This is a genomic window from Shewanella gelidimarina, assembly GCF_023283945.1.
GTDB classification, from domain to species: Bacteria; Pseudomonadota; Gammaproteobacteria; order Enterobacterales; family Shewanellaceae; genus Shewanella; species Shewanella gelidimarina.
Genome location: NZ_JAKIKW010000001.1, coordinates 173,015 through 230,685 on the forward strand (window position 1 = coordinate 173,015; position 57,671 = coordinate 230,685).

Annotated in this window: 52 protein-coding genes and 1 riboswitch (2 of these 53 running past the window's edge); of the genes, 19 read left to right on the forward strand and 33 right to left on the reverse strand. The window is 45.0% G+C overall.

Annotated elements, in window-relative coordinates; translation table 11 throughout:
- Positions 1 to 613, reverse strand: the 5' portion of a protein-coding gene (locus tag L2729_RS00765; protein WP_248986517.1) for an MFS transporter. Its footprint begins 602 nt before the window's first position; only the first 613 of its 1,215 coding nucleotides appear in the window; the start codon lies at positions 611 to 613; its stop codon lies off the left edge, out of view.
- Positions 614 to 779: 166 nt separating this feature from the next.
- Positions 780 to 879, forward strand: a riboswitch (purine riboswitch).
- Between the two features lie 25 nt (positions 880 to 904).
- Between L2729_RS00765 and add the strand changes: the two genes are divergently transcribed.
- Positions 905 to 1,900, forward strand: a complete 996-nt coding sequence (add, locus tag L2729_RS00770; protein ID WP_248986518.1) for an adenosine deaminase — start codon at positions 905 to 907, stop codon at positions 1,898 to 1,900.
- A gap of 508 nt (positions 1,901 to 2,408) precedes the next feature.
- Positions 2,409 to 2,822 (forward strand): VOC family protein, encoded by a 414-nt coding sequence (locus L2729_RS00775; RefSeq protein WP_248986519.1) that lies wholly within the window; start codon positions 2,409 to 2,411, stop codon positions 2,820 to 2,822.
- A 335-nt stretch (positions 2,823 to 3,157) separates the two neighbouring features.
- Here L2729_RS00775 and L2729_RS00780 read toward each other — a convergent pair whose 3' ends face one another.
- A complete protein-coding gene (locus L2729_RS00780; protein ID WP_248986520.1) occupies positions 3,158 to 3,694 on the reverse strand; it encodes a GNAT family N-acetyltransferase in 537 nt (178 codons plus the stop codon).
- Between the two features lie 108 nt (positions 3,695 to 3,802).
- Here L2729_RS00780 and L2729_RS00785 point away from each other — a divergent pair, with 108 nt between their 5' ends.
- The 4 genes from L2729_RS00785 (at position 3,803) to L2729_RS00800 (ending at position 8,068) form a co-directional block, all read left to right on the forward strand.
- A complete protein-coding gene (locus tag L2729_RS00785; protein WP_248986521.1) occupies positions 3,803 to 5,227 on the forward strand; it encodes an aminotransferase-like domain-containing protein in 1,425 nt (474 codons plus the stop codon).
- A 294-nt stretch (positions 5,228 to 5,521) separates the two neighbouring features.
- On the forward strand, positions 5,522 to 5,914 hold the full coding sequence (locus L2729_RS00790; protein ID WP_248986522.1) for a DUF4345 domain-containing protein: 393 nt from the start codon (positions 5,522 to 5,524) through the stop codon (positions 5,912 to 5,914).
- Entirely contained in the window at positions 5,911 to 7,413 is a 1,503-nt protein-coding gene (locus L2729_RS00795; RefSeq protein ID WP_248986523.1) for an arylsulfatase, read from the forward strand. Before L2729_RS00790 ends, L2729_RS00795 begins: the two co-directional genes overlap by 4 nt.
- Positions 7,414 to 7,594: 181 nt before the next feature.
- Complete coding sequence (locus L2729_RS00800) at positions 7,595 to 8,068, forward strand: peroxiredoxin (RefSeq protein ID WP_248986524.1); 474 nt, start codon at positions 7,595 to 7,597, stop codon at positions 8,066 to 8,068.
- 78 nt (positions 8,069 to 8,146) lie between these two features.
- Here the strand turns inward: L2729_RS00800 and L2729_RS00805 are convergent, their stop codons facing one another.
- The 4 genes from L2729_RS00805 to ompR all read right to left on the reverse strand — a co-directional run bounded on the left by L2729_RS00805 (position 8,147) and on the right by ompR (position 13,297).
- On the reverse strand, positions 8,147 to 8,998 hold the full coding sequence (locus L2729_RS00805) for a class I SAM-dependent methyltransferase (protein WP_248986525.1): 852 nt from the start codon (positions 8,996 to 8,998) through the stop codon (positions 8,147 to 8,149).
- A 111-nt stretch (positions 8,999 to 9,109) separates the two neighbouring features.
- Entirely contained in the window at positions 9,110 to 11,053 is a 1,944-nt protein-coding gene (locus L2729_RS00810) for a methyl-accepting chemotaxis protein (protein WP_248986526.1), read from the reverse strand.
- Positions 11,054 to 11,253: 200 nt separating this feature from the next.
- A complete protein-coding gene (gene envZ, locus L2729_RS00815; RefSeq protein WP_248986527.1) occupies positions 11,254 to 12,570 on the reverse strand; it encodes a two-component system sensor histidine kinase EnvZ in 1,317 nt (438 codons plus the stop codon).
- 1 nt (position 12,571) lies between these two features.
- Positions 12,572 to 13,297, reverse strand: coding sequence for an osmolarity response regulator transcription factor OmpR (gene ompR / locus L2729_RS00820; protein ID WP_248986528.1), 726 nt, complete (start codon positions 13,295 to 13,297; stop codon positions 12,572 to 12,574).
- A gap of 355 nt (positions 13,298 to 13,652) precedes the next feature.
- On the opposite strand from ompR, the gene greB reads away from it, so the two are divergent.
- From greB to L2729_RS00835, 3 genes are all read left to right on the forward strand, one after another.
- Complete coding sequence (gene greB, locus L2729_RS00825; protein WP_248986529.1) at positions 13,653 to 14,138, forward strand: transcription elongation factor GreB; 486 nt, start codon at positions 13,653 to 13,655, stop codon at positions 14,136 to 14,138.
- A 152-nt stretch (positions 14,139 to 14,290) separates the two neighbouring features.
- Positions 14,291 to 16,630 carry a Tex family protein gene (locus tag L2729_RS00830; protein ID WP_248986530.1) on the forward strand — a complete coding sequence of 780 codons (2,340 nt, stop codon included), beginning with the start codon at positions 14,291 to 14,293 and terminating at the stop codon, positions 16,628 to 16,630.
- A gap of 432 nt (positions 16,631 to 17,062) precedes the next feature.
- Entirely contained in the window at positions 17,063 to 18,934 is a 1,872-nt protein-coding gene (locus tag L2729_RS00835) for an LTA synthase family protein (protein ID WP_248986716.1), read from the forward strand.
- Positions 18,935 to 18,959: 25 nt separating this feature from the next.
- Here the strand turns inward: L2729_RS00835 and L2729_RS00840 are convergent, their stop codons facing one another.
- Both L2729_RS00840 and bioH read right to left on the reverse strand, forming a co-directional pair.
- Complete coding sequence (locus L2729_RS00840; RefSeq protein ID WP_248986531.1) at positions 18,960 to 19,451, reverse strand: hypothetical protein; 492 nt, start codon at positions 19,449 to 19,451, stop codon at positions 18,960 to 18,962.
- 86 nt (positions 19,452 to 19,537) lie between these two features.
- Entirely contained in the window at positions 19,538 to 20,308 is a 771-nt protein-coding gene (gene bioH / locus L2729_RS00845; RefSeq protein WP_346347749.1) for a pimeloyl-ACP methyl ester esterase BioH, read from the reverse strand.
- Positions 20,309 to 20,379: 71 nt separating this feature from the next.
- Here bioH and L2729_RS00850 point away from each other — a divergent pair, with 71 nt between their 5' ends.
- A complete protein-coding gene (locus L2729_RS00850) occupies positions 20,380 to 21,102 on the forward strand; it encodes a ComF family protein (RefSeq protein ID WP_248986532.1) in 723 nt (240 codons plus the stop codon).
- A 36-nt stretch (positions 21,103 to 21,138) separates the two neighbouring features.
- Here the strand turns inward: L2729_RS00850 and L2729_RS00855 are convergent, their stop codons facing one another.
- On the reverse strand, positions 21,139 to 23,679 hold the full coding sequence (locus L2729_RS00855; protein ID WP_248986533.1) for a M14 family zinc carboxypeptidase: 2,541 nt from the start codon (positions 23,677 to 23,679) through the stop codon (positions 21,139 to 21,141).
- A 211-nt stretch (positions 23,680 to 23,890) separates the two neighbouring features.
- On the opposite strand from L2729_RS00855, the gene nfuA reads away from it, so the two are divergent.
- The gene (nfuA, locus tag L2729_RS00860) at positions 23,891 to 24,469 is read left to right on the forward strand and encodes a Fe-S biogenesis protein NfuA (RefSeq protein WP_101090775.1); all 579 of its coding nucleotides are present in this window, start codon (positions 23,891 to 23,893) and stop codon (positions 24,467 to 24,469) included.
- Positions 24,470 to 24,567: 98 nt separating this feature from the next.
- Here the strand turns inward: nfuA and L2729_RS00865 are convergent, their stop codons facing one another.
- Entirely contained in the window at positions 24,568 to 25,899 is a 1,332-nt protein-coding gene (locus L2729_RS00865) for an MATE family efflux transporter (RefSeq protein WP_248986534.1), read from the reverse strand.
- An 18-nt stretch (positions 25,900 to 25,917) separates the two neighbouring features.
- Here L2729_RS00865 and L2729_RS00870 point away from each other — a divergent pair, with 18 nt between their 5' ends.
- Entirely contained in the window at positions 25,918 to 26,964 is a 1,047-nt protein-coding gene (locus L2729_RS00870) for a polysaccharide deacetylase family protein (RefSeq protein ID WP_248986535.1), read from the forward strand.
- Between the two features lie 192 nt (positions 26,965 to 27,156).
- Here the strand turns inward: L2729_RS00870 and L2729_RS00875 are convergent, their stop codons facing one another.
- The 7 genes from L2729_RS00875 to L2729_RS00905 form a co-directional block, all read right to left on the reverse strand.
- Complete coding sequence (locus L2729_RS00875) at positions 27,157 to 27,465, reverse strand: hypothetical protein (RefSeq protein ID WP_248986536.1); 309 nt, start codon at positions 27,463 to 27,465, stop codon at positions 27,157 to 27,159.
- A 33-nt stretch (positions 27,466 to 27,498) separates the two neighbouring features.
- Complete coding sequence (locus tag L2729_RS00880; protein WP_248986537.1) at positions 27,499 to 27,741, reverse strand: hypothetical protein; 243 nt, start codon at positions 27,739 to 27,741, stop codon at positions 27,499 to 27,501.
- Positions 27,742 to 28,469: 728 nt separating this feature from the next.
- A complete protein-coding gene (locus L2729_RS00885) occupies positions 28,470 to 29,102 on the reverse strand; it encodes an SCO family protein (protein WP_248986538.1) in 633 nt (210 codons plus the stop codon).
- Positions 29,103 to 29,142: 40 nt separating this feature from the next.
- Complete coding sequence (cyoE, locus tag L2729_RS00890) at positions 29,143 to 30,048, reverse strand: heme o synthase (RefSeq protein WP_248986539.1); 906 nt, start codon at positions 30,046 to 30,048, stop codon at positions 29,143 to 29,145.
- A 105-nt stretch (positions 30,049 to 30,153) separates the two neighbouring features.
- The gene (locus tag L2729_RS00895; protein ID WP_248986540.1) at positions 30,154 to 31,137 is read right to left on the reverse strand and encodes a COX15/CtaA family protein; all 984 of its coding nucleotides are present in this window, start codon (positions 31,135 to 31,137) and stop codon (positions 30,154 to 30,156) included.
- Positions 31,137 to 31,682, reverse strand: a complete 546-nt coding sequence (locus L2729_RS00900) for a hypothetical protein (protein WP_248986541.1) — start codon at positions 31,680 to 31,682, stop codon at positions 31,137 to 31,139. The genes L2729_RS00895 and L2729_RS00900 overlap by 1 nt, the downstream gene beginning before the upstream one ends.
- A 225-nt stretch (positions 31,683 to 31,907) precedes the next feature.
- Positions 31,908 to 32,696, reverse strand: a complete 789-nt coding sequence (locus tag L2729_RS00905) for an SURF1 family protein (protein ID WP_248986542.1) — start codon at positions 32,694 to 32,696, stop codon at positions 31,908 to 31,910.
- On the opposite strand from L2729_RS00905, the gene L2729_RS00910 reads away from it, so the two are divergent.
- Positions 32,644 to 32,862, forward strand: a complete 219-nt coding sequence (locus L2729_RS00910) for a DUF2909 family protein (RefSeq protein WP_248986543.1) — start codon at positions 32,644 to 32,646, stop codon at positions 32,860 to 32,862. The two genes, L2729_RS00905 and L2729_RS00910, sit on opposite strands and share 53 nt — an antisense overlap.
- 30 nt (positions 32,863 to 32,892) lie before the next feature.
- Here L2729_RS00910 and L2729_RS00915 read toward each other — a convergent pair whose 3' ends face one another.
- From L2729_RS00915 to lexA, 6 genes are all read right to left on the reverse strand, one after another.
- On the reverse strand, positions 32,893 to 33,768 hold the full coding sequence (locus L2729_RS00915) for a cytochrome c oxidase subunit 3 (RefSeq protein WP_248986544.1): 876 nt from the start codon (positions 33,766 to 33,768) through the stop codon (positions 32,893 to 32,895).
- 88 nt (positions 33,769 to 33,856) lie between these two features.
- A complete protein-coding gene (locus L2729_RS00920) occupies positions 33,857 to 34,429 on the reverse strand; it encodes a cytochrome c oxidase assembly protein (RefSeq protein WP_248986545.1) in 573 nt (190 codons plus the stop codon).
- A 2-nt stretch (positions 34,430 to 34,431) separates the two neighbouring features.
- Positions 34,432 to 36,036 carry a cytochrome c oxidase subunit I gene (gene ctaD / locus L2729_RS00925; RefSeq protein WP_101090754.1) on the reverse strand — a complete coding sequence of 535 codons (1,605 nt, stop codon included), beginning with the start codon at positions 36,034 to 36,036 and terminating at the stop codon, positions 34,432 to 34,434.
- A gap of 9 nt (positions 36,037 to 36,045) precedes the next feature.
- Positions 36,046 to 37,605, reverse strand: a complete 1,560-nt coding sequence (gene coxB, locus L2729_RS00930; RefSeq protein WP_248986546.1) for a cytochrome c oxidase subunit II — start codon at positions 37,603 to 37,605, stop codon at positions 36,046 to 36,048.
- A 450-nt stretch (positions 37,606 to 38,055) separates the two neighbouring features.
- Positions 38,056 to 38,568, reverse strand: a complete 513-nt coding sequence (locus L2729_RS00935) for a cell division inhibitor SulA (RefSeq protein WP_248986547.1) — start codon at positions 38,566 to 38,568, stop codon at positions 38,056 to 38,058.
- A complete protein-coding gene (gene lexA / locus L2729_RS00940) occupies positions 38,565 to 39,185 on the reverse strand; it encodes a transcriptional repressor LexA (protein ID WP_248986548.1) in 621 nt (206 codons plus the stop codon). The genes L2729_RS00935 and lexA overlap by 4 nt, the downstream gene beginning before the upstream one ends.
- 301 nt (positions 39,186 to 39,486) lie before the next feature.
- Between lexA and plsB the strand changes: the two genes are divergently transcribed.
- On the forward strand, positions 39,487 to 41,910 hold the full coding sequence (plsB, locus tag L2729_RS00945) for a glycerol-3-phosphate 1-O-acyltransferase PlsB (protein ID WP_248986549.1): 2,424 nt from the start codon (positions 39,487 to 39,489) through the stop codon (positions 41,908 to 41,910).
- Entirely contained in the window at positions 41,910 to 43,166 is a 1,257-nt protein-coding gene (mtr, locus tag L2729_RS00950) for a tryptophan permease (RefSeq protein ID WP_102039906.1), read from the forward strand. The genes plsB and mtr overlap by 1 nt, the downstream gene beginning before the upstream one ends.
- Before the next feature lie 36 nt (positions 43,167 to 43,202).
- Here mtr and L2729_RS00955 read toward each other — a convergent pair whose 3' ends face one another.
- Positions 43,203 to 44,225: an AraC family transcriptional regulator gene (locus L2729_RS00955; protein WP_248986550.1), complete on the reverse strand. Its 1,023-nt coding sequence runs from the start codon at positions 44,223 to 44,225 to the stop codon at positions 43,203 to 43,205.
- 147 nt (positions 44,226 to 44,372) lie between these two features.
- Here L2729_RS00955 and L2729_RS00960 point away from each other — a divergent pair, with 147 nt between their 5' ends.
- Together L2729_RS00960 and L2729_RS00965 are read left to right on the forward strand one after the other, a co-directional pair.
- Positions 44,373 to 44,738, forward strand: coding sequence for an MFS transporter (locus tag L2729_RS00960; protein WP_248986551.1), 366 nt, complete (start codon positions 44,373 to 44,375; stop codon positions 44,736 to 44,738).
- Positions 44,731 to 45,954 (forward strand): HlyD family secretion protein, encoded by a 1,224-nt coding sequence (locus tag L2729_RS00965; RefSeq protein ID WP_248986552.1) that lies wholly within the window; start codon positions 44,731 to 44,733, stop codon positions 45,952 to 45,954. The genes L2729_RS00960 and L2729_RS00965 overlap by 8 nt, the downstream gene beginning before the upstream one ends.
- 84 nt (positions 45,955 to 46,038) lie before the next feature.
- Here L2729_RS00965 and L2729_RS00970 read toward each other — a convergent pair whose 3' ends face one another.
- Complete coding sequence (locus L2729_RS00970) at positions 46,039 to 47,232, reverse strand: GGDEF domain-containing protein (protein ID WP_248986553.1); 1,194 nt, start codon at positions 47,230 to 47,232, stop codon at positions 46,039 to 46,041.
- Between the two features lie 474 nt (positions 47,233 to 47,706).
- Here L2729_RS00970 and L2729_RS00975 point away from each other — a divergent pair, with 474 nt between their 5' ends.
- The gene (locus L2729_RS00975) at positions 47,707 to 48,486 is read left to right on the forward strand and encodes a VOC family protein (protein WP_248986554.1); all 780 of its coding nucleotides are present in this window, start codon (positions 47,707 to 47,709) and stop codon (positions 48,484 to 48,486) included.
- A gap of 385 nt (positions 48,487 to 48,871) precedes the next feature.
- Here L2729_RS00975 and L2729_RS00980 read toward each other — a convergent pair whose 3' ends face one another.
- From L2729_RS00980 to L2729_RS01005, 6 genes are all read right to left on the reverse strand, one after another.
- Positions 48,872 to 52,027 carry an efflux RND transporter permease subunit gene (locus L2729_RS00980; protein ID WP_248986555.1) on the reverse strand — a complete coding sequence of 1,052 codons (3,156 nt, stop codon included), beginning with the start codon at positions 52,025 to 52,027 and terminating at the stop codon, positions 48,872 to 48,874.
- Between the two features lie 15 nt (positions 52,028 to 52,042).
- Positions 52,043 to 53,710, reverse strand: a complete 1,668-nt coding sequence (locus tag L2729_RS00985; RefSeq protein WP_248986556.1) for an efflux RND transporter periplasmic adaptor subunit — start codon at positions 53,708 to 53,710, stop codon at positions 52,043 to 52,045.
- Between the two features lie 24 nt (positions 53,711 to 53,734).
- Positions 53,735 to 54,277, reverse strand: a complete 543-nt coding sequence (locus tag L2729_RS00990) for a heavy metal-binding domain-containing protein (RefSeq protein WP_248986557.1) — start codon at positions 54,275 to 54,277, stop codon at positions 53,735 to 53,737.
- A 126-nt stretch (positions 54,278 to 54,403) separates the two neighbouring features.
- Positions 54,404 to 54,820: a hypothetical protein gene (locus L2729_RS00995; protein WP_248986558.1), complete on the reverse strand. Its 417-nt coding sequence runs from the start codon at positions 54,818 to 54,820 to the stop codon at positions 54,404 to 54,406.
- 112 nt (positions 54,821 to 54,932) lie between these two features.
- Positions 54,933 to 55,349, reverse strand: coding sequence for a DUF2057 family protein (locus L2729_RS01000; protein ID WP_248986559.1), 417 nt, complete (start codon positions 55,347 to 55,349; stop codon positions 54,933 to 54,935).
- Between the two features lie 92 nt (positions 55,350 to 55,441).
- Positions 55,442 to 55,879, reverse strand: coding sequence for a hypothetical protein (locus L2729_RS01005; RefSeq protein WP_248986560.1), 438 nt, complete (start codon positions 55,877 to 55,879; stop codon positions 55,442 to 55,444).
- A 382-nt stretch (positions 55,880 to 56,261) separates the two neighbouring features.
- Here L2729_RS01005 and L2729_RS01010 point away from each other — a divergent pair, with 382 nt between their 5' ends.
- A complete protein-coding gene (locus L2729_RS01010) occupies positions 56,262 to 56,822 on the forward strand; it encodes a NapC/NirT family cytochrome c (RefSeq protein WP_248986561.1) in 561 nt (186 codons plus the stop codon).
- 78 nt (positions 56,823 to 56,900) lie between these two features.
- On the opposite strand, the gene L2729_RS01015 is transcribed toward L2729_RS01010, so the two are convergent.
- Both L2729_RS01015 and L2729_RS01020 read right to left on the reverse strand, forming a co-directional pair.
- Entirely contained in the window at positions 56,901 to 57,311 is a 411-nt protein-coding gene (locus tag L2729_RS01015; protein ID WP_248986562.1) for a hypothetical protein, read from the reverse strand.
- Positions 57,312 to 57,449: 138 nt separating this feature from the next.
- Positions 57,450 to 57,671: the 3' portion of a DUF1145 domain-containing protein gene (locus L2729_RS01020; RefSeq protein ID WP_248986563.1), read on the reverse strand. Its footprint extends 57 nt past the window's final position; the window shows 222 of its 279 coding nt (coding positions 58-279); its start codon lies beyond the right edge, outside the window; it ends in the stop codon at positions 57,450 to 57,452.

Genomic DNA, 57,671 nt, shown 5'->3' on the forward strand with positions numbered 1-57,671 from the left:
GCTGGGTGGTATTCGCTATATTGAGGTTTTTGTTACTGTCAGTTTGCTGCTCAGCGCTTTGATCGGGTTTAGTTTCTTTTAGAACAAATATAGACAAGGTACACACCAATATTCCGATGCCAGTCATCGTTGTAAACAGACTCTGCCATGGGAATTTGAGCATGATTAAGTGACCAATCACCGGCGCAATAACTGGAATGATACAAGTGATGCCGTTCAGCATCGACAGCACCTTTGCGCGACGTTGGTCGTCTAAAGTGTCACGTAAAATAGCAAATGCCACGACATAACAAGAGCCAGCACCAATTCCTTGTGCAAATCTTGCGATTAAGAATGTTTGAGTGCTGTCAGCAGAACCGCAAAGTGCAGAGGCAATGATAAAGATCGCCGCTCCGACAATGGCGACGGGCTTACGTCCGACGGCATCGGCAAAGCGCCCGGCAAATAGCATCGTGGCCGCCATGCCTGCAAGGTAGATTGAAAAAGCGAGGTGCAATTGAGATTCACTGGCACCGAGATCTTGTGCGATTTGGGGTAAGCCCACAAGGTAGAGATCGATTGCGGTGGGATAGAGGAGCACAAGCGCAAAACTGCAAAGAAGATATCGAAACATAAGTACCTCGTATAATTGATTGCCGGATAATAGGCCCCCAATTATCAATATACGAGTTGCTGTTATGACAACAGGTATTTCTAATTACGACATACGGTTGATCAATAAGGTATTTTATTTGTGGTGATTTTTAAGTGGCTTGTAGTCACTGCGCTAACAATGTTAAATTCTACCCCGCTAATTACTTCGTATAATCCCAATGATATGGTTTGGGAGTTTCTACCAAGAGCCTTAAATTCTTGATTATGAGGTCTGTGACTTTTATTTCTTATTCAAAAAAGGTAGAGACCTATGAATTATTTAAACTTGCCCAAAATCGATCTACATTGTCACCTAGATGGTAGCGTTCGCCCGCAAAGTGTTATTGATATTGCGCAGCAGCAAAACGTGCCATTACCCAGCCATGATCTTACTGACATTCAATCATTAATGGTCGCCCCCGATACCTGCCAAAATCTTGATGAATACCTGACTCGATTTGAATTACCACTGTCTGTGATGCAAACCGCCGCTGGTATTGAACGGATATCTTTTGAAGTGTTTGAAGATGCCGCAAAAGAAAATGTGAAGTATCTTGAGGTGCGTTTTGCGCCACTATTACATCTTCAAAGTGGCTTGACGCTAGAACAGGTGATTAGCAGCGCGGTTAAAGGGATGAAAAGAGCGGAGTCTCAATACGACATCAAAGGTAATTTCATTCTGTCGATTATCCGTAATATGCCTAAAGATAGGGTTAATGAGGTCATTGATGCGGGCGCCAACTTTATCAATGACGGCGTAGTCGCTTTCGATCTTGCGGGCAGTGAGTTGCCTGGATTCTGCCAAGGTTTTGTACCTCATGCAGAATATGCGGTTAAGAAAGGCTATCGAGTAACGATTCATGCGGGTGAGCAAGGAGTGGGTCAAAATGTCTACGACGCCATCTCGCTGCTGGGCGCTGAACGTATTGGGCATGGCATTGATATTAAGACTCATAAAGAAGCATATGACTTAACAAAAAGCACATCGGTTGCCTTAGAAAGCTGCCCGACGAGCAATGTTCAAACTAAAGCGGTCGACAGCTTGAGCCAGCATCCCTTTAGCGAATTTCATAAAGATGGCGTGTTGATCACTATCAATACGGATAACCGAACGGTATCAAATACCACCATGACGGATGAAGTGCGTAAAGTGATGCAAGAGTTTAAGCTTAGCCGTAAAGAGTATTTTGAAATCTATAAAGTCAGTGTTGAGCATTCGTTTGCTTCAGAGTCGGTAAAACGTCAGCTATTAACATTGGTAGAGTAATACCAGTTGCATTAAAAGTTTGACCATTCAGCGGGAATTCAAAGCCCTGTAGGCAAGATGGGGGGTTCAAACTAATAGTTATTCGATATTAAAGCCCGCAACGAAGCTTAAAGGGCTTTGCCATTTGATTTAAACGTCAGCCGCACTACGTGAGCGACTCAGACTTTCCACTTCTGCTTTGCACTGGCTTAAAAGGGAATAACCATTTCTTCACCAATGCGCCTTGAATTGAAAAATCTGAGGCGCTCTGAATTGGTCAAATACTTAATGCAATTGGTATAATTCGGCACTTGAGTTTACTAGCTTGGACGCTAGTGTATTTTTAGACATCATAGCGTTCAGCTAACAACGGCTCAGAGCAGATGCTCTGGGTCGCGTTCAACCCTTTCTTTATCGCCGCCATCCACGACTCTCAATAGGTACGCTAATATAATAGATGAGTGTATCTGCAAATGAGTTTCTTGCTCAATTAAGATAATATCCAGCTTTTAACCGAGAGAAACAATAGATGAGTAAACCGATTCAACAGCATATAGGCAGCGTGGCTTTAGTGGTCGAAAACTATGACGATGCCATTGCGTTTTACACTCAGAAACTACAGTTTGAACTGATTGAAGACATTGATTTAGGTGGTGGTAAGCGCTGGGTATTGATCTCACCGCCCAACTCTACAGGAACCAACCTACTGTTAGCTCAAGCGAGTAATGAAGAGCAACAGCGATCTGTTGGTTATCAAACGGGCGGGCGAGTATTTCTATTCCTGCACACTAATGACTTTTGGCGTGACTATGAGTTGATGAAAACCAATGGGGTGGAGTTTACCGAAGCACCAAGGTCTGAAGAATATGGCATGGTGGTGGTATTTAAAGATCTCTATGGTACCAAGTGGGACTTACTACAGTTAAACAAAGCCACGTCTTAGCCAGTGTTAACGCTGAATGAACTTGATGCCAGAGGTTAACATTCAAGGCCGTTAATACTGTTCTAAAGAGGACTGTGGGGCAACCGTTACTGGAAGAGTTGATGACGTCTGATTGTGCAGTTGAGCTTGAAGATCGCAGGATAAAGGTAAGGTTAGTGGGCTTATCTAATAATATCTTTATTTCGTATGGAATTTTGCTCAATTGATATGTTAGTTCAACTAACATATCGTCGGCGATGGTTTGACAAAATGACAGTTCTTTAATGGCTTTATAGTATAAATATACTGATAAATTAAGAGCCTATGCAGATGATCGCAGTAGTAGCGCAAAGCCGTTAGGTTTTATCGTCGCAGCTTAGTGACTTCAGCTGGATTACATAACTGTCGATGGTGTACCCACCCTCTTGATACTGTTTTACAAACTGCATTCCCAGCTTTTTTAGCACCTGGATAGAGCCGCTATTTTCTGGCATCACTTCGCCATAAATCGTATCCAAATCCATATGGGCACGAGCATAGGTGAGACACGCTTGGTTTGACTCAGTGGCAAAGCCTTGGCCCCAATAGTCGGGGTGAAAACGGTAACCAATATCAACAGCATTAATACGCGTTTCATTCTTAAAACCACAAAAGCCGATCACCTGCCCGGTCTCTTTTAGCACCACCGCCCAACGAGCAAAGCCAAATTCAGCATACTCTTTAAGCCAGATATTCTCGATGATGTTTGTCGCATCTTCTATGCTTTCGCACAGCCCCGCATCGCCAGTGTAGCGGTTGACGGCTTCTGGAGAGTTAAAGTCATAAACGGCTTGGGCATCGCCGCGATTAAATTCTCGAATGATTAAACGCTCTGTTTCAGTGATGACTTTCATATTTTTTACATCCTCTATTCTGTATTGGTTTTTACTTTACATAGAGATTGAAATGCAAAACAGATACAGTTAAAGCCAATAAAACCCAATACAGATGGTGAACCGCTAATGGCAGTGTTTAAATATCGGAAAATTGTCGATGAGATCATGACTGCCATTGAGCAAGGTCATCTGAAGGGAAAGCTGATATCGGTGCGCACATTCGCTAAGCAAAGGCAGTTGGGGATATCAACCGTCATGCAGGCTTATCATGAATTGGAGCGTTTAGGCTGGGTGGTTGCCAAGCCCAAACGTGGCTATTTTGTGGTCGCTAGAGTTAATGCCGAACCGCCTAATTACGGCCGTCAAATCAATAGGGTGCTTGCTGGGTTAACGCTGGATAGAGCGGTGCAATACTCTTTTAATGATGATGATATTTTACCGTTATCGTGCACTGCACCCAGTACGGTGATTGATCCCGAGTTGCTGCTTAATCAGCTGCATAAAAAAGCGCTGGCTAAACGGCCTTATAAGCTATGGATGCAAGATCCCATCGAAGGCGTGGCAGAGTTCAGATTGGCCATTTGTCATCATTTATTACGTAGCCAGCAAATCTTTAATTATAAAAAAGTTCTGGTCACTAATGGGCGACAAGAGGGGTTAATGCTAGCGCTTACCTCTGCTAGAGCGCTGGATCAGCCGATTGCTGTCGAGTCACCCATGTCATTTTATTTTCAAACGATGTTGAAGCAGTTTAATGCGGATGTGGTTGAAATACCCATGCAGGCAGATTATCAAGATGAGTTAGCCTTGTTGAGCAGCGCATATGAGTCACAGTCTTTTGCAACCTACTTACTAAACCCCAATTTTGCCGATCCCACAGGGCGAGTACTCAGTAGCCGTGAGAAAGTACAGCTTATCGAATGGGCTGAAATACATCATGTGACGTTAATTGAATACGACCGTGGTGAGCTCTATTTTGGCAGTGAGCGGCCTGCCACTATCGCGAGCCTAGTGAGTGAGGAGTCATCTTGCCGAGTGATCTGTATTGCTGATTTTTACGATACCGTTTCACCCACCATTAGTTTGGGCTATTTATTGTGCATTAATAGCTTTGATGAGTGCCAATTCGCGAAACAAACGGTGGCAGAAGAACCCAGCATAGTATTGCAACACATGATGCAAGAGATGATGAATTCTGGCCGTTACCATAAACACCTATCAGCGTTACGCTGTCAAATACATCAAAATTATAATGCAACAATGGCGCTGCTGCGGCCACACTTGGCTCGTATCACTGCAGCACAATTTTATATTAGCCAGCCAAGTGGCGGCCCCTGTATTTGGTTTCAGCTACCAGCACATTTAACGAGCCAAGCGTTGTGGCATAAAGTGCTTGAAAATAAATTGTCTATTGCGCCTGGAGCCATGTTTACCCTCGATAATCGCTACGATAACTATTTCCGAGTGACGTTTGCCTTGCCGTGGAATGACGACATGATAAACGGTATTAGCCTGCTTGGAGAGATCATTGCCGACTATGTGCAGCAGTAAACGTTTATAGCCAAACACCCTAAAAAAAGAAGGTTCAGCATATCGATAAGTAACAGCGCATACGTCGCTATTACTTTGACTTAACGGCCTCTTCAGCGTGCTTGGTGGTATTGCCTCCGTCGTTGTTCTTTGTACGCTTCACACCCTCGCCCCCTATTCTGTCTACGCTAGGTAAGAATGCTAGGACTATTGCCTCTAAGTTGTTGTAAATTTCTTAATTTCTGTTCCACAAACTTGAATCTTCTCTGTCCTCAACTAGTCTTTATTGACGCAGAATTTTAACAGGGACAGTGAATGACGTTACCCGCCAAATTTCTTATTCTAGCGATGTTAGGGTTGATACCTATAGCACTGTCATATGGATTATTCCCGCCGATCACGATGCACTTTTTGTTTGGTATTGAAGCCGAAGGCATTAATTTCGTCCAAATATTTCGCGCCATTATGGGGCTTTATTTGGCGTTAGCGCTGTTTTGGCTGTTGGGAGCGTATAAACAAAAGTATCGACTGCCAGCGTTATACAGCTTAGTTGTTTTTATGCTTGGGCTCGGCTCTGGACGATTGCTGAGTTTAGTGATCGACGGCATGCCTCACTGGTTACTCTTTGTTTATCTCTTGTTGGAGATTGGCTTGGGTTTGACAGGTATTTTTATGATTAAAAAATCAGCAAAAGAGGAATTGAAATGAAAAGGATGTTCAAATTTATAGCGTGTGGAGTTTTGATAGCACTCTCTTTTTCGGCGACTGCCGCAAAAGACCAACCAAATATTTTCGTTATCTTTACCGATGACATTGGCATCTCTAATCTCAGTGCGTATCACAATGGGGTGATGAGTAGTCGCACTCCCAATATCGATAGCATTGCTGAAAAAGGCATGCTGTTAACCGATTATTATGCTCAACCCTCATGTACCGCAGGACGTTCGGCCTTTATGACGGGACAGTTTCCGGTACGCACAGGGATGCATACCGTGGGGTTACCCGGTGGCCCTGTTGGATTGAATCAAGATACGCCCACGCTGCCTGAAGTATTGAAAAAGATGGGGTATATGACAGGCCAGTTTGGTAAGAATCACTTAGGTGACCGAGATGACTTTTTACCGACCAAGCATGGTTTTGATGAATACTGGGGTTGGCTATACCATTTGAATGCAATGGAATACACCGAAGATCCTGATTGGCCAAAAGATAAAGCGTTTCAGAAGTTTGCACCGCGAAACGTGATCCATGCTAAATCCGATGGAAAGGGTGGTCAGTCGATTAAGGATGACGGACCATTGTCTATTGAGCGGATGCGGACGCTTGATGATGAAGTTAACAAGCACGCCATTAACTTTATTGAAAAAGCAGTAAAAGCTAACAAGCCATTTTTCACCTGGTATTGTCCATCTCGCGGCCATGTATGGACACACCTTTCACCCAAATATGAAAAAATGCTGGGTACCAATGGTTGGGGTCTTCAAGAAGTGGTGATGAAAGATCTCGATGATCATGTTGGTGAGATGCTGGCAAAAATTGAAGAGCTAGGGATTGCCGACAATACCATTATTATTTTCACTGCCGACAATGGACCAGAGATCATGACTTGGCCCGACGGTGGTATGACGCCGTTTCATGGTGAGAAAGGAACTACCTGGGAAGGGGGCGTTAGAGCGCCATTTTTGATTCAGTGGCCTAACAATATTCCTGCTGGTACGGTTAATAATGGCATGTTTGATGGAATGGACTTATTGCCCACTTTAGTCGCAGCAGCGGGTGGCCCTCAGGATCTGAAACAGAAAATGCTCAAGGGCTACAAAGGTTTTACAGCCCATCTAGACGGTTACAATCAGCTGGATATGTTAACTAAGGATGCTCCCTCCAATCGAAAGGAGATCTTCTATTACGAACGCACCAAACTACAAGCTGTGCGAGTCGGTAATTGGAAGGCGCATTTTGTGGTGCAAAATAATGGCTGGGGTGGTGCAAAAGAGGAGCTAAATGCACCGCTATTGTTTAATTTACGTCAAGACCCCTATGAAAGGGCTGCCGAGGAGTCGGGTATGTACCTTAAGTGGATGGGGCAAAAAATGTGGGCCTTTGGTCCAGTGCAAGAAGCGGTAGCGCAGCATTTAGCCACGTTTAAGCAGTGGCCTGCGGTGACGGCTGACAGTGGCCCGATTAATACTGGCGGCGTTGGTAACTAGAGGCGGATAGTCGCCGTTGAAATAGCGACACGTTGAAAGCTCATCATTTACGATGAGCTTTTTTATGGACAATATAAAGGGCTACTAATTTGATAACCCTGTTTTCTCTCTGTATTTGTTTGCGGTAAATTGCACTAGCATATAGATACAGCCACTATTCTAACATTGAAAGGAACACCTCATGATCGAACAAGGACAAGCTTTACCCGCTGGCACTCTGGCAGAACTCACAGCCGATGGCATGTTAAATCATAATGTTGCCGAGTTATTTGCTAATAAAAAGGTGGTGCTTTTTGCGGTACCGGGTGCATTTACGCCGACCTGTTCAGAAGCACATTTACCCGGTTTTGTAGTGATGGCAGATGAATTTAAAGCTAAGGGTGTAGACATTGTTGCCTGTGTTTCAGTTAATGATGCATTTGTAATGAAGGCATGGGGAGCTGCGCAAAATGCATCTGAATTGATGATGTTAGCCGACGGCGATGCGAGCTTTACCAAAGCATTAGGACTCGAAATGGACACTGCTGGTTTTGGCGGTGTACGTTCACAGCGCTACGCTATGGTGATTGATAATGGCGTAGTTACAACATTAAATGTTGAGGCACCACAGTCATTTGAGGTCAGTACAGCTGCCGCGATTTTAGCGACACTTTAAGCGGTAAATGCATATAAAAAAGGAGCCTATAGGCTCCTTTTTTGTTTGATATACTTCTGTTTAAGCTACTGACATACTTTAAAAGTAATGCACGTATTCAACGGCAACGCGATACAGTACGTCATCAAAGCCAATCAAGTCTTGCTCTGATTCACGGTCAATATATTGAGTGATAAAGTGCAGCAAGTTGTTGTTATCAGCTAACGGCACAACCACGCTCATATTCAGACGGTTAAAGGTGTATGACTTGCCATCTTTATAACCCCAAAGGCCATCATAACGGCTGTAATCAATGCCTAGTTGCACACCAGAGTGGCCAAAGGTGTAACGGTTGGTCCAAGAAAAGTAGTAACCATAACCTTTGCGGTTGAGCTCATCTTCGCTGATCCCAAGATGTTCTCTTGGCCAGTCATCGTCTTTCTCTTCTTCGCTATAAGCAAGGCCCAGCGTTAAGCCCAAATCATAGTAATCGACTTCACCATAGCGATTGTTGAGTCCAAGCCCTGCAATGGCGAGTTGTTCAAACTCTTCCAGTTGTTGGCTGTTATAGTGACCTTCGTAGCGACCCACAAAGCTTAAGGTGTGGTTAGCGTTATTGTTGATATTCATGAAAGGACGTTGGTAGTGAAGCTTCATGTCCATCGAGTTACGATATCTATCTTCGTCGTATTTCTCTGAATCTTGTTCGTAATAATAAGTGCCGCGGACCCTAAAGTAATTCTTGTCTAACTGGTAGGTATTATCGTAGCGAAGGTCGTCCCAAATGACAGAGACACCCAGACCCTTAGACAGGGAGCTATCAGGAGAATCTTCATAGGTTTCCATCGCCGTTAATATGGATATTGCAAAAGGGGAGTCAGACTCGGCTGCATTAACCTGACCTGATAAAAAGCTTGTCGCGATAACCGCGCTTAAGAGGAGGTTATTCATAATATCCCTATTCCCTTTGTTAAAATTCAGCATAACGCTATTGAAAGTACTGTTATTTTAGCTGGATTCTTACAGAAAGGTTACAAAAACCTAGTATCACCGCCATATTTTTCAAACGCCTGTCTTAATGCCTAAGCTGACTTCGATATTTTCAACGCTCAATTCAACCTCTTTGGCTATCTCATCACTTTGCTGTGAGGCAGCTTGAGCATGGTCTTTAAGGCTGTTCATTGCGCTAACAAAGTCGTCCAAATAGCTTACTTGCTCTAAGGCACTATTAGCCCCTTGTTTGGCGGTACTGGCCATCTCGCTTGCTTGAAATTGCACATTTTGAGCGACTTGCCATAGGCTTTGTGCACGCTGCTTTTGAGTCTGTGTAGCCTCTTCAATGCCATGCACCCGTTCATCAAGGTCAGTATTAGCTTGAGTGAGCTGGTTGAGGATCTGCATAATCTCTTTTAGTGAGATTTGGGTACGTTGCGATAGATTTCTGACCTCGTCCGCCACCACGGCAAAGCCTCGGCCTTTCTCGCCCGCTCTGGCGGCTTCGATAGCAGCATTAAGGGCGAGTAGGTTGGTTTGTTCGGCAATGTTACTGATCACATCAATGATTCTAGACACGTCAGAAACCGACGTTGTAAGGCTAGCAAGCGATTGATGGCAGTGTGTGACAGCAACTTGTGAGTCTTGTGTTGCATCGAGCACGGCTTGGGCTTCTTGCTGGCTGAGCTGCATCTGCTGCATGGTCTGTTGTGCGCTTTGCTCCACTTGCCCCGAGGTTTGACTCACATCTTGCGCCAATACACGGATATGCTCAGTTTGGTCTTGTGCGGTGAGCACAATATTTTGAGTTTGCTCTGTACTGGCAGAAAGATGTGAAATACGGTTAACGAGTAAGCTAAGAGAGTTAGATACATGAGTTATCTGCTCACGTTGTACCTCATCTTCTTTCTCGAAGCGTTGTAAAAGCTGGTTGAAATGGCCCGCAATTTGACCCGTTTCGCAGCGACGCTGAATGGCCAGTCGTTCTCGACTATTGGATTCACTTAACTTGTGGAAGGCGCGGTTAAGATGTTTGAGCGGTTTAATCACCCGTCGTTGTTGCAGTATTAAATAGCCGATAGCAAAAAGAATAAGCACAGACACCATAGTATAGATAGCCATACTGAGCTCTTGCTTTAGTTGCTGATTATGTTGCTCTTGCTCCATACCGAGCGCCAATAATAGCTGTTCGATGGTGGCGATATCTTGGGTCATTGCTTGCTGGGTACGTTGGTTTTCAATCAATAGCGAGTGGGTATTGTTGACCTCTTTGTTATAGCGATTACTTAAGCTTAATAGCTCACTGTGGGCGCTCTCTCCTATCTCTATCTCTTCTCCGCTTTCATCTCCGAGCGCAAACTCGTCAACTTCCAGCGTTTCATATATCCCGATAAGCGGCAAAGCATCGAGCTTGTCATGCCACAAGTTAAGCTCATTAATAAGGCTGTCTAATATGGATTTAAGTCGCTGCTCTTTGCCGATCAAATACCCGTCAGTGACTTGCGATAAGTCATAGATTAAAGGCGGCAGTTCTCTGGTTAAGGCTAAGTATTTATTGGCAAGTTGTGGCTGTTGCTGCAAGCCTTGAAATGCATAATCAGCCAGACGACGATTGTAATCGAGCATCTCTGATTCTGCATGGGCTAATAATTGCCTGGGATTACCTGCAAGCTTACCCGCAGCACGATAGTCATTGTCGAGGGCGATAATAAAGTGTCGAATCGACCCTTGTAGCAGCAAGACTTCAACGCTTTGTTGTCGACTGATTTGCATCTCAATTTTAGCTAAGTTGAGCTTCGCTTGTTCAAGCTGACTAGCATCACCACTGGTAAGGTAGCTATCAAGCTCACGTCTAATTTCAACTAGAAAGGTTTTTTGGATCTGTTGTAGCTGGGAAGTTTGTTGCTCAATGAACAGCCGCTCTTGACTGCTCCAAAACACGACACCAGCCAGTAATGCTGCAATGAGCAGCAACACAGCTGATGCAGAAAGCGATAGGGTTGATATTTTCATTCCGTTGACTCACATCAAAAAGATGATGCAAGAATATGTCACTTAGATTACAAAAAAATTACAAGAAAACAGCTAATACCAACTCAATTGAATCGATGATTAATCTAGCGCTCTCTTAGGGCTGACAATGTTAGGCGTATTGTTGAGGACATTTCGATAGACGATGACTTGAAAGAGGCGCTGGTTCAATGACCGTGACGCTATTCTAGCGGCAGCCAAACTTGGGCGTGCAGGCCACCTTCATTGCGGTTGGTGAGAATGACTTTACCTTGGTGACGGTCAACGATTCGCTTGATAATTGCTAGACCTAAACCCGAACCAACGCTACCGCGGGCTGTATCGCCTTGAGTGAAAGGTTCGAACAGTTTGGGGATCTGATCTTCAACGATACCGGGGCCATCATCCTCAACACTAAAGCCAAGGTACTTGCCATTAAACAGCGAGCTTATTTTGACCCAGCCATTGCCATAACGATAAGCATTTTCCACTAAATTACTTAAAATACGTTTGATAGCAATGCCTTGCATCAGAACTTGTGGGCATTCACTTAAATCGGACTCAATGGTGCCTTCACGATTAGATTCTGCTTGGATCACGTCATTAATCAAATCGTTAATTTGTTCTAGCTCGCGAGTACCTTCTTGGTCTTGTCGTATATAGGCGATGAATTGATTGATAATGGCATCCATATCTTCAATGTCATGCACAATGCCATCTTTTAAATACTGGTCCTCTTCAACCATCATCTCAGACGCCAAACGAATTCGAGTTAAGGGGGTTCTGAGATCGTGAGAAATCCCCGCCATTAACAAGGCTCTGTCTTGCTCTAGTTGTTTCATGCAATAGGACATCTGGTTGAACGTATTGGTCACCTCAACAATTTCACTAGAACCACTGATGGGTAAAGGCTCGGGGTAATCACCACGAGACACTGCAATTGCGGCTTTTTGTAGGCGTCTTAAAGGGCGATTTTGCTGGCGGGCAAACCACCATCCACCGGCGACACTCAAGGCGCCTATTACCATTAAGTAAAGAGTGAGTGGCGAAAGATTTTTCTCGTTCAAGCCGATGAGCGGAACTTTAATCCAAAGAGAGGGAGCTTGAGGTGGACGGATCCAAATTTCAAACTCTTCACCTTGTGCTATGCGCACTTCGGCTTCACCACCGAGGTATTCTGACATTTGTGACGAGAGAAAACCGTAATAGGTTGCCCGTTCAATACCTGCTTGACGCGCCTCTTTTTGATTATAAAACTGCATGGCATCGTCACCCACTTTGGCATTAAGTGCGTCCACCATAGTGAGGTGTTCACGGCCAACATCGACCCCGTCGACAAACAGCAGTTTTACTTGGCGTGCAATCAGTTGGTTAATTTGTTGATAGCTCGGCTTAATAAAGTAAACCGCAACCGAGAGGTAAGACACCAATTGATTAGTCAGCAGTAAGCAGCCAATTAACATTACTGTTTGGCTGAAGGAGCTGCGGGGGACTAAGCGGTGCCACCATCTCTTTTTCATATTACTTTCGTGATGAGCCATCTGGCACAAACACATAACCTAAACCCCAAACCGTTTGAATGTAGCGCGGGCTAGCAGCATCGGTTTCAATTAAGCGGCGTAAGCGTGAGACTTGCACATCGATAGAACGCTCGAGTGCAGAATAATCTCGGCCACGGGCAAGGTTCATCAATTTATCGCGTGATAGAGGCTCACGAGGATGACTGACTAACACTTTTAATACTGCAAACTCACCGCTGGTAAGGGCAATTGCCTCTTCACCGTGATGCATTTCACGCGTCGCCAGGTTGAGTGAAAATTCACCAAAAGTGATCTCCTCTTCTTGCTGAGTGGGTGCACCGGGTACTTCAGGCGTTTGGCGGCGCATTACCGCTTTAATCCGAGCCAGTAATTCTCGAGGATTAAAAGGCTTGGGCAGGTAATCATCTGCACCCAGTTCTAGACCGATAATCCTATCGACTTCATCTCCCTTCGCGGTGAGCATAACGATGGGGATAGTGTTTCCTGTTTGACGTAGTCGGCGGCAGATGGATAGACCGTCTTCACCAGGGAGCATCAAGTCCAGTACCAGTAGATGGAAGTTTTCACGTTCTAATAAACGGTCCATCTGTTCGGCATTGGCCGCACTGCGGACTTGATAACCTTGCTCCATCAGGTAACGCTCCAATAAGGCGCGCAGCCTCATATCATCGTCGACTACGAGAATTTTTGAGGTTTCTTGTCCCATGCGTAGGATCCTTTTTTTGCTAGGAGGGCCAATAGGTATAGGCAACTGGCTGATATTGAATATGAATTAGCCTAATATAGCCGCTTTAATATGTTGATGACTAGCGAGTTATTCCGCAATAGCACATTTATGTCGTTGAGACTAAATGAATCGAGTTGTTAAGGTATTGAAACATTTAGTAATAATGCTTTTGTTTGACCGCATTTGAAATTGTAACCAAATTGAACAAATTGCTAATATAAATGCTCACAAGTTGACGCAACATTTCTGCGGTGCTGTAAAGTGCCTCGACAGAGCTGAATTATGCTATGATTTTTGGTCTCAGATTATCGTTAACCTTTAAAAAGTAGTCCGTATGAGAACAAACATCGTCACCCGAGCAGGTTTCGAAAAATTGCAGAAAGAGCTGAATTACTTATGGCGCGAACTTCGACCTGAAATCACTAAGATTGTCAGTTGGGCTGCGAGCTTAGGCGATCGAAGCGAAAATGCGGACTATACTTTTAACAAGAAGAAACTGCGAGAAATAGACCGTAGAGTGCGTTATTTGCGCAAGGCCATCGAAAATACCAAAGTTGTCGATTATTCACCGGCGCAAGAAGGTAAAGTCTTTTTTGGTGCTTGGGTTGAGATTGAAAATGATGCTGCTGAGAAGCGAGTGTTTAAAATCGTCGGCTATGACGAGATCTTTGGCCGTAACGACTATATCTCGATTGATTCCCCAATGGCGCGTGGCCTATTGAAAAAAGAGGTGGATGACGAAGCCGTGATCCATACGCCTGTTGGCGAACAGGTATGGTATATCAACCGGATCTCCTATCAAGGATTTGACGAGGTTTAGCAAGCAAGATTGCCGCGGCCTCACAGATTAAAAATCAATTAAATTAGCCAAATAGATTCTTCATCGATAAAACAGCGATTAGTGACATTAAAATTGCTTCTCAGCTGTGTTATCTTGAGCGCAATATTACCTTTTTGGCATCACTTCTATATATGCATAACATTGCACAGCTTATTGCTGAAGAACTTAACGTCCGTCTTCAGCAAGTTAACGACACTATTAAATTACTGGATGACGGTGCAACAGTGCCGTTTATCGCGCGCTACCGTAAGGAAGCAACGGGTGGGCTTGATGATGTGCAGTTGCGCACGCTGAACAGTCGCCTTAGCTATTTACGAGATTTAAATGAGCGCCGTAATGTTATTTTGTCGAGTATTGAAGCGCAAAGTAAGTTAACACCTGAGCTAAAAGCTGCGATTAATGCCGCCGACAGTAAAACCCGTCTAGAAGATCTTTATCTGCCTTACAAGCCTAAACGCCGTACTAAGGGTTTGATAGCGATTGAAGCGGGAATTGAGCCATTAGCGGATTTTTTACTGGCAAATCGAGATGCTGATTGTGACGCTAAAGCGGCTGAATATTTTAATGTTGATGCCGGTTTTAGCGAGGCTAAAGCAGTATTAGATGGCGCCCGTTTTATCTTAATGGAACGCTTTGCTGAAGATGCTGAATTACTGCAAAAGATTCGTACTCACGTTGAGCAAAATGCCGTATTAGAAAGCCGCATGTCTAAAGGCAAAGAGAAAGAAGGTGCCAAATATCGAGATTACTTTGAGCATTCTGAAAAGTTAACCAAAGTCCCATCACATCGTGCCCTAGCAATGCTACGCGGCCGCAATGAAGGCATGTTGAGCCTAAGCGTGAATGCTGACCCAGATAAAGAAGCCAAGCAAGCAAGTTACTGTGAAGTCATCATTGCTGAACACTTCAAACTTGCAATTAAAGACACCGCAGTCGACCAATGGTTGAAAACCGTTGTTGCGGCAACTTGGCGAGTAAAAACGGCGTTGCAGATGGAAACCGAGTTTTTTGGACGTATGCGTGATAGTGCCGAAACGGAAGCGATTAACGTCTTCGCGCGTAATTTAGGCGATCTTCTCATGGCAGCCCCCGCGGGCGCCAAAGCCACCTTAGGCTTAGATCCAGGTCTTCGTAGTGGCGTTAAGGTTGCGATAGTGAATAACACTGGCAAGCTGGTCGCTCACTCCACTATTTTCCCTCATGCTCCGCAAAAACAGTGGGATAAATCCTTAAGAACCTTGGCTAACTTAGCCAAGATGCATAAAGTTGAGCTGATTGCTGTCGGCAATGGCACAGCATCTCGCGAAACAGACAAGCTCGCGGCCGAGCTAATCACTATGGTTAAAGACGAGTTACCGACATTGACCAAAGTGATGGTCAGTGAAGCGGGCGCTTCTGTGTATTCAGCCTCTGAGCTAGCCTCGGAAGAGTTTCCTGACGTCGACGTGTCTATTCGTGGTGCAGTATCGATTGCGCGTCGTTTACAAGACCCATTGGCAGAGCTCGTCAAGATAGAGCCAAAGGCCATTGGTGTTGGTCAGTATCAGCACGATGTGAGCCAAAGCATGCTTTCAAGTTCACTCGAGGCGGTTGTTGAAGATTGTGTAAACAGCGTTGGTGTGGATGTGAATATGGCGTCAGCGCCGCTGCTGGCACAGGTGGCGGGGTTAAATAAAACACTGGCACGCAATATTGTCAGATACCGTGATGAGCAAGGACAGTTCACCAATCGTAAGACACTGCTAAAAGTGGCACGTTTAGGCCCTAAAGCCTATGAGCAAGCTGCGGGTTTTTTACGGATTAATGATGGTGAAAACCCACTTGATGCATCATCAGTGCATCCTGAGGCGTATTCACTGGTTGAATCTATCGCGAGTGCAAAACAGCAATCTGTTGCGACGTTAGTAGGGAATACTGAGCTGCTAACCAGTTTAGAGGCTAAAGACTTCATCAGTGGCGATTTTGGTTTACCGACGGTGACCGATATTTTGCTTGAATTAGACAAACCTGGACGTGACCCGCGTGGTGAGTTTAAAACGGCCACCTTTAAAGACGGCGTTGAACAGATTAATGATCTAAAGCCTGACATGATATTAGAAGGCGTGGTGACCAACGTCACCAACTTTGGCGCCTTTGTTGATGTTGGCGTGCATCAAGATGGCTTAGTGCATATCTCATCGATGACTGAGAAGTTTATTGATGATCCGCATAAAGTCGTGAAAGCGGGCGATGTGGTCAAAGTTAAAGTGATGGAAGTCGATGCTGAAAGGCGCCGAATTGGCCTCAGCATGCGACTTACCGATAAAGCCGGCGAAGCGCCGAAATCTGTAGCTCGGCCCGCAAATAATGCGACTAAACATAAAAGCTCAAAACCGCAATCTCAGCCGCAGAAAAATGCTAAGCCAAAGCAGGCCACCAATGCTGCGATGGGCAATGCGTTTGCAGATGCCTTTGCTAAGATGAAAAAATAACGGCTTATATCGACAACTTTATCTGTAACCTTTGTGAACAGAAAAACACCGACAATATTCAATATTGTCGGTGTTTTCGTATATATCCCGTAAATGATTGTTGTTTAAGTAAATTAATCTATTTTTAATATGACTGTATTAAGATGGATACTGAAGATATTAGCGTGCAGAAGTGTGCTGTAAACAGGGTAAACCAATAAAGGCTGCGGCATAATGCCTAAATAGCTTGAATTAAACGCAGTAAAGGATATGTTGTAAGCCGTTTGATATTTGAAACTTATTATCGACAAGGAGGTCTTAACTTTACTTTTAAAACGCTTTATAGAAAGCGATAATTTAAAATGATTAGGATTAACTATTTTGACACGTTCACATGCGTTAGGGCCATTTCGGTCGATTATCATATTTGCGGCCATCTCTTTGCTGGTTATCATGCTCAGCAGGCTGGGTCTGGCCCTTTGGCAGTTTGACCGGGTTGATGCAACCTCGGGTTGGTCAGAGCTATTACTCCAAGGCTTACGTGTTGATTTTGCGACATTTTGCTGGCTGTGGGGCTCTGCTGCACTGGGTACGGCTATCTTTTCTGGTGAACATGCTATTGGTCGAATTTGGACACTAATATTGCGGGTTTGGTTGACCTTAGGTTTACTGACGATCGTTGTCCTTGAAATATCGACGCCCTCCTTTATTGCTGAATACGGCATCAGACCTAACAGGCTGTATGTGGAATATCTTATCTATCCTAAAGAAGTGTTTTCAATGCTTTGGGCGGGTAGAAAGGTCGAACTGATTCTGTCGGCATTGATCAGTACTGCGGTGTTCATTGGTGGCTGGAAGCTCAGCGGTAAGCTGACCCAAAATCAAACATACCCACGTTGGTACTGGCGTCCAGTGCTTGGTGTTTTAGTCATTGCGATTACTATTTTAGGCGCACGTTCAAGCTTAGGGCATCGCCCGCTAAATCCATCATTGGTGGCTTTTTCAAGCGACCCATTAGTGAATTCTTTAGTGACTAACTCGGCATACTCTCTTGTCTTTGCCATTAAGCAGATGGGCAGTGAAGCAGATGCTGCCAAGATATATGGCAAACTCCCTGAAGACGAAATTGTTAGTATTATTCGCCGTGAAAGTGGCCGACCATTAGCCGATTTTCAGTCCGATGAATTCCCGAGTATGTCTAATAATACTGCCAGTTATCAAGGTAAGCCGAAAAACTTAGTTATTATTCTACAAGAGAGCCTTGGGGCACAATTTGTGGGCAGTTTAGGCGGTTTACCGTTAACACCAAACATTGATGAGTTATCGAAAGAGGCATGGGCTTTTGACCGTATGTATGCCACTGGAACACGCTCAGTTCGTGGTATAGAAGCCGTTGTGACCGGATTTACCCCGACTCCCGCTCGCGCTGTGGTTAAGTTAGGCCTGAGTCAAAGTGGCTTCTTTTCTCTGGCATCATTGTTAAAGCAACACGGTTACCATAACCAGTTTATTTATGGTGGAGAAAGCCATTTTGACAACATGCGTAACTTTTTCTTAGGCAATGGCTTTACCGATATTATTGATGAAAATGATTACGAAAATCCTAATTTTGTCGGCTCGTGGGGTGTGTCAGATGAAGACCTTATGTATCGTGCTAACGATGAATTTGAACGTTTACATAAAGAAGGAAAGCCATTCTTTAGCTTAGTGTTTAGTTCTAGCAATCATGATCCGTTTGAGTTTCCTGATGGCCGCATAGAACTGCATGAGCAGCCAAAGCAGACACGAAATAATGCGGCGAAATACGCTGATTATGCTGTAGGTGAGTTTTTCAAACGTGCTAAAAAATCTGATTATTGGAAGGACACTGTATTTGTTGTGGTTGCCGATCATGACAGTCGAGTGGGTGGCGCAGAGTTAGTGCCAATTTCACGCTTCCGTATACCCGGCCTCATTTTAGGTGAGGGTATCGAGCCTAAAGTTGATAAGCGAGTGACTAGCCAGATTGATTTAGGACCGACGTTATTGTCATTGATTGGCGTGAGTGATGCGTATCCTATGTTGGGTCGAGACCTTACTAAAACACCTGAAGATTGGCCTGGTCGTGCGTTAATGCAGTACGACAAAAACTTGGCCTATTTACGCGGTGATGATGTAGTGATCCTGCAACCTGAACATCCAGCATCAGGCTTTACCTATGATCCAGTGGCTGAGAAACTGACCGCTAGCCCACAGTCTGATGAAATGAAAGAAACGGCATTAGGTTGGGCGCTTTGGGGCAGCATGGCTTATCAAAAAGGGCTACATAGCGACAATAAAAAATAGCGGTAGTTACAGTTATAGTGACTTTTTAAACGCTTGTCAGCATATCGGGCTCAGTCTTTGGCTGAGTCCGAGCTTGATAAAAGGCGTCGATATGGGCGCCAAATGCACGATAGAATTGTAATGTTTCATTGGGCATGCGCTTACTGTCAGCGGATGCTGGTTTCTCTACAGGCGGGCTTGGCAGTTTAATATCGCTGCGTTTTAATGACGAACGATAGCTTAGCAGTTGTTTTAAATCGAACGGTGCCGGACGTTTTTGCGGCTGTTGCTGTGACTGATCTTGTTGTTGCGAGTCCCCTTGTTGCTTACCTTGTACTGATTCTCGTAACTTGGCTTGTGTTTGAGCCTGCTCTGCGGTGCGCTCGTGTTGTGGATTAAAGGCGCGTTCTTCATGGCCTTTACTCGCTTGTGGTGGAGGTAATACGGGTGGCCGTTGTTGATTATCCGTGCGTGCAGCATCTGTCGCTACGTTAGACGTAGAGAGCGGCACATTGGGATAATTTGTTACCACTTGCATAAACATTTCCACTTTAAGTTGTGGTTAAATCTTAACCAAAAACAACACAAAAATAAAGCAGTTTTACGCGCTAACCTTATTGTTAATTAGCGTTTTTTAAGCCAGCCGTCTAACGCCGTAACAAAGTCGTCGGTATGACTTATGAACGGTGCATGAGAGGCTTTCGGCAATATAACATCTTCGCTATTACTCAAATTAGGCATCAGCTTAATTACTCTACGTGGCACGAGTCCGTCGAGCTTGCCCCATATCCTTAACCAAGGCTGCTTGATCAGTGGCAGTTGGTTTCTTAAATCAACCCGAGCTAACATATCGAGCCCTTGATCGAGTGCGGTGAATTGCGGCTGAGGTTTAGCGAGTACCCATTCGCGCAGTTGCTTGATGTCGCCCTTAACTGTTTGGCTACCCATGGCTTGTATTGCTAGAAATCGTTCGATGGTTTTATCGAGATCTTGGGTGAGTTGAGTCGCGAACTGAACGAGCACATTGGGTGGGATCCCGGGCCAAGACTCCTCTTCTCGAGCCATAAAGCAAGGTGAAGACGAGATAGTACACAGGGCAGTGACATGTTGTGGATATTTAAGTGCTGCTAAGGTGGCGACCAAACCGCCGAGTGACCAGCCTATCCAGATAGCGGATTTTGGCACATTGGCGATGATGCTTGCCAACCAATCATTAATATCACCAGCAACGACATGACTTTCGCCAAAGCCGGGCAGATCAACAAAGTGAAATCTATACTGAGGTAACAGGTCGGGCAAAGCGGTAAATACAGCCCCATTGACTCCCCAACCATGCAGCATTACCACATCGAGGCCTTGGCCAACTGATTTGACATGTAATTTAGTTTGAGTCACGTATTAGCCTTGTGTTCATTTTGTATTCGTTCTGTCGTATTGGCGAAAATCGCGTATGAAAAAGGAATTTCATGATGACTCAACCCTCTTTGCAGCGATGGCTCGGGGCTATATTACCCAATCGATGCTTAATGTGCCATCAGCAGATAACGTCCACACAAAGTGGTATTTGTCGGGTTTGCCTCAACGCCTGCCTTTACCAAACACCCGTTTGTTTAGGCTGCGGTAGAGAGATGCAGCTGCAGGTGAGTTATTGTGGAGAGTGTCAGCGGCACAACAGGCTAAAGGTGGTAGCCCCTTGCGGTTATCACGATGGACTCGGTCATTGGGTTGGGCAGATAAAGTATCAAGCGCAGTTTGCCGTTATCGAGGTGATGGTCGATGCGCTTATCCGTCGATTACATCATTTAATTGAGTTAGGCTTTGTTCAAATGCCACAAGTCATTATCGCCGTGCCATTGCACTCAAAACGATTACGGCAACGTGGCTTTAATCAAGCATGGTTAGTCGCTCAATCACTGTCACAAAAGCTTGAACTGCCGTTGCTTGACGATGTGCTTATTAGGCAAACCAATACCGCTCCACAAGCGGGGTTATCAGGAAAAATGCGCCGTCAAAATTTACTAGATGCCTTTACGCTAGTGGCTGACATTAATTGGCAACGTATTGCGATTGTCGATGATGTGGTAACCACGGGCACAACGGTCAGTGAGATAGCGCGATTATTTAACAAGCAGTATATTGAAACTCAAGTCTGGTGCCTTGCAAGAGCAGAGGCACCTGGACTTAACTAACATTTACTGAGCGCTCACCAGGTACTTAACTCGCGCTTAGTGAAGCGCGGGAATAAAGTAAAGTGCATTGGCGTAGAGTTTTTCAGACCCTAGCCATATGTTTCTAAATAGCAGGTTATCAGCAATGGCGACGACTGCGCCTTTTGACCTGGACTCAACAATAATCGCGGGGGTGTTGGCGAAACTGCTTTGATATTCTTGCGCCATATAACCACTTAATAGGGGTTGTGAAGCGTAGCTTGCTGCAACGCTGAAGTCGTTACTGGTCTGCGCAAAACCGAGCGCCTTATTCTTCATCACTGGTAAGCGGTCGCCATTAATACCAAAATTAATCGGGTGACTTTTATCCAATGTTAATTCAACGATGGCACCGCCGATCTCTTGTCTTGCACTAAACGATGACTTCTGATCAAAAGCCAGTCCATCAGCGTTAAAGAGTTGCTTGTAAAAACGTTTGCCTCGCAGGCTCGTTTTTAGAAAGTTGGCTTTACTCAGCCAAGTTAAGGCTCCCTTTTGGGCGATAACGACACCGCCATTAGCGGTAAAGGGCCCCAGTTTACGGCTAAACTTTTCATCTAAGCTCGCATAGCTGCCGCCAGCAAAAATAATATGAGTGTAATTAGTCAGCTTGATTGAGTTGAGTTCACTGGTATCCACTAACGTGGTGGGCACTTTAAGCTGAGAGTCTAGGTAATACCAAATTTGACCCACTTCAGGGATCGATGTGCCTTTGCCGCTGACGATTAATGGCCGTATAGGGCGGATAACCTTAAAGTCAGGACTGCCTAAATCGATACCACTGACAGCGCCACTAGTATAAGCGGCTGTGACCCTGATACGAAACTCTTGCGCCAGTTTAGCCACTAACTGACTAAGCTCACTGGCGGAGTAGCCATCTTGTTTTAAGGGGATTTGCAAGGTGCCAGCGGGAAAGTCGAGCTGGCCTGGATCACTTGCTAATGTAAAAGGCTTAGCGGCAAATTTAACTTGCACCCCTTGGCTTAATAATTGTTGTAATGCTGGGGCAGCCTGACTCTGACGCCAGTCGATAAGTAAAGCGACTGCTTTTTGTGTCCATGTCGACGGCGTAAACGTTGGCGCTGTTTTACTTAAGACGCTGAGCTCGAGCTTAACGTTCTGGCGTATCGTTAAGTCGAATGCATATTGTAAGTTCCAAGTCGAAACATCATAAAAGGTAGGGTCCTCAAACTCAGTTCTATTGTCAAACAGGGCGGTTAACAACGTGGCTTGTGCTTGATGATCGGGAATGAAGACACTGCTTTCAACCGTGAATGTTTTGCCCCCTTGAGTGAGGGGGTTGGTTAAATAGTAATATTCAATTTGGTGTTGTGCTAACAGCTCAGTGAGTTGCTCTATTCGCCAGCTGTCGTTGGCAGCTGAGATCAGTCGACCCGCTTGTCTTGGCTTCTTTCTTTTTGATTGCTGATGTTTTCCGTTAAAGAAATCGGCTTGATATTCTTGCAGTTCAGTTTTAAGTGCCAGCGCACCTTTTAAGCTCGATATAGACGTTACGTACTGGTTATCTATCGCCTCTTGAAAGCGAACAATGCCGTTAACCGAGTCTTGCTGTTGGCCACGCGCACTGGCTTGTTCAAACAACACACCGATAGCACCGTTAATGTCAGGATAGGTCGATCCTTTTCCGTAAAAGAAGTCATCAAACAGTTGGCGGCTGAAATAGCTCTGTTTTTTATCGTCTAATGCCGCTTGATGATAAGCAGCAAGCTTGCTGGTTAACGTTTGATTTTCGACAGGCGTTAGTGGATGGGTTCTTTCAGGAACACCCGGCTGGAAGAAGTAGGTTTGGTTGTGCCCCATCTCATGGAAGTCGCCCACATAATGCGGTTGCCAACGATGAAATAGCGCGACTCTGCCTTGAGATTCAGGGTGGCGCAGAAACAGCCAGTCTCGGTTTAAGTCTGCTAAGTAATGATTGGTTCTGCCACTCGGCCAGCGTTGCTTATGCTCTTTGTGGTTTGGGTCGCTCACGGCCACTTTACCGGCGTAACCATTGGCCCAAGTGGAAAATCTATCCATGCCGTCCGGGTTTTGGCTCGGCGTAATCAGCACTACCGCATTTTTCAGTAGATTGGTCACCCATTTTTCTTCACTCGTGGCCAGCATATGACTCAGCTTCAAAGCAGCATGGGCGCCACTCGCTTCATCACCATGTATCGAATAAGCGAGCCAAATAACGATCGGCCCAGTTTGTTTCGCTTGATATTTGACTTGCTGGCGCTGCTTTAAAATTTCATCTAACTGCTGCTGGTTTTTAGCAGAGGTGATGACAGCGGTGAGTTGCTGGCGGCCCTCATGACTTTGGCCAGTGTTTTCGAGTGACACTCGCGGATTCTGTTTTGCTATCTCTTTAAGGTAGTAGTTGACCTGATCATGTCGTAGCAAATGTTCCCCCAACGGATAACCAAGAAAAGCCTCTGGGCTAGTGGTGGTAATTCCGTAGAGTGGATTGTCGGTTAGCCGAGTTTTTTTTGCCTCTGCCGAAAGAGAGAACAACATCATAAAAGCGCATAAAAAAGTGAGAGCAGTCTTCAGCATCGAAATAGTCATTATATTTATAATATTACGGTTAAATTACCAGCTCAGCAGCGACAAAACCACTGCCAATAGAGATTAAAAAATGTGATCGAAATAACGTTAATTTACATAGTGTGAGCATTGGGGGCTACAAAGCGCAGCAGAGTAAGAGTATTATAGGGTTAATTCTTACTAAAACACTCAGGTATATTCCTGACGGAGCTATGTTTTCATGATTACCATTTCCGAAACAGCTCAGGCGCATTTTGTTAAATTGCTATCAGATCAGCCTGAAGGAACTCACATTCGAGTATTTGTTATCAGCCCTGGCACCGCGCAGGCTGAGTGTGGTGTTTCTTACTGTCCACCAGATGCTGTTGAAACAGATGATACCGAATTCGAGTTCAACGGCTTTAACGCTCAGGTCGACGAAAAGAGTGCTCCTTTCTTGGAAGAAGCGACTATCGACTTTGTGACTGATCAGCTTGGTTCACAGCTTACGCTAAAAGCACCTAACGCGAAAATGCGCAAAGTGTCTGGTGATGCACCATTGGTTGAGCGTATTGAATATGTGATCCAATCAGAAATTAATCCACAACTGGCAAGCCACGGCGGTAATATTTCACTTGTTGAAATAACCGAAGATGGTATTGCAGTGCTTCAGTTTGGTGGCGGTTGTAACGGTTGTTCTATGGTCGATGTGACACTGAAGGACGGAATCGAAAAGCAACTTCTCGATATGTTCCCAGGTGACTTGACAGGCGTTAGAGATGTTACTGAACACCAGCATGGCGATCACTCTTACCAGTAAGGTTGAGATTGTTAAGCATAAAAACGCGACTTATTAGTCGCGTTTTTTTATGGCCGTAAATGCAGATCTTTGTTGATAAGTGCAAATGTAACTGGTTATCAATCCAGCGCTTTTCTAAGCCTGAACCAATAGTGTGCCGTCAGAGTAAGACTACGGGCCAACATAAATGTGCTCATTGCAGCCCATAGTGCTTGGTTACCTAACGATTGCAGCAGATACCAAGTGGGAAAGAACACCCCAAATGTGGCGATGATCATGCTATTACGCATAATTTTTCCTTGCGCTGCACCAATATACACCCCGTCAAATAGGTAAGACCCAAACGCGAGTAGGGGTAGGAATATCACCCAAATCAGATAACTGTTTGCGACCTGCTGTACCTCGGTAAGACTGGTTAGCGCGCTAATGACACTACTCCCGGCAAGCGCAAAAAATAGCGTAAAACTAACAGCGGCGATAGCTGACCATGCCCAGGCTAAGGTTACCGATTCTTTCATCAGTCGACTATCTTTTCGGCCATAAGCCCGGCCGACCTCGGCTTCGGCGTAATAGGCTATACCATCCAGTGCGTAGGAGATTAATAACAGTAGATTGAGCAATATCGCATTGGCAGCCACTGTATTGTCACCAAGGCTGGCACCGTAGAAGGTCATAAAGGCAAAGGACAGCTGCAAACATAAGCTACGCACAAAGATATCGGCGTTAAGGCTAATAAGCTTATGGTAGCTCTGCAATGATAGCTGCTTACAAACAGTGATAAAGTGAAAGTCGCCTAAACGCTTAAGTTGGCGCCTAACGAATGTCAGCGCCACCGCAAAGCCAGCAATATCTGCAATGACGGACGCATATGCTGCACCTTTAACGCCCCAGTCTAGCCCTATGACAAACAGGACATCTAGAATGATATTGACTAAGTTGGCGACGATTAATTGCCACATTGCTGCTTTGGGTTGCTGTCTGCCAAGTAGCCAACCGAGCATGACTAAGTTCATTAATGCGAAGGGCGTGGACCAGATCCGCACTTGAAAGTATTCGCGGCAGTATTTTTCAACTTCGACGCTGGCATCGGACAATGCCATCGCCAAATTAACGATCGGGAGTTGCAACAAGACCGCGGCCAAACCAAATATTAGGGCTAAACTACCCGCTTGGATCAGCAGTCTATATTGCTGTTGAGTGTCGTTAGCACCATAGGCTTGCGCGACTAACCCTGTGGTTGCCATGCGTAAAAAACCAAGTAACCACAAAATTAGGGTTATAATTGTTGATCCAACTGCCACGCCGCCTAAATAATAAGCATTACTTAGGTGTCCAACAACAGCAGTGTCGACCAGTCCCAATAGCGGGACGGTAATATTCGACAAGATCATCGGCAGTGCGAGTGCAAGCAACTGTCGGTTTTTTTGTGGGTTTAGCAGTATGGCATTCATTTTAGAGGTCTAATATTTATGTTTAAAAATATGTTGTTAGCGCTGTTAGCGCTGACGGGGTTTTCGGTGCAAGCCGCGGTTATTCTACAATATCACCATGTGTCTGATGATACGCCAGCAATCACTAGCGTTACGCCTGCGCAATTTAAAGAGCAGATGCAGTATCTAGCTGAAAACAATTTCAATGTCGTGCCATTGTCTGCGGTAGTCGCTTCGGTAAAAGCCAAGCAACAATTGCCCGCTAAAACAATCGCAATTACTTTTGATGATGGTTATCGCAGCATTGCTAACACAGCGCATCCCATCTTAAAGCAATACAAATTCCCCTACACGCTTTTTGTCTCAGTGGAACCTATTCAGAAAAAGTATGGTGAGATGATGAGTTGGCAGCAGCTGATTACGTTATCAGAAGAGGGGGCTGAAATTGCTAACCATACATGGGGACATGAACATCTTATCCGCATGGAGAAAGGGGAGACTGAGCCGCAATGGTTAGCGCGCATAGAGAATAATATTTTGCGCACCGAAGCTGAGATTGCCAAAGCGACGGGTCAGAATCACAAAATGCTGGCTTACCCTTATGGTGAGTATAATCAGCAGATAGAAGATATGCTCAAGAAGCATGGCTTTGTGGCATTTGGCCAACAATCAGGTGCCGCGGGTCCATATTCGCCTTTAACGGCATTGCCAAGGTTCCCGGTTGCAGGTGCTTATGCCAATCTCGATAGTCTAAAGGTCAAGCTGCATAGTCTTAATATGCCGGTAATGGAACAGACCCATAGTGACCCACAGTTACAATATGGCCAATGGCGTCCTGAGATTAAAGTGAAGCTGGATATGGAAGACATTAATGCGTCGCAGCTGATGTGTTTTATTCAAGGGCAGGGGGCAAAAAAGCCCAACTGGGTTAGCGAAGATGAGTTTACTATTCGCGCCGAGCTCGATCTTCCCGCAGGGCGTTCCCGTTATAACTGTACCGCTCCCAGTAAGCATCAAGGCGGTTATTATTGGTTTTCTCAGCCTTGGGTTCGACCAAAAGCCGATGGTACTTGGATAGCAGAATAAGGTCGCAGACTCTTAATCTGCGAGGGTTTGCTGCTAGGGTTTCCACGGGTGTCATTTTATTCTCTTAATACCCGTGGTAGTTCGATTTTGGGTGGAAGTGAGCTGAGACTAAAGCTCTACATATGGCTATTGGATTAGATGAAGTAAGCGGTAACGGTTTGTTGTTTGTTGAAGCTGCTTGTTATAAGCCAGTCACGCCTTATTTTTAGTCTTGCTAAGGCACTCGAAAATTACAGTCGCTTTAGGGTAATTCCCTAGAATATATGGTCCAGAGTTTTCGTGGGTAGTAACGAGTTTAAAAGCTTTTCCTAAACTACCACAAAATTGATTTGCTTCGCCTAAAGCTTCTGCGAGTAAAGGTTCATCACCTGATGGAAATGCACCTTCTTGTCGTGAAATTACATAGGTATTTTCACCGGCTGGTGTAGGTCCGATTGTTTTAGTAGCACAGCCAGAAATAGATAATATAGAAACAACAGAAAACAATAATTTTTTAAACATTTGCGCCCCACGTTTTAGTTAAACGTTATTATTTTATAGTAGGTAATTGATAAGGTTGAATTTCGCGGCGTTAATCCAGTGGTGGGTTAGCAAAGTCAGTAGCGTTGTCAACGAAATTAATAGCATTGAAATTTCTATTCGATAGCTAAAACTATCTAAGGAAACACCTATTTTTACGGCGATCTCTTGCTTTAATAAAGAAGAATTCTCAACTCCAAATTCACGTAAAAAGAAATCCATAAGATCATCTTTTTCAATCCGTGTATTATTTCTCACAACACTTCCCTTGAGGCTTGTAAAGCTTATTCAATAATGGCTCGATAACGTTCTGAGCTGCTTCATTAATGTTATTCAAAATATCACTTGTAAGTGTCTGTTGTAAATCAACTAATGTTATGTTGAGGAAGATAGAGTCAACATTACCACTAGTGGTTCCAATGACCTGCGGTCGGCGTATGTGCAAATACTGCTGAGGCTCGCTGCAAGTACATCCCTGTAAGCTCAACGAAAACATCCCTGTTTTCGAAGGCCTCAGCCGCATCTACACTGGGTTAGAAAAGCACAAACTTTCAGCATTTGAGTTTTTAATTTAAAAACTCAAATGCTACCGTGGCATAAAACTAACAGGAAACACTCATTCCCCATCGGAGTTGCCGAAGTACGTTGAAGAAATAGCCGTAATGCCCACATGGACGTGGGCATAGGTTTCGCGGGACAGGATGTCCCATCGGAAGCGTTAGGCTATTTCGAATAAGTACGAGGAAGACAACTTCGTCGGGGCGGCACGGGTGATCCAAGAGGGGATTGCTGTTGATCCCCTTTTGGCCGAGTGTGAGCTGGAAGCTCACGACCTTTATCAAACGAAGTTTGATATCTTAAAACTCATAGAGTGGGTATGGGCGAAGCACCACGAATTTATCGGCCGCAAGGCCATCGTACTAGTGGTCTAGATTGGTAAGAGGTTGCCACCAAAAGGAATGAATCTGCCAGAGTAAACTAGTGACCTAACCATTATCGTACTTATCAATCAAAGCCGTCACATCGTGAATCAGTGCACTGTTTTTAATTTGCGGTAGTTTGCCCGGAGTGTCTGATTTGGGCTTGATAATCGCCACTTTTTCACCTTGCGGTGAAACCAGCGCAAACGAAGCACTGTGATCCACTTGGTAGTTATCGCCGTCACCCACCATGGCATAAACAAAGCCTAAACTGCGAGTGAGGGGGTAAAGCTGCTTATGCTCGCCCGTTACGGCAACAAACTCCGGATTGAAGAAGTTGGCGTAATTGAGCAAGGTGTCGGTCGAGTCTCGGTCTGGATCCACAGACAGGAAAATGACCTGCAAGTCGGTGTTTTCTGATAATAGTGGGTAAGCCGCTGTTAGCTTACCCATCGTGGTGGGACATACATCTGGGCAGGAGGTGTAACCGATGAAAAAGAGGCTCCAATGCCCCGTTAAGTCATCATTACTAAAACGATTACCATGCTGGTCAGTGAGTGTAAAAGGCGCGATGGCTTGCGGTGTCGGAAACTCAAAGCTGGTTTGTAAGGCCAGCGCTTTGGGCTGACTGAACTGTATTGCTGCCAACACCCCCGCAGCTGCCAATATTACCGCAGCAATAATCCATGATAGTTTCATCGTGCTTTCCTCTCCCAAGATTTAATTGCCATCGCGAGTGCTACACCCAGAGATAGTGGTCAACTAGCAACGCAATAAACAGCAGCATGAGGTGATAGATAGAGAACCTAAATACGTTCATTGCCAGACCGGGCGTTTCATGGAACTTAAGTTGCCATGCTTTGTAGATAAAGCCTGCACTTAATAGCGTTGAACTGACCAGATATACAGGACCACACATGCCGACAAGCACTGGTAATAGGCAAGCAATGGCTAAAAGAATGGTATAGAGGAAAATACAGGTCTTAGTGAACTCAACTCCATGAGTGACTGGTAGCATCGGGATATCGACCTTGGCGTACTCGGCCCTTCGATGAATTGCCAACGCCCAAAAATGGGGTGGAGTCCATGCAAAAATAATGATCACTAGCAATAAAGCATTGCCGTGAAACTCACCAGTGACAGAGGTCCAGCCCAATAGGGGAGGCATGGCGCCCGCAAGACCACCGACGACGATATTTTGCGGTGTTGCGCGTTTCAAATAAGCAGTGTAAACCACGGCATAACCAATCAAACTGGCAAAGGTTAACCAAGCGGTTAACTCATTGACTAACGTATAGAGAATGACAAAGCCCAATATGCCAATACCGAAAGAAAACACCAGCGCTTTGGCGATAGAGACCTTGCCTTTGGGCAGTGGACGGTTATAGGTTCTTGCCATTAATCCATCGATACGGCGGTCGATAAGATGATTAAAGGCTGCAGCGGCACCTGCCATCATACCAATCCCCGCCATACCGGCAATCAGTGGTTGTAATGGCACAGCCCCTGGCACAGCCAAGCACATCCCGACCAAAACAGTCAGTAGCATGAGAGCCACCACTTTGGGCTTGGTCATTTCATAATACGCGCGCCACTGGAAGAGTGACGCAGTTGGGTTTCTGGGTAGTGTTATCTGTTTTTCCATGGCTGCAACCTCGTTATATTCACTCGTGGAACATAAATTAATTAAATGAGTACATTGATTATTATTGTTTTTTAAATAGTAAAATATTCTTTAATAACTTGGCTGTTACGCCTTACGCCACAAGGCGTAATTGATAAAGACTAACGTCAGTAATAACAAGGCTGCGCCAGCGTTATGGGATACCGCGATGCCCAAAGGCAAATGTAAAACCACATTGCTAATACCAAGAATGACTTGCAATACCACTAACACAGCCAGTAACCATGCCGCATTGCGGATAGTTGAAGACAGCGCTTTAGTGACTAATCTGAAGGCTAGAAACAGCAACATGGCAGCGGTAATAATGGCGCCAATGCGATGTGCTACATGAATGGTCATGCGCGCTGAATAATCTAACACGCCATATTCATAGCTTGGATGGTCGCCTTGAAACGGTGAAAATGCGCTGCTAAAATTTAAGTTATCGACCCAATTACCTTCGCAAATAGGCAGTGAAGTGCAAGCCAGTGCGGCGTAGTTAGATGAGGTCCACCCGCCTAAAACAATTTGTAATAACAGTACACCGATGCACATCAAAGCCAAGGTTGATAACTTTCTTGCAGGCGCATCGCCGCCTGGGATCCGCAGTGGTTTACTGCGTAAATAAAGTAACAGTAGTAACGAGAAAAGGGCGAATCCACCGATGAGGTGCGACATCACTACAATGGGCATTAATTTCATGGTGACAGTCCACATGCCGAGCACGGCCTGAAAAACAATCAGTGCTGCGATGAACATAGGCAGTTTTTTCGGTGCGTCTGCTTTTCGTAGGCTCATGATTAAGATTGCTAACACCATTAAACCTAATGCGCCGGCAATGTAGCGATGGATCATCTCAAGCCACGCTTTATCAGCCTCAACGGTATGTTCAGGAAAGGCATCTTTGACTGCTGTTAACTCATGGCTTGCTGTGGGAACCTTGACCATACCGTAGCATCCTGGCCAATCAGGGCAACCGAGACCAGCATCAGATAACCGCGTATACGCACCCATCATAATCACGCAGAGAGTAAAAACTAAGGTGATTTTTAGTAGCGGCTTAATATCCATTAGCCGATCCTCGACAGTTTAAGCATCTTCCTTAAATCGGCAATGATGGCTTTGCCTTGCATTATTTGCGCTTGATGATCGGTGGTTATGGGGTAACTCATCACCATACTGCCGAGGGGATCAACAATGATGAACTCTTGATTGTTGAGCAGTTTGCTCAGAGCTAAATTAGGGGTGGCAGTGACAAAATCAAATGTCTCGAGCGCTGCAAGATCACTGTGCTCATTTAGCATAATAATCGTATGAACCCGATCTTGATTTCGCCCGAGTGCAGTATGGCTCTGTTGTAAAATATACAGTCTATCTTTGCAGGTATTATCGCAAATGGTGGGTAGCTGATAGATCAGTTGCCACTCTTGAGGTTGGGGGTTGGGCATGTCAAGACTTTGGTAGTTAATCCCAACGTTAAGCAGCTCGCCTTTGTTGGTTGCACCACCGTTATACAGCTCAAAACTAAGGATCACTTTGGCAGCAATTACAGGGATAGCAAAAGCCAGACATAGCAGTAATAAAATCTTTTTACCGTTCTTTTGGGGGGAGTTCATTCCATCTCCTCTATGTTATTTTATGTCTCGCATCACCTTTGCGGCAGCTTTACCCGTTTAAAGGAAAGTGACCAGTCATTACCAATACAGCTTTGTGCTATAAGCAAAACTACGGCGATAGCGAACAGTTTAATATCAACACTTCCCGGAACGGCTAGGAAGTCTATTTTCTAACCTACCTTGTCTATTCTTGCTTAGCAATAGCGATGTAAGCTTTTAGTTTAGTTATTTATCTTGTTGTTTTACTTTGCGAAAAAGTAGATAAAGCATGATGATCGCAAATACAGCAGCCATGCTAAACCATTGCACCGCGTACCCTTGATGTTTCTGCGCCGATAGCGGAATGGGTTGCCATGGATGAATGCGCGTATCGTTTGGAATATTGTTGGGTTGCAGTACCGTGCGCGCCAGTGGCTGGTCTATCAATAAGGCTAACTGCTCAATATTTAAGTTCTGAATACGCTTTGGCCAACCGAGCTCAGGCATTAAATCGGAGCTCATCGGGTTCATCTCTTTTTGGTAGACCCGACCCGTAAGCAACAGAGGTTTTGTGATTGCTGCGACCTTGGGCAACACAGCACGATCAATGCCGCCTTGCACAAATCCTAACTCGACTAATAACCAGGGTTTAGAGGGAGCAATTTCAAATGCTTGGTAAGCCAAGTAACCGACTCTGCCATCGACCGTCTGGTTATCGAGAAGAAATACCTGCTGGAGAGTCGGAGTGGCTTGAGTGCTAAGTTTGTAGCCTGTTAGATTTTCATTGTTACCTTGAGCGAGGAGTTGATCAAAACTGAGTACCGTTGCGCTTTGACGTGCGCTCAGCGCGGCTTGCCATTGTTGCTTTTGCTCCGCGCGCTCCAGCTGCCAAAAACCGAGCTTGACCAAAATAGAAAACACGATCAAAGTAGAAAGTACAATAAAGCACCAAGCACCCACGGCCCCTATATTAGGAAACTTAATGAATACACTATTGGTTTTTAAATTGGTTTTAGTACTGCTACTACTGTTCATATTAGTTAATTTAGGCCGCGCCTTGTTTGTGATGGTTAAAGGAGAAAAGAGTGCTCCTATGAGCAAATATTTGGGTCGCCGAGTGCTCTTTTCTGTGCTGGTGGTCATGTTACTTTTATTGGCATTAGGGACTGGGATTATCACGCCCAATCCCAGACCTTATTAAACCGTTATCTTTGTGCTATTCATGTTTAAGTTAAAGTACATAAACAAATATAAATAGGCACAACCAAACTACGTCAACAAAGTGCCAATACCAGCTACCTGCTTGAAAAGCAAAGTGATGTTCTGGTGTGAAATGGCCTTTAAGCACTCTAAAGAACAGCACCATTAGAAATACCGTTCCTAAGGTCACGTGCATACCATGAAAGCCGGTAAGCAAGAAAAAGGTATTACCGTAGACGCCAGAATCAAGCGTCAACCCCATCTCTTGGTACGCGTGAATGTACTCCTCAACTTGCAGGAATAAAAAGCCAATCCCCAACAAAATAGTGAATGCTAACCATATAGTGAGTGCTTTGCGTTTATTGTTCTCTAATCCGACGTGAGCAAAATGCAAAGTCACTGATGACGTGAGTAGAATCAATGTGTTGTATAACGGTAATCCCGTCCAGCCCATGGCTTCAGTGGTGGTGCCTCCTGGCGTGGTGACCAGTGGCCACACGGCTTCAAATGCAGGCCAAAGCACTTCATGGGTCATCGCATTGTTTGATGCGCCGCCCAGCCAAGGTATGGCAATCATTCGGGCGTAGAACAGCGCACCAAAAAAGGCGCCGAAGAACATCACTTCTGAAAAGATAAACCAACTCATGCCTTGTCTAAATGAGCGGTCCATCTGTTTTGAATAAAGACCAGCCATTGATTCTGCAATCACAGTTCTAAACCAGCCAAAAAGCATAAAAATAATGACCGCGATGCCGACAAGCAAGATATAGCCGCCGTTGCCGCCGCCATTTTTTAATTCAGAGACATAGCTACCCGCACCAAATGCGATGAGAAACAATCCTATTGCACCAATAATCGGCCAGGCACTTTGTGCAGGCACATAATAAGGTTCGTGCTTGGTCGTCATGGTGTTGCTCCTTGCTTTACACTATCGACAGCGCCAATAATCAGCCCAGTGTGCAGTGCTAGCACATTGTTTAGTATATATATTTTGTTCATCTTGCAGCTCCTTGCTCTGCAACACTATCGACATAGCCTTTGTCGGTGATGTTGTAGAGGGTATAAGAGAGGGTCAAGGTTGAAATGGAGTCCGGTAATTCAGGGTCCACATAAAAGATGAGTGGCAGATCTGCGCTAGCGGTTGCGGCTAACACTTGCTGATTAAAACAGAAACATTCAGTTTTATTAAAGTAGGCGGCGCCTAGCCCAGGAGATACCGACGGTATTGCTTGACCAACGATGTGTTTCGCCGACAAATTCTTAGCAACAAAGTGGGTACGTATTAACTCTCCGGGGTGGACCTGCATGGTATTCACTTCAGGTTTAAATTCCCAAGGCATATCACTTTGCACTTGGGAAACAAACTCAACAGTGACCGTTCTACTTTTATCTACCGTGATGGGCTTATAAACACTGGCAGTACTTTGGGTTTTGCCATTAATACCTAAGGTGTCGCACAGCACATCATATAAAGGCACCAAAGCAAAACCAAAGCCAAACATACCTACAGCGCCAAGAAGGAGCATGCCGATAAGCTTACGATTAGATTTACTCTGTGCCTGATTCATCTCTACTTCACCTCAGGTGGTGTGGTAAATGAGTGATATGGCGCCGGACTTGGAATGGTCCATTCTAAACCTTCAGCTCCTTCCCAAGGCTTAGCAGGGGCTTTCTCACCACCGCGGATACACTTGATCACTACAGCCAAAAAGATAAATTGAGACAAACCAAAGGCAAAACCACCAATCGATACAATCTGGTTTACGTCAGCAAATTGAATCGCATAATCGGGAATGCGGCGAGGCATACCTGCTAACCCGAGAAAGTGCATTGGGAAAAACAGTACATTCACTGAGATAACTGAGCACCAAAAATGCCAGCGTCCTAGGGTTTCGCTGTACATATTACCGGTCCACTTAGGCAGCCAATAGTACGCTGCTGCCATGATGGAGAATATGGCTCCGGTGACAAGTACATAGTGGAAATGAGCCACCACGAAGTAGGTGTCGTGATACTGGAAATCCGCTGGAGTAATAGCCAACATCAAGCCCGAAAATCCGCCAATGGTAAAGAGTATGATAAACGCGACGGCGAACAGCATCGGGGTTTCAAAACTGATTGAGCCGCGCCACATGGTAGCAACCCAGTTAAAGACTTTTACCCCCGTAGGCACTGCAATGAGCATAGTGCAATACATGAAGAAAAGCTCGGCAAACACCGGCATCCCCGTGGTAAACATGTGGTGTGCCCATACCAAAAATGACAGCACGGCGATACTCGCGGTGGCATACACCATCGACGCGTAACCAAATAAAGGTTTGCGACTAAAGGCAGGCACGATGGCAGAGATAATACCAAAGGAGGGTAAGATCATAATGTAAACTTCGGGGTGGCCGAAGAACCAGAAAATATGCTGGAACATCACGGGATCACCACCACCTGCGGCATCAAAGAAGGCGGTACCGAAGTACTTATCCGTTAATACCATGGTGACGGTGCCCGCAAGCACCGGCATCACCGCTATCAACAAGAATGCGGTAATTAACCAGGTCCAAACAAATAACGGCAGTTTCATCCACGACATGCCAGGGGCGCGCATATTGACGATGGTGACGATAACGTTAATCGCCCCCATTATCGAACTGATGCCCATGATGTGAATGGCAAAAACGAACAGCGCAGTACTGTCTGGACTATACGTTGTCGATAATGGCGCGTAGAAAGTCCAACCAAAGTTGGGGCCTCCACCTTCCATAAACAATGAGCTCAATAGAATTGTGAAAGCAAAAGGTAAGATCCAAAAGCTCCAGTTATTCATGCGAGGCAGTGCCATGTCAGGTGCCCCGATCATCATTGGAATAAGCCAGTTAGCCAAGCCTGTAAAGGCCGGCATCACCGCACCAAATACCATGACGAGGCCGTGCACAGTGGTCATCTGATTGAAAAAGTTAGGTTCGACTAACTGTAAACCGGGCTGAAATAACTCGGCGCGAATAACCATCGCCATCGCGCCACCCGTAAGGAACATAATAAAACTGAACCACAGGTAGAGCGTGCCGATATCTTTATGGTTGGTGGTTAAAATCCAGCGCATGATGCCTTTCGGCGCCCCATGATGATGGTCATCATGGTGATCGTCCTGAGCTGCTGGTGAATCTTGTGTGATTGTGCTCATTTTAATCCCTTACTTTCCGTGACCAACAACGTCAGAAGCCTGAACTGCATCACCTGAGTTATTACCCCATGCATTGCGCTCATAAGTCACCACTGCTGCAAGCTGTTGTGGTGTCAGTAGCGAGGTAAATGCCTGCATAGCAGTACCCGGTTTGCCATTGATAACAGTATCGAGATGACCCGTTACTGGGCCGGTAATGACTGGGCTACCGACTAACGAAGGAAAGGCGCCGGGTAAACCTGTTCCTGCAGCTTGGTGACAAGCAACACAACTGGTCATATAGACTTTCTCTCCCATGGCCATAAGCTCATCCATTGTTAAGTCATCTAAAACCACAGCTTTAGCCTCTGCAACAGCTTTAACTTGTTCAGTCTCAGGTAAGTTGGCAGGTAAAGTGACCGGGATTGCGCTGTTGGGATCGCTGGATGCAGCAGGGCTTGAACTTGAACTCGCGCTAGCAGAGCTCACATCCGCGGCTTGAACTGTATCGCCTGAGTCATTGCCCCAAGCATTACGCTCAAAAGTCACCACGGCGGCAATTTCTGTTGCAGTCAGCTGCTTAGCAAATGCTTGCATAGCAGTACCAGGCTTACCATTGACGACGATATCGACATGGGCGTCGACGGGGCCAGTGGTAATTGGACTGCCAATAAGAGAAGGGAATACGCCAGGCAGGCCTGCACCATTGGGTTGATGACACGCAGCACATCGAGCGAGATAGATTTGCTCACCTTGAGCCATGAGTTCGTCCATGGTTAAGGTTTGTGAAAGTGCGGCCTCTGCTTCAGCTTCAGCATTATTAGCTTGCTGCTGCTGAGCAAGTAGCCACTTATCGAAGTCTGCTTCTGAAAGCGCTTCGACAACAATCGGCATAAATCCGTGGTCTTTACCGCACAATTCAGCGCATTGACCGCGATAAATACCGGGCTTATCAATTCGTGTCCAAGCTTCATTGATAAAACCGGGATTAGCATCTTTTTTGACAGCAAAAGCGGGAACCCACCATGAGTGGATAACGTCATCAGATGTCATCAAAAAGCGTACTTTACGATTAATGGGTAATACGAGATGTTTGTCTACTTCAAGTAAATAGTGTTCACCTTTAGCTTCGGTGCCCTCTATTTGTGCTCTAGGAGTCGACATTAAGCTATAAAACTCAACGTCTTTATCGAAATAGCTGTAATGCCACTTCCACTGCGAACCTGTTATTTTAATGGTGAGGTCAGCATTACTGGGGTCTTCCATTGCAATCAAGGTTTTGGTTGCGGGAATAGCCATGATTATAAGAATGATAAAAGGCACTACAGTCCACAAAATCTCGACTTTAGTACTTTCATGAAAGTTGGCGGCGACTGCGCCTTTTGATTTGCGATGGTTGATCATGGCATAAATCATTGCGCCAAAAACAACAATGCCAATAGCACAGCAGATATAAAGGATAATCATATGGAGGTTATAAACCTTACCACTGATTTCCGTTACGCCTTCTGTCATATTAAACGGCATTTCTGATGCAAACAGTGCAGGCGAAAATATTAGCGCCAACACACAGTACAACAATTGCTTCACTAGACTTCTCCTCTGTCAACAAGACAAAGAAGAGTCACACAGTAAGTCTCTGCTCTATGTAAACTCTTCAGTTCCCAAAAAAGCAACGATGACTTCAAAGTGCGCGAGTGGTTTATCCATCGTGTCGTTATGTTTCGACTATCGATTAGACTTTATATAATTTCAGTATTTTAATACTGGTTAGTGTAACCACACTGGCACCTACGGCTGAAATATATCAGGCCGATCTCAGTCTTCATATACTCTTTCAGGATCTACAGTCCATACATAAAGACCGACGACTAAATCGCTCGGATATAACAAATATCGTTGTTATCAGTACCTACCCTACTTGGTGTTGAAATATTGATCAAGATCACTTTTTGATTCATTTGCTTAGCGGCAGTAATAAAAAAGCTCCCGTTAAGGGAGCTTTGCTTGAGAGACTAGATTTGTAATAGAAAGAATTGCTTAATGGACTGCAGCGAACAGTGAACCTTGTTTAAAGTCCTCGTCCTGTGTGTTTATTGTGCTATCAGGTAAGTGAGCATTCGCATTTTCAATAATGATACCCACCGCTTGAGCACTCTTAGCGACTAATTGCAGTCGTCTACTGTCTCGTGCATCGACTTCATTAGTCCAGGTTATTACCGCGCTTGATGTGCCACTCGTGAGCGCTTTTTCCATAGCCCAAAGTGTTTCGAATTCATCTTTCGCGTGTACCAGTAGAATTCTATCCATGCGGACGCCAGCAGAAGCGAGCATCTGTTTGTAACCGATATTAGGTGGGCTAATTAAGACAATCCAGCGACCTTGTTGGCTCAGTTGAGCAAGTTGGCCACTAATCTGTTTTAATTCAGTGCGCCCCTGAGTGTGAGATACCATAGTTTCGATATCTGTATTTACCTTTTTAGACATAGCTTGAGCAGGTATATCTTGCCAAAGGCCAGGGTGACGCGGGCTTACACCTAATAATTTGTTCATTGCCAATCTCCATTACGGATCACGCCAACGGCTAAACCTTCAATACTTAAGCTTTGGTTTGCCAGATCAACTTCTATCGGTGAATAATCTTCGTTCTCAGCATGTAAATAAACTTTATTGCCTTTCTTTTCAAAGCGTTTAACCGTGACTTCATCTTCTACTCGTGCCACGACAACTTGACCGTTGCTTGCGTGTTGGATCTTATGCACTGCAAGTAAATCGCCTTCAAGTATGCCGATGTTTTTCATGCTGTCACCGCGTACTTTAAGCAGAAAGTCGGCTGCCGGACGGAACATCGCAGGATCAATTTTATAGTGCTGCTCTACATGTTCTTGAGCCAGAATTGGTTCACCTGCGGCCACTTGACCAATAAGTGGTAAACCAAGGTCTGCATCTTCGGTATCATCTTGGATTAACTTAATTCCTCGAGAGGTACCTGGCATGATCTCAATACAGCCTTTCTTCGCTAAAGCTTTTAAGTGCTCTTCGGCTGCATTGGCAGATTTAAAGCCTAAACGTTTGGCTATTTCAGCACGGGTGGGTGGCATACCTGTGTCTGTAATATTGCGTTTAATTAGCTCTAAAATTTCAGCTTGACGTGGTGTAAGTGGTCTCATTATTTAGCCTGTCTTTCCATACAGTAACTGTCAGTATATACAGTATTTTTGTTCGCGCAAGTATTAACCAAATTTATGTTAAAGTTGAATCTATTAGCACTAGGGTGGGGCTGAGAGATTAAGGAGGGATGAACGAGATTTAATCCTGATAGGCAGAATATACAATGACTTATGATGCCTTAAGTCATTGTTCTATAAATACGCAGATGTTTCCGAGTGCCATTATAAAGCAATTGCGCAAACGCTCCGGAATTCTGGTATTCTACGGGGTTATTAGAAGCGACTATACTGCAAGCGAATCATGTCGAAAAAAGACTCTCTTTGGTTTAAATCATTACGCTGGATCCAAAAAAAGCTCGTGAACACTATTGTAGTGCCTCATGATCCTTTTGAAGACCTCAATCTCGATCCAAGTAAGCCACTCGTTTATGTCATGAAAACAGAATCTGTTAGTGACATAGCAGCTCTTAGTGAGATAACCGGTAAATTCGGTTTACCTAGCCCATATAATGACTTAGAGGTCAATGGGGTGACTGCGCCGCGCGTTGTCTGCCTTGAAGGTAGCAAGCCTCTATTTGGCGAAAGAGAAAGTGCTGAACAGTATTTGCATTGCTTTAAGCGCCTATTGAGTGTGCATAAGCAAAATGAAGAATTAGATATTCAGCTCGTTCCTGTGAGCCTTTATTGGGGACGAACCCCTGGCAAAGAAGACGACACCATGCGCGCAGCTGTGTTGGAGCGTCAAAATCCGACTTGGTTGCGCAAGTGCTTGATGATCTTATTTCTCGGTCGACACAACTTTGTGCAGTTTTCTAATGCCGTTTCTCTGCGTTATATGGCAGACGAACATGGTACCGATAAGCGCATTGCCCAAAAACTAGCCCGTGTCGCGCGAGTGCATTTTCAGCGTCAACGTAAAGTCATGACCGGGCCTCAGCTGCCTAAGCGCCAAGCTCTGTTCCATGCTTTGCTAAAGTCAGAATCAATTACGCGAGCCATTAAAGAAGAAGCGACAAATAAGAAAATCTCCGAATCAGAAGCGCGTGCTAAAGCGATGGAGTATCTAGATGAAGTCGCGGCGGATTACTCCGATAGCTTAGTGCGTATTACCGAGCGCTTTCTTACTTGGTTGTGGAATAAGCTCTATAAGGGTATCAATATTAAAGGTGCTGAGCAGGTTCGTCAGTTGCACCATGATGGTCATGAAATCGTCTATGTACCGTGTCATCGCAGCCACATGGATTATTTGTTGCTGTCTTACATCCTCTATTATCAAGGCATGGTGCCGCCGCATATTGCTGCTGGCATCAACCTTAACTTCTGGCCAGCAGGACCTATGTTCCGTCGTGGTGGCGCATTCTTTATTCGCCGAAGTTTCCGCGGTAATAAACTCTATACTGCAGTTTTCCGTGAATACCTCGATCAACTCTTTACTAAGGGTTATCCGGTTGAGTACTTTACCGAAGGCGGCCGCTCACGCACAGGTCGTTTATTAGCGCCTAAAACAGGCATGATCGCCATGACGCTTAACAGTGTACTGCGCGGTGTCGAACGTCCTGTCACTTTAGTGCCTGTTTATCTTGGTTATGATCATGTAATGGAAGTGGCGACTTATCACAAAGAATTAAGTGGTAAAAAGAAGAAGAAAGAGTCGGTTTGGCAAGTATTTGGTGCCATTCGCAAGTTAGGTAATTTCGGCCAAGGCTATGTGAATTTTGGTAAGCCAATTACCTTACACAATTTCTTGAACGATGAAGTGCCAACGTGGCGCGAAGATCTCGCCGAAGATCCTGAACAAAAGCAACCATGGTTTACGCCAGCGGTGAACAAGTTGGCCAGAGAGGTGATGACTAACATTAACGATGCTGCCGCGGTAAGTGCGGTGACGTTAACCAGCTTAGTCTTGCTAGCATCTGAGCAAAATGCGTTAGAGCGTAGTCAACTCGAGAAGCAGTTGGATCTTTATCTCACGTTATTAAAAGAGTTGCCTTATACCGAATATACATCGGTACCAGAAGGCAGCGGTAAAGACCTTGTATCTCATGGTCTGGAACTGAAAAAGATTAAAATTGAAAGTGATTCGCTTGGGGATATTATTTCCATCGATGATAGCATCGCAATTACAATGACTTACTATCGTAACAACATTATTCATTTAATGGTTGTCCCCTCACTCATTGCCGCTTGCTTGCTGCGTAAAGAGCAGTGTACTCGTGATGATGTACTTAGCTTTGTCAGTGATTTTTATCCGTTGCTGAAAGCGGAACTGTTTATGGGCATTGAGGATCCGGTAGCCTATACACACAGCATTCTAGATATTTTTGTCGCGCAAGGCTTAGTGGCTGAAAATGGCCATTTCAATGTTGCTGATAATAAGGTGAATAAGTTGCTGCTGTTGTCTGGCACGATAGACGAAACCATGCAGCGTTACGCCATTTTGTTTAATTTGTTAGCAGTAAAACCGAACATGGAACGCTCGGAGCTTGAACGCGATAGCCACCGTCTTGCACAAAGGCTGGGAGCGCTTCACGGTATTACGGCGCCAGAGTTTTACGACAAGAAGCTATACGCCACGCTCAGCGTTAAATTAAAAGAGTTAGGTCATCTAACGGATAGCGAAGGGTGCAGTGATATTAAGCGTATTAAGGACAGAGCCAATTTACTGCTACGTTCATTGGTAAGGCAAACAATAGTCGATAGTGTTAATGCGGAGCAAAATAGCTAATGGCCAATCATATGAACGCGGCCAAGAATAAGTCTGCAGGAAAATCGGTATTGGGCGGCGCAATGATCATCGCTGGCACCACCGTTGGAGCGGGTATGTTCTCGTTACCGGTTGTGGGCGCTGGGATGTGGTTTGGCTATTCAATGCTGATGCTGGTTGGAATATGGTTTTGCATGTTGGTGTCGGGGCTGATGTTGCTCGAGACTAATTTGCACTTTAAACCGGGTGCGAGTTTTGACACATTAACGAAAACAACATTGGGCCAGTTCTGGCGTATCATCAATGGGCTCTCAATCGCCTTTGTACTGTATATTTTGACCTATGCTTATATTAGTGGCGGTAGCTCGATTGTTAACCATAGCCTTGCAGGGCTGGGAATTAATCTTCCGCAAAGTATTGCCGGACTTATTTTTGCCGCTGTATTAGCGTCAATCGTTATTATCAGCACTAAAGCGGTCGATAGAATTACCACTATTATGCTGGGTGGTATGATTATTACGTTCTTTATTGCCGTAGGTAATCTGCTGATCGATGTGGATACCACTAAGTTGTTTGTGCCTGATGGCGAAACCAGTTATGCGCCATATTTACTTGCTGCTCTGCCCTTTGGCTTAGCAAGCTTTGGCTACCACGGTAACGTGCCGAGCCTGGTAAAGTATTACGGTAATCAACCAAAGACGATTATTAAAGCAATCTTCATTGGTACCTTCATCGCACTAGTGATTTATAGCTGCTGGTTAGTGGCGACCATGGGTAATATTCCACGCAGTCAGTTTATTGATATTATCGCTCAAGGCGGCAATATGGGCATATTGGTTGGGGCATTGTCAGAAGTGATAGCCAGTCGCTGGCTTAACACCATGTTGTCGTTATTTGCCAACCTTGCCGTTGCTTCATCATTCCTCGGTGTCACCTTAGGCTTGTTTGATTACCTTGCGGATCTGTTTGGTTTTGATGAATCTCGTCAAGGCCGTTTAAAGACCGCCGCAGTAACATTTATACCGCCAACTATTTTGGGCTTGCTATTTCCCAACGGGTTCTTAATTGCTATTGGTTTTGCAGCATTAGCGGCAACCATTTGGGCAGCGATAGTCCCTGCTATGATGGCCTATAAATCACGACAAATATTTGCAGACAGTGACAGTTTTAAAGTGCCAGGTGGCACGCCTTTGATCGTCGTCATCATCATTTTTGGTTTGGTGACGGGGGCATGCCACTTGCTCGCGATGGCGGGTATATTGCCCGTTTACGGTTAATCAGCGTCATTCATCTGTATGATTAAAAAGCCTCTTTTATAGAGGCTTTTTATTTTGTCGGTTTATCTTATTCATATATTGCGTCGGTGTTTGTTGTCTAAAACGGGCAAAGGATCGACTAAAACTATGTGCATTTGCATAGCCTAGGCGCTGTGCTATCTCGTTAATCTCTTTGCCTTCCAACATGTATTTGATTGCTTGATTACACAGGATATAACCTGATAAATCGGTAAAACTCAGCCCTACTTTCTGCAAACGTCGTTGCAGTTGTTGTCTTGATATCCCAAATAGATTGGCCACCGATACCACCGTTGGCAGACCATAATAGCGTGAGTAATTGACCATCTCGTAGAGCACTTTGGGTAAGTCTGTGGGTTGTGGCATATTCAAGTATTTTTCAAACTGAGCGAGGGATACTGAACTGGTTAACGTGTCCGCTGTAAAATCGTCCATAGGGGACGAGGTAAATAGGTCATCAACACTTATCCATAATTCAGTTTGTGCGGCATTCCAAGAAACAGGGCAGCCAAATATGGCTTCAGTCTCTTGTTGTTTAATGGGCGGACCGCTGAGTCTCAGTTTTTTTAAGCGGTAATGATTACCCGAAAAACGCTTGATGGCATTGAATAAAGTGATGGCGACACGCAACGAATCATGTGAGCGGGCCCTTTCTTTGGCATAAGGGTTGTTGTAGCACCATTTCAATATGTTACCTGATTGCAGAGGATAGTAACTTGCCCCGGAATGAAAGCTACAAATCCCATGGTTAATCCGCCGAAAACACATCGCCAGATCGGGCGCCGACAAAAACCAATTCCCAGGTATTTTTAGTGCTGAAATATCTAGATAACACTGAATTTTCACCATGTAATCGGCTTCACCCGTTAGTGTCTCTAGCTGTGTAAACCACTTAGATGCTTCGTTAAAAGGGATGAGCTCCATGCCTTCGTCAAACAGTGCTTCCGGGATCGACAAGTCAGTTAAACTAATTCCATAGTGAGCTTCAACACCCTTAAAAACTGGCGCGATATAGCTAGAGCGAATAAATGCTGTATCCAATATTAAGACCATTCCCATAGCAAATGTAATACCTCATTGAATCATAAAGCAGTGCTAAATGATACGTAGGGGTACTATAGCTTGTTCTAATTCATAGACAGGGCAAACTGCCTCTTTGAGTCAGTTGATTGTTATAGGCCTAATTTTATGAGTTTATTCAGTATGCCGTTTGTCGATACCGGTGTTGATGGCGCCTTACATGGTGTAGCGGGTGTCGTGATGGTGCTGACGATTGCCGCAGCGGCCTTTGGCTTTTGGAAGATCCATGAGATGCCAATTAATCAGGCGCATAAAAAACAACACCAACAGATTGGATTAATTACCGCGCTCACCTGGATAGGGTTTGTCTGGCATTGGGTGTGGGTCATGGCGGTAATTGTTGCATTCGTTGATAGCGAAAAAGGATTGCGCCGTGTGCGAGACATATGGCGAGAAAACAGTAACGACAGCACGAGTGATAACAGTGCAGAAATAAAGCCACTTGAGATAAATGAGGAGCAAACGAATGCTTGAAGGCTTAGCGGTTTGGGCTCTATTAATCTACCTGCTGCGTTTAGTCGGCATGCCGTGGAACACTTATAGTAAAAGCTTCGCTTATTTAGGCGGAACGGGGTGGCTGATGTTTGTTTGGGTTGGCCTGCTCAACTACACCCCAATGGACATGTCGGGTGGCTCTTTGGTGCAATCGCCACGTATTCAGTTACGGCCTGCCAATACCCAAATAAAAGGTAAAGTAGATAACATCTATGTACAACCCAATCAAACGATTGAGGCTGGTCAGTTAATCTATGATCTGGATGATGAGCCGTTTCAGATTGAGCTCAATAAGACGTTGGTGGCTAAACAGAGCGCAACAGTGGCACTGTCGCTAGCCAGCGAAGATGTGAAGCTGGCACTGAAGCAACATGATATTGCGATTGCCGATGTGAGTATTAGTCGTAATGAGCTGCATGCTGCAACCAAAGATCTAAATTGGAAACAGACAATGCTCGCCCGTTACATGGAGCAAAATCATGTTGTTCCTGACACGGTAACGAAAAGTTTACTGGATGAACAACAAACGGCGGTCGATCTTGCCATGGCGCAAGTGAGTACCTATGGCAGCCAAATTGAAAAGGCAGTTACGGCAGAGCAAACGGCGCTACTCAATATTGAGAAGTCTCACCTTAATGTGCAAGGCCGTGAGTCGGACCTTAATAGCGAGATAGAAAATGTAGCGCAAGCACAGTGGAAGCTAGACAACACCAAGGTATACGCACCAGCAGACGGTTATGTCACTAACTTCATTATGCGTGAAGGTCAGTATGTTGGCGTTGCCCCTAGAATGCAGATGTATACCAACGAAAAGTACGTGTTAATGCGAGTCAATCATCAGGCTATTCGTAATGTAAAGGTGGGCCAGATGGCAGAATTCTCCTCGGCTGTTTACCCTGGAAAAGTATTTAATGCAGAAGTTGAAGGAATAGTAGAAGCCACGGGAGAGTCGCAAGGGTCGTTACTGGGTTTTGATGACAATGTGAGGCAAACGACAGGGTTAAATGCCAGTAATAAGCATCATTTTGTCAGGTTAAAGCTAACAGAAACCGGTGACTATGATATTCCTGTAGGCTCTGTGGGGCTGGCTTGGATTTCGGGAACCAAGCCCATCGCATTCCTTAATTTCTTGGACATTATTCGCGGTATCGTGATCAGAATGAAATCACAAATCTACTATTTCTATTCCTTATAATAAACGTCGGCCATGTAAGTTTCGAACTGAGACTGTGCATGGCCTTTATACTCAATGCCTTGTAAGAGGCAAGGCTTTGGTTAACTAAGCAAACACTCGATCTCTGCCATTCTTTTTGGCGGTATAGAGCGCCTTGTCTGCTCGTTTTAGCGTCTGCTCAAAGGTGGACTCACCGTGATGCTCTGAGACGCCAATAGAGATGGTAATGTTGGCCGATTTGGTTGGAATTTGCGCGCTCTCTTTCCGGTTTGATTTACTGGTTAACTTTCGCGAATCATTTCGTATAGCGATCTTATAATCCCTCACTTTAATTCTAATCTCCTCTAAGTGGGGCATAATCTCCTCTACGTCCTTATTGGGGAATACTATGGTAAATTCCTCGCCGCCATACCGGTAGACTTTACCCCCACCTTTAATTTTATTCAGTTTACAGGCGACCAGCCGTAAAACTTGGTCGCCAATGTCGTGACCAAAATTGTCATTAAATTTTTTGAAATGATCGATATCGACCATCGCTACGCTGTAGTGGCTATTAAGTGACGGCGCCATGGTATTGAGTGCCCGACGAGAATAAAGTCCAGTGAGATCATCGCGATAAGCCAACTGGTGAGACTCACACAAGATGGCAAGTAGATAAACGAGAGCAAGCAAGCAGAGTAGCAGTGCCAGTGGTAATTCAGCGGGTAAGTAAAAGTGAAATAACCAAATAAACAAGGTGACAGTAATAGTTGAATCGATTCGACTACCACGTGACACACAGCTAATGCAGGTGACCAGCGTTGCGATTCCTATTGGAACCTGCATCGGCGTTAGCAGCTCCAGTACAGTAGGGAGCGTATTGGCAGACGGTTGGTTAATCAATTGCATCAGTGCTATCGAGCCAAACGCGATGGCAAAGCAAAGCACGATACCGAGTATAATCTTGATTGAATACACTGAAAATAAGGCTCTATCGCGAGTTATCGCGAACAGCATAATAATGAATGTTCCGGCGAGAAAGATAGGTTCGACTACTGGCTCAATAATACTCGCATCAACCATATCACCATGCTCGAGGAGATAATGGCTCAGCTGTAACAGTGCCAAGTAAGTGATGCGGGTACAGTTAAATTGTAGGGCTAATAATGCTGCAACGGGGAGCAGGTAGAGTGGCAACTCCGTTATCGTAGGCATCCAGGCTAGCCAAATGTGCTCATAATATTGGGCGGCAGCGATGCAGCTGAATACAATAACAATGGGCATAAAGAGGTAACGGATGCTACGTAAAAATACCGACACTTAATATCCTTATAAATGGCCTCTTCAATATTATAGACGAGGCTGGGAGATATCAGCTATAAGTTGCTCTTTGAGACGTATATACCCATCTTACTTGAAGATGCTCGTTTCAGAGTCGTTGTGCTAGTTCAATTCTAGGCGCGTTAACGAAGAAATGGTTATTCCCTTTTAAGTTGGTGCAACAACGAAGTGAGCTTGCACAACGCCTTCTGCGATGGGTTTTAATGGGCTTTACTCTGTGTTATTAATTTTACCAAGGGAACGACCATTAGTGGCAATCAATGCCTTGATTAAAGCCCATTAAACTCCCACTGGATCCTGCATCTTCAAGTAGAATGGGTATATATCCATCTAAGAAATTGACAAATCTCACTCAATATCTTAATTAGTTAACAATCCTTCATTAGTTGGACAGTCCGCATAATTCAGTCTTAACTTCAAAGAGCGTTAACTGAGTTTATGATGGGAATTAAAATGAAAATCGATCAATATTTTCAAGGCCAACCTTGCTGGGTAGAGTTAGCATCGTTAGATATTGCGGTCAGCAAGCCTTTTTATAACGCATTGTTTGCCTGGGATATTGTTGATATGCCTATCCCACATGGCACCTATAGTATGTTCAATCTTGAGGGGGACGATCTCGGGGCTATGTATCAATTGCCTGCTGAGATGATCAAAACGGGTGAATTAAGCCAATGGTTGATCTACTTTGCCGTAGAGGATCTCGACAATACGCTGGTGGATGTGGCAGGTGCAGGCGGTACTATAGTGCGTGGTCCTCATGATGTAGGCGAGGCGGGAAGAATGGCTGTGATCATGGATCCTGAAGGGGCTAGGTTTGCGCTATGGCAGGCCAACAATCATATGGGCGCTCAGCGTGCTGGTGAGAAAGGCACTTTATGCTGGGTAGAACTGGCTTGTCGGCAACCTAAGATCGCAAAGCCTTTTTACTCTCACGTCTTTGGATGGGGCACGCGAGTGACGGACATGGAGGGTATGGAGTACACCGCGTGGCAGGTTGGAAGCCAAGAGGTTGGCGGTATGATAACAATGACAGACGAGTGGGGCGATATGCCAGCCCATTGGATGAGCTATTTTACCGTCGGTGATTGTGATGCAAAAGCACGGCAAGTGGTTGAGCTTGGTGGCGCGATTTGTGTTCCTCCGACCGATATAGCCAATGTGGGTCGTTTTGCTGTGGTCAATGATCCTAATGGTGCTGTGTTCTCGATCATTGAACTAAAAATCGCTTAAACATCAGTTTTGTGTGAGTAATTGTAAATTAATGGTTTTTTATGTTGTTTAATCTTTATTGTTTGGTTAATTTGTTTGGCTCCGTTGGACGGAGCCTAATCAAAGATGGTTATTTGATTATTAACATAATTAATTTAGGGAAGACCACAAATGGTAAAGAAATGGATTGGCTTGATGTTGCCTATTGTATTGGTTAGCTTGATGGGATGTGCGTCAACTAGCGACTCAGAGAGTGGAAAAGAGGCTGTTGAAAAATCAAAGAAAAGCTGTCAAAAAGTAAAAACAACCGGTTCACGGTTAGGCCGCTGTCTTTAGTCTTTATGAGTAAAACATAAAAAAGCACTGCTCTAGGCAGTGCTTTTTGTTTTATTAGCCAGATGAGTCGCTAACTTTTATTTGTTGCGCTACCTTTATCTAGATTTCTGCCATAGATGAGCAGGTAAATAGCAGGAATAACGAATAGCGACAGTAATGGTGCGGTGACCATACCGCCAACCATAGGTGCTGCTATTTTCTGCATCACTTCATTACCTGTACCACTACCCCACATGATCGGTAATAAACCGAAAAAGATCGTCGCTACGGTCATAGCTTTAGGGCGAATACGCATCACGGCGCCGTGGATCAGTGCTTCGGACAAATCGCTGCGTTGATTGTATTGCCCTGCTGCTTTGCGATCTCTTATGCTGTTATTCAAGTACACCTGCATCACCACGCCAAACTCTGCTGCGACACCTGCAAGTGCAATCATGCCCACCGATACCGCCACCGAGAAGTTGAAGTCCAAAAAGTACAATAACCATGCGCTACCTACGAGTGAAAAGGGCAGACTAAGCATGATCACTGACGCTTGGATGAAAGAGCTGAACGTCATCATCAGTAGCATAAAGATAACGATCAACATCAGTGGTACAACCAACTCCATTTTGGCTTCGACTCGCTGCATATACTCATACTGCCCAGCAAAGGTGTAGCTATAGCGCGGTGGTAGCTGGATCTGCTCATCAAGTGCTGCTCTTGCAGTCTTAATGTATTCACCAATAGAGATATCTTTTAAGTCAACAAACACCCAGCTTATTAAGCGACCATTTTCACTGGCCAGCATGGGGGCACCATCGCTCACAGTAATGCTCGCTAAATTGCCTAAAGGTAAGTATTTGCCCGTTTTTGTCAGTACGGGTAAATCTTTGAGTTTCTCAAGACTATCGCGCAGTTCACGTGGATAACGAATATTGATGGGATAGCGTTCTTGACCTTGAATCGATTGGCCAACTTGCATCCCCCCAATGGCCATTTGCACCACGTCTTGGATATCTCTAAGTGTCATCCCGTAGCGAGCGGCACTTTTAAGATCCGGTTCAATATCGATATAACGCCCACCACTGGTACGTTGGGCAAACGCCGATGCCGTTCCGGGTAACTTGCTGACCACTGCTTCAATCTCAGTACCAATTCGTTGGAGCTCATCGATATCTGCGCCCGATATTTTGATGCCGACAGGCGTTCTAACCCCTGTAGAAAGCATATCAATACGGGTTTTGATGGGCTGTACCCATGCGTTGGTCATGCCAGGTACTTTGACGGTTTTTTGCAATTCAGCAATAATCCCCTCAAGTGTCATCCCTTCTCGCCATGTCTCTGGCGGGTTAAGCATGATGGTGGTTTCTAACATGGTTAACGGCGCAGGATCGGTTGCCGTCATCGCGCGGCCGACTTTACCAAATACCCGCTTAACTTCAGGCACGGTTTTAATCAACCGGTCTGTTTGTTGTAAGATCTCGGCCGCTTTACCCGCACTGACGCTGGGTAGGGTGGTCGGCATATAGAGTAAGTCACCCTCTTCAAGCTCTGGCATAAACTCACTACCCATTTTCGTCATTGGGTATACAGCACTGCCAAGGGCCACAATAGCCAGCAAAATAGTGACTTTAGGAAAGCGTAATACCAAGCGTAGCATTGGCTCGTATATCGCAATCAATACTCGGCTGATGGGGTTTTTGCGTTCGTCAGGGATTTTGCCGCGAACAAAGTAACCCATTAGTACTGGGATCAAGGTGATCGCCAATATCGCACTGGCCGCCATGGCGAAGGTTTTAGTAAATGCCAGTGGATGGAATAAACGCCCCTCTTGCGCTTCAAGTGCAAATACAGGCACAAAGCTCAATGTGATGATCAGCAAACTGAAAAACAGCGCTGGCCCAACTTCAACTGAGGCTTGCCGGATGAGCTCCCAATGAGCATCGCCTGTTGGCGCTTCACCGTTATGTTTTTCACGGTAGTGCTCTAGGTGCTTATGGGTGTTTTCGACCATCACAATGGCGGCATCCACCACTGCACCAATAGCGATCGCAATCCCCCCGAGACTCATAATGTTGGCGTTAACACCAATAATATTCATCACGATAAAGCTGATTAATATTGAGATGGGCAGTGAGATAATCGCCACGAGTGTTGAGCGGGCATGCAGCAAGAAGACGAGACAAATAATGCCCACCACTAACATCTCTTCCAGCACTTTATGTGTCAGGTTCTCTACCGAGTTGAGGATCAGTGTCGAGCGATCGTAAGTGATCACTAACTCAACCCCATCGGGTAAACCATTTTCGATCTCTTTTAGCTTATCTTTTACATTGTTGATGGTGGCTAACGCATTTTCGCCGTAGCGCATCACCACAATGCCGCCAACGACTTCACCCTCACCATCTAACTCGGCGATACCACGGCGAGCGGCAGGACCTGTACGCAGCTGCGCGACATCTTTCATCAAGACGGGGGTGCCAGACTCTGACAATATGCCGAGCGGGATCTCTTCAAAATCATCTAAGGTTTGGCGGTAGCCTGATGAAGTGATCATGTACTCCGCTTCTGCCATCTCAATGACAGAACCGCCCGTTGAGCTGTTGGAATTGTCTAAGGCATTTTTAACTGTCATCAAATCAATTTGATATAGGGCTAACTTATGCGGGTCGACAATGATCTGATACGACTGCTCCATACCGCCAATAGTGGCAATTTCTGATACGCCCTCAACGCTTTGTAACTCAAGCTTTAAGAACCAATCTTGCAAAGAGCGCAACTGAGCGAGGTCATGTTGACCCTTGCGATCGACCAAGGCATATTGAAATACCCAGCCTACCCCCGAGGCATCAGGGCCTAGGGTCGGTGTTACGCTGGCTGGCAGCTGTCCTTGGGTTTGCGACAAGTACTCTAATACTCTCGATCTCGCCCAATAGATATCGGTACCGTCTTCAAAAATAATGTAGACGTAAGAGTCACCAAACATTGAAAAACCGCGAACCGTCTTCGCACCCGGTACGGCTAGCATTGCGGTTGATAATGGATAAGTGATCTGGTCTTCTACCAACTGCGGTGCTTGCCCAGGGTAAGAGGTTTTTACAATCACTTGCACATCCGATAAATCGGGTAGTGCATCAAGGGGTGTCATGCGCATAGCTTGGTAGCCGATTAAGGCGATTATCGCAGTAAGCGCTAACACCATCACCCGCTGTTTAATCGCGGCGCTAATAATTTTCTCTAACATATCGTAGCCCTCCGATTAATGACTTGCGTGTGGATCGTCAGTAACATTGCTATTGCTGCCACTTAAGCGCTGCAAACTGCCCTGAATACTGGCTTCTGAGTCCAATAAGAATTGGCCAGACACTATCACTTTATCGCCAGCTTTTAGCCCTTCGATAATTTCAGCTTTTCCTTGGGAAATCATGCCCACTTTTACGCTGACAGAGGTAAATTTATTATCATCTCGTTGCACCACGACCCGGTTCTCTCGGCCGGTAAGAATGAGCGCCTCGGTAGGAATGGACAGTACATTTTTCTTTGGACCACCAAAGAGAGTGACATCAACTAAGGTGCCAGGCTTGAGTAGTTTTTCGGTATTTTCTAGCTTGATACGTACTCGCATTGCCCGCGAGACTGGATCCAGCTCTGGGTAGATGTAATCAATAGTCGATTCCAAATCAAACAAACCTTGAGAGGCGGAAGTCACCTCCACGGGGCGACCTTGTTCTAGCCAGCTTTGTTCGTTTTCAAATACGTCGGCAATCACCCACACACTGCTTAAATCAACAATTTCAAACAGCGTATTGCCAGGTTCAACATACATCCCATGACGTACTGTCAATTGACTGACAAAACCATCTTGGTCGGCGTAATAAGGGACGCGATAAGTGGTTTCACCAGTTTGCTCTAAATGCTTGATTGTATTGGAGCTGACGCCTAATAGTTCGAGACGTAAACGCGCTTTGCGCAGTAACCCTGCACCGCGATTCTTGTCTTGTTTGAGGTAATCGATAGCTTGCATGTAATCATCTTGCGCATTAATGAGTTCTGGAGAGTACAGTTCATAAAGGAGTTGCCCTTTCTTTACGCGTTGACCAACGGTATGGACCATTAAGGTTTCAATCCAGCCGCTAACGCGTGTATGCGCATGGCCTATAGCGTTTTCGTTGTATTGCACGGTACCAATGGTTTTAACGCGCTTCCACAGAGTGCCCTCGGTGACTTGCTCGCTGCGCATGCCGAGAGCTTGCTGCATACCGCCGGATACACCGACAACGACCTCTTCAGTAACCCCACCGACAGTGACCTTTTCTAAGTTCATGCCGCATATCGGACAAGTACCTGGTACGTCAGAAACGACGTGAGGATGCATTGGGCAGACATATTTTATATTGCCGTCACCGTTTGATTGAGCGGCAGGCATTAATGTTGGTTTTGGCTGACTTAGCAATTTATCTGCTTTAGTTTGTGGCGCAACGGCTATTTTAGAGGAGTCACTTTGATGACTCGCATGATCGTGGCCAGCATGTTCATCAGGGAGGGCTTCTTCCTCCTCTTCCTTGACTAAAAACATGTTACATTTTGGACATCGACCCGGTTCATGGCTAGTGACTTCAGGGTGCATGGGGCAGTAGTAATCTTTGTTCACTGCTGCGACAGTATCTACTATTGATGATCCACTCGATGATTCATCTTTGACGAGGAACATCTTACATATAGAACAACGGCCAGCTTCATGGCTGGTCTCTTCTGGATGCATTGGGCAGTAATATTCAGCGTTATGTTGCTGATTTTGTACTATGGTTTCAGATTGCTCTTGTGATAGAGCTTGGCTGTAGCCAAGTATCGGCGTTGCCGCTACCAATAAGCTGCTTAGCGCACATACTGCGTTTTTACGAAACTGTTTTGATTTGAATAAACTCATAATGCCTTATCTCCACCCTAGCTTTTAGTGATGCATGTGACTTTTTTTATCGGCGTTTTCGCTATTTGCGATAGGCGTTAAGTCCATGCCACATTTAGGGCAGCTATCACCCGCTTTACCGGTAATTGCTGGATTCATTGGGCACGCGTGGGTATCAGCCGTCATCTTATGATGCTCAGCTTTACCTTTGTGAGGGCATGAGTCGCAGCTTTTACCTTTGGTTTTCATGGCTTGCAGTTCCATGCCGCATTTCGGGCAACTGTCTCCCGCTTTACCCGTCATTGCAGGGTTCATTGGACATGCGTGAGTGTCAGCAGTCATCTTATGATGAGCTGTCTTTCCCTTGTTTGGGCAAGAATCACAGTTATGTCCAGCGGCTTTTGTTACTTTCAAGTCCATACCACATTTAGGGCAAGAGTCGCCCTTAGCGCCAGTGACTTCAGGATGCATTGGGCAAGCGTAGCTTTGGCTCTGCTCGGCGCCGTGATCATGTGCATGCGCTGATACAGCAGGTGCCCAGGTTAAAAACAAAAAGGTAGTTAATACCATACTAATAAAGGTTTTCATAACTTAACTCCATCAAAGAGATGGCCGAATGCTGTAAGTGCTAATGCACAAAACAATTAACGGCATAAATAATTGCTTAATAAGAATAAATAACGATTTGAAAATGTAGAGACGTGGCGTCTCGAATTACGCTATTGGGGGTCTAAAATCTTGTGGCAATGAGATAGAGTGGAAATGAGGCATTAGAGTGGCCATTGCAATATCGGAGGTGTTGTTGCCGGGCCATGACAACACATTAAACAGTGAACCTGTTACTGAAATTACCAAGCAATGGTTACAATCACTCTGGCATGATCCGTTGCCGTTGCAGCAATTCTTAGAGTTGCCGGGAAGCATTTGCGTATTCTCATCAGAATCGCAGCAATGAGTGTTGCTATCTATTTGCTGTTGGTGGCATTCAGCCCCATCTTGCATGCTCATCATTGGCATATCATCAGCCATCGCATTCGGTACCATCAATGATCCATTAGATAGCATTAGCTGACTCAACAAAGCGAGTAGCGTAAAGGCTATTAATGTATGACGGCGAAGGATGCTAAACATGATGGTTCCAAGTAATGAGCTGTGATGAGTCTAACACAGCAAAAAAGTTACACATTGATAAAGTTCACAAATTCACTTTATCAATGTGTTAACAGCTGCAGGAGCTAGATTGTTATTTTTGCAGTAATATTTTAGCCATCAGTTGGCTATGAGTCATCAATGCGACCTGTTTCTCGCTACCGCTATCATCGGTTAACTTAATATATGGCGAGTCAATAAACTGGTAAGCATCCTCTTCAGATAAAATACTCGGGGTGATCGCCTTATAGTTAGCGGCCGTTTCTAGATCGATATAGAGATATAGTGGTTCAGAGCGAACCCAATTAGAGTCATCGGCATTTGATTCAAAAAGATCGCGGTACTGTAGCTCAATTAAGTTTTGACCGTCCTCCAGTTGTAGGTATCGACTGTCAACATTATTTAACCCATTCACTCCGCGTACTTCAAGTGATTCAGGAAAAGAAACAGAGGCTGCCATGCTGGTGAAACTGGCAAGAGAAAGTGCGATAACGCTGATAAATTTTTTCATAATAAACTCCAAACAAAACCGGTAACCATGGGCTGAATGCCTATGGACAAATTACTTAGATGTAGATTGCGCTGAGCGCGAGTGATTTAAGGTTAAGCTTGCAGTGAGATCGGTGGTGGGTTTGCAGAAGATTGTTCCGCAGTTTGAGGAGACCAAAATACGGTTTGTAGACTCTGTCCCGCTTGTTGAGAGCTGAGATTGAGTTGATCCTGCTCGATAATAGCGGGGATAGAAACACAGTGTGATACACAATCACCCATGCCTAATATCTCACACAATGCATCACAATCAAGCATGCTAGTGTTGATGCTTAGCATGGTGCTACCACAGCTGGTGGTATCTTGATGGGTAACAGCTATCGAGCTTATCAACACTGGGTTTATCGGTAGCTGGGTCAGTTCGATTTGCTGAACATGTTGGGAAGCGTGCGAACTGGCATGCAAAAATTTAGGCATAGCCATCGCTGGTGAAAGCAAAAATTGCCCGACCAGTGAGATGAGTAATGCTAAATATGCGATGCGTTTGCACATGTTCAACTTTTCCAAATAATGATGATGTAACTAGATAGACCTTGCTTATAGGTAATTAGTTTCAGGCTATAAATATATTTTTTATGTTTGTTTGAACGCTGACTCATTTTCACATATTGAAAAACTCAATTAAATACGTTAAATACCGCATTATCAAGCTGATAAGACATAATCCTTGCGATAAACAAGGCTTTAGGCTAACTTTAGTGAAAGCGCATATATAGTGAGCAAGTTTTGATTCAGTTGAGAGAGTTAGAGCCATGTCTCATTTTGCACTTTTAGTCCCAGATTAATCAGTAGGATATGGTTTATACTAGACCGCATAAATAGAGATGAAGTAAAACTTACATCGATATAAAAATTAAATATTTGGAGATGAGTGATGAACTGGCGAGCACTATTTAAACCTAGCGCAAAATTTTCGATTCTGGCATTGTTGGTCGTTGGTATCGTAGTCGGTGTTGTAGGTTATTTTGCGACACAACAAACGTTGCATGCAACAAGTTCAGATCAGTTCTGTATGAGCTGCCATAGCAATCATTCATTGAAAGATGAAGTGATGGCTTCTGCTCACGGCGGAGGACGCGCAGGTGTTACTGTGCAGTGTCAAGACTGTCACTTACCGCACAATCCAGTTAAGTACCTAGTTAAGAAAATCATTGTTTCTAAAGATCTATATGGTTTCATGACTATCGATGGTTTCAACACTCAAGCATGGTTGGATGAAAATCGTAAAGAGCAAGCCGAGCACGCACTTAAGTATTTTAAAGGCAATGACTCAGCTAACTGTCAGCACTGTCATACTCGTATTTACGAAAACCAACCTGAAGCAATGAAGAAGATGGCGAAGAGAATGCACGCTAACAACTTCAAGAAAGCTGATGATAAGCGTAAGACTTGTGTTGATTGCCACAAAGGCGTTGCTCACGTTTACGTTAAATAAGAGTCAGTAAACAACAAGCACTATGAATGCGAGTTAGATGAGCTAGCATTCAAAGCTTAAAGCCCCATGATAGGATTATCACGGGGCTTTTTTGTGGCTGTTGTTTGGGAATCGATAGGGCTGAGACGGTAAAGGCGGATAGAGCTGAGATGGTAAAGTCGATAGAGCTGAGACGGTAAAGTCGATAGAGCTGAGACGGTAAAGTCGATAGAGCTGAGACGGTAAAGTCGATAGAGCTGAGACGGTAAAGTCGATAGAGCTGAGACGGTGAAGTCGATAGAGCTGAGATGGTAGAGTCGGATAGGGCTGAGACGGTAAAGCCGATAGAGCTGAGACGGTAAAGTCGATAGAGCTGAGATGGTAGAGTCGATAGAGCTGAGACGGTAAAGTCGATAGAGCTGAGACGGTAAAGTCGATAGAGCTGAGATGGTAGAGTCGATAGAGCTGAGACGGTAGAGTCGGATAGGCTAGGAATAACCGAAATAGCAAAGAATATGCAGCTTGCTGAGTATCCTTTGCTTGGCCGTCAGCGAAGCGCCCGTCTTAGACTTTTCGTCTTAGACTTTTCGTCTAAGCACTTGTCGACTTAGCTCTTGTCGTCTTAGTATATTTCGGCTGTTAACTGTATTAGCTTTTTTGTTGAGCCAAAACCTGTTGACGATATTGCAGTAAGCTAAAGACACCGAAAATAAACACTTGTAGATAATCGCCCTTTTTTAACGCTATTAGGCTTTTAAAAATAGTGTGAAAGATAATCGTTTGGAAACCGTGCATAAACACAGTGACGGCCAGAAGAATATTCAAAATAACGGCAATGTTTCCGTCAAATGGCGATGCTAGATTATAAAA

Excerpts from the sequence above, each read along its gene's own strand:
- add (WP_248986518.1), top strand. The coding sequence starts at position 905 with ATGAATTATTTAAACTTGCCCAAAATCGATCTACATTGTCACCTAGAT.
- L2729_RS00775 (WP_248986519.1), top strand. The coding sequence starts at position 2,409 with ATGAGTAAACCGATTCAACAGCATATAGGCAGCGTGGCTTTAGTGGTC.
- L2729_RS00780 (WP_248986520.1), bottom strand. The coding sequence starts at position 3,694 with ATGAAAGTCATCACTGAAACAGAGCGTTTAATCATTCGAGAATTTAAT.
- L2729_RS00785 (WP_248986521.1), top strand. The coding sequence starts at position 3,803 with ATGGCAGTGTTTAAATATCGGAAAATTGTCGATGAGATCATGACTGCC.
- L2729_RS00790 (WP_248986522.1), top strand. The coding sequence starts at position 5,522 with ATGACGTTACCCGCCAAATTTCTTATTCTAGCGATGTTAGGGTTGATA.
- L2729_RS00795 (WP_248986523.1), top strand. The coding sequence starts at position 5,911 with ATGAAAAGGATGTTCAAATTTATAGCGTGTGGAGTTTTGATAGCACTC.
- L2729_RS00800 (WP_248986524.1), top strand. The coding sequence starts at position 7,595 with ATGATCGAACAAGGACAAGCTTTACCCGCTGGCACTCTGGCAGAACTC.
- L2729_RS00805 (WP_248986525.1), bottom strand. The coding sequence starts at position 8,998 with ATGAATAACCTCCTCTTAAGCGCGGTTATCGCGACAAGCTTTTTATCA.
- L2729_RS00810 (WP_248986526.1), bottom strand. The coding sequence starts at position 11,053 with ATGAAAATATCAACCCTATCGCTTTCTGCATCAGCTGTGTTGCTGCTC.
- envZ (WP_248986527.1), bottom strand. The coding sequence starts at position 12,570 with ATGAAAAAGAGATGGTGGCACCGCTTAGTCCCCCGCAGCTCCTTCAGC.
- ompR (WP_248986528.1), bottom strand. The coding sequence starts at position 13,297 with ATGGGACAAGAAACCTCAAAAATTCTCGTAGTCGACGATGATATGAGG.
- greB (WP_248986529.1), top strand. The coding sequence starts at position 13,653 with ATGAGAACAAACATCGTCACCCGAGCAGGTTTCGAAAAATTGCAGAAA.
- L2729_RS00830 (WP_248986530.1), top strand. The coding sequence starts at position 14,291 with ATGCATAACATTGCACAGCTTATTGCTGAAGAACTTAACGTCCGTCTT.
- L2729_RS00835 (WP_248986716.1), top strand. The coding sequence starts at position 17,063 with ATGCTCAGCAGGCTGGGTCTGGCCCTTTGGCAGTTTGACCGGGTTGAT.
- L2729_RS00840 (WP_248986531.1), bottom strand. The coding sequence starts at position 19,451 with ATGCAAGTGGTAACAAATTATCCCAATGTGCCGCTCTCTACGTCTAAC.
- L2729_RS00850 (WP_248986532.1), top strand. The coding sequence starts at position 20,380 with ATGATGACTCAACCCTCTTTGCAGCGATGGCTCGGGGCTATATTACCC.
- L2729_RS00855 (WP_248986533.1), bottom strand. The coding sequence starts at position 23,679 with ATGCTGAAGACTGCTCTCACTTTTTTATGCGCTTTTATGATGTTGTTC.
- nfuA (WP_101090775.1), top strand. The coding sequence starts at position 23,891 with ATGATTACCATTTCCGAAACAGCTCAGGCGCATTTTGTTAAATTGCTA.
- L2729_RS00865 (WP_248986534.1), bottom strand. The coding sequence starts at position 25,899 with ATGAATGCCATACTGCTAAACCCACAAAAAAACCGACAGTTGCTTGCA.
- L2729_RS00870 (WP_248986535.1), top strand. The coding sequence starts at position 25,918 with ATGTTTAAAAATATGTTGTTAGCGCTGTTAGCGCTGACGGGGTTTTCG.
- L2729_RS00875 (WP_248986536.1), bottom strand. The coding sequence starts at position 27,465 with ATGTTTAAAAAATTATTGTTTTCTGTTGTTTCTATATTATCTATTTCT.
- L2729_RS00885 (WP_248986538.1), bottom strand. The coding sequence starts at position 29,102 with ATGAAACTATCATGGATTATTGCTGCGGTAATATTGGCAGCTGCGGGG.
- cyoE (WP_248986539.1), bottom strand. The coding sequence starts at position 30,048 with ATGGAAAAACAGATAACACTACCCAGAAACCCAACTGCGTCACTCTTC.
- L2729_RS00895 (WP_248986540.1), bottom strand. The coding sequence starts at position 31,137 with ATGGATATTAAGCCGCTACTAAAAATCACCTTAGTTTTTACTCTCTGC.
- L2729_RS00900 (WP_248986541.1), bottom strand. The coding sequence starts at position 31,682 with ATGAACTCCCCCCAAAAGAACGGTAAAAAGATTTTATTACTGCTATGT.
- L2729_RS00910 (WP_248986543.1), top strand. The coding sequence starts at position 32,644 with ATGAATACACTATTGGTTTTTAAATTGGTTTTAGTACTGCTACTACTG.
- L2729_RS00905 (WP_248986542.1), bottom strand. The coding sequence starts at position 32,696 with ATGAACAGTAGTAGCAGTACTAAAACCAATTTAAAAACCAATAGTGTA.
- L2729_RS00915 (WP_248986544.1), bottom strand. The coding sequence starts at position 33,768 with ATGACGACCAAGCACGAACCTTATTATGTGCCTGCACAAAGTGCCTGG.
- L2729_RS00920 (WP_248986545.1), bottom strand. The coding sequence starts at position 34,429 with ATGAATCAGGCACAGAGTAAATCTAATCGTAAGCTTATCGGCATGCTC.
- ctaD (WP_101090754.1), bottom strand. The coding sequence starts at position 36,036 with ATGAGCACAATCACACAAGATTCACCAGCAGCTCAGGACGATCACCAT.
- L2729_RS00935 (WP_248986547.1), bottom strand. The coding sequence starts at position 38,568 with ATGAACAAATTATTAGGTGTAAGCCCGCGTCACCCTGGCCTTTGGCAA.
- lexA (WP_248986548.1), bottom strand. The coding sequence starts at position 39,185 with ATGAGACCACTTACACCACGTCAAGCTGAAATTTTAGAGCTAATTAAA.
- plsB (WP_248986549.1), top strand. The coding sequence starts at position 39,487 with ATGTCGAAAAAAGACTCTCTTTGGTTTAAATCATTACGCTGGATCCAA.
- mtr (WP_102039906.1), top strand. The coding sequence starts at position 41,910 with ATGGCCAATCATATGAACGCGGCCAAGAATAAGTCTGCAGGAAAATCG.
- L2729_RS00960 (WP_248986551.1), top strand. The coding sequence starts at position 44,373 with ATGAGTTTATTCAGTATGCCGTTTGTCGATACCGGTGTTGATGGCGCC.
- L2729_RS00965 (WP_248986552.1), top strand. The coding sequence starts at position 44,731 with ATGCTTGAAGGCTTAGCGGTTTGGGCTCTATTAATCTACCTGCTGCGT.
- L2729_RS00975 (WP_248986554.1), top strand. The coding sequence starts at position 47,707 with ATGAAAATCGATCAATATTTTCAAGGCCAACCTTGCTGGGTAGAGTTA.
- L2729_RS00980 (WP_248986555.1), bottom strand. The coding sequence starts at position 52,027 with ATGTTAGAGAAAATTATTAGCGCCGCGATTAAACAGCGGGTGATGGTG.
- L2729_RS00985 (WP_248986556.1), bottom strand. The coding sequence starts at position 53,710 with ATGAGTTTATTCAAATCAAAACAGTTTCGTAAAAACGCAGTATGTGCG.
- L2729_RS00990 (WP_248986557.1), bottom strand. The coding sequence starts at position 54,277 with ATGAAAACCTTTATTAGTATGGTATTAACTACCTTTTTGTTTTTAACC.
- L2729_RS00995 (WP_248986558.1), bottom strand. The coding sequence starts at position 54,820 with ATGTTTAGCATCCTTCGCCGTCATACATTAATAGCCTTTACGCTACTC.
- L2729_RS01000 (WP_248986559.1), bottom strand. The coding sequence starts at position 55,349 with ATGAAAAAATTTATCAGCGTTATCGCACTTTCTCTTGCCAGTTTCACC.
- L2729_RS01005 (WP_248986560.1), bottom strand. The coding sequence starts at position 55,879 with ATGTGCAAACGCATCGCATATTTAGCATTACTCATCTCACTGGTCGGG.
- L2729_RS01010 (WP_248986561.1), top strand. The coding sequence starts at position 56,262 with ATGAACTGGCGAGCACTATTTAAACCTAGCGCAAAATTTTCGATTCTG.